Source organism: Ruegeria sp. THAF57, assembly GCF_903914075.1.
Taxonomy (GTDB): domain Bacteria; phylum Pseudomonadota; class Alphaproteobacteria; order Rhodobacterales; family Rhodobacteraceae; genus Ruegeria.
The window spans coordinates 1-57444 of the sequence record NZ_CAIWNQ010000009.1 but is presented as its reverse complement, the minus strand read 5'-3'; the positions used below and the strand labels follow the sequence as shown (position 1 = coordinate 57444).

Sequence of the window (57444 nt, the reverse complement as noted above, 5' to 3'; positions counted from 1 at the left end):
CTGTCAGCGTTTAATCCAAACGGGCCATCCCAATAAGATACTAGGGCCGCCAACTGGCGGCCCTTTTTCTTTTCGTCAGCTTTCGACGCTGCGCAGATTGTCTTCGTCCAGCATCATCGCCAGAACGACACCCACCGAAACAGATATGGCGGCAAAGACAAACGCCATGTTCATACCAGTGTCGAACGCGGCAGCGATTGCTGACTCAACTCTTTCAGCTTCTGCCGAACTGAGCTTGGACATGACCGCCTTTGCCGAGTCCGTTGTCAGGGTTCCCCCGTTGATGGCCCTTTGGTCCGCCTCTGACATGTTGATGCCGTCCGCGGAAAGCCGTTTGCCAAGACTGGACAGGCTGGTGACATACATGATCGCCGTTGCACAGGCGACCGAGATCGCCCCATAGACCAGGTGGGTCATAAAGCTTAATCCGCCGACCAGCCCCGCACGCTCGGGCTTGACGGCGCAGACGGCTGCCGTACCGGAAGGCCCGACCGTAAGCGTGGCACCCAAGCCAATCATCGCCATGCCGGGCAAAATCTGGAAATACCCAAGGCCACTGGGCATCACGACGATACTGACTGCACCCACCGTTGCGATCAGATAACCCCAGAACAGCAGGCGTTTGGGGCCAAAGTCATTATAAAGCGTACCCGAAACGATCGACCCGACAGCCAACAAAACGGTTAGCGGGGCAAGGCCAAGCGCCGAATGAAACACCGACCAACCCAGAACCTTTTGCATATATTGCGGGAAATACAGCAATCCGACAAAGGCCGCCGACACATTGAACATGTTAAGCCCCAGCGTAATCCGGAACTCGCGGTTCTGCATCATTTGCGGCATCAGCAACGGCTCTTTCACACGCTTTTCGACCATCGGGAAAAAGAAAAACAAGACGGCACTGACGAAGAACAGCATCAGTAACGGGACCGACGTCCATCCCCAATCGGCACCCACGTCCAACCCGTAGAGCAGTAACAAAACCGCAAAGGACAAAAGACCCATACCGGCGAAATCCAGATGCTCGCCCTTTTTGTGCTGAGTTTCACGCTCCATCAAAACAAGGGCGGTCACCATCGAAACGGTCGAGAAGACGACATTTGCCAGAAAGAACATCCTCCAGTCACCAAAGCTGACGGCCATTCCGCTGATCATCGGACCAAAGACATTGCCGGTGGTTACACCGGCAAGGATCAGACCCATGATCATGGCTCTGTGTTCTGGTTTGGAAACCTTGGTGGCACCGAAGGCCAAAGTGCAGGGCCACACGCATCCTGCGCCGATCCCCTGCAAGGCACGTGATGCGATCAGAAAATCCAGGCTTGGCGAAACAAAACACATGACCGATGCAAACAGAAAGATCGAAAGGCCAATCAGCATCATCCTGCGATGGCCAAACATATCCCCCATGCGTCCACCCGCGACCATGGTCATGGCAAAAAACAGGGCATAGATATTCAGCACCCACTGAGTGCTGGTGATATCAGCGTCAAAGCTGTTTTCGATAGCGGGTACCAATATCAAGGCACCCGTAAAGTCGATGCCGATGCCGAACCCCGTCACCATCAGCGCGATCACCTTGATTATGCTGGCTCGGTCCATGAACGCATCCTGTTTCCGAAAAATGCACCCATGATGCATGGAAACGAGCCAAAAGATAGGGTTATGCGGTGTTTGGGGGGACGAATACCTAGTCGCCCGACGTCTGTACCCGGCGGAAAGCGCGCTTCAGCATGTCCAGTTCTGCGCGCAGCAGATTGACCTCGGCCCTTATGTCGTCAGCCGCCGCCATTCCAGCAATCACGGTGAAGTCTGCAAGTTTCCGTGACGTTTCCCGGTCCACGATCAGAAAACTGTGGACCCCGTCGGATAAGGCCGCGGTGGGAACTTCTACGCTCAGAGCCCATCCGCCTTTGGTCGGAGACAAGGCAACGCCATCCAGTTTTTGCCCCAGATACCGAACTTCGATCCGAGGTTCCGTTTCTGCTGAAAGGTGCCCGTGCCAGGTGCCGTTTTTCAGTCGGATGGGCGTCAGAATAGGGGGTGTCATATCCAAGTAACTCACAAATCGGCACGGTAGTGGCGGCAGAAGGTCAGGTCACGCAGAATGATGCGGTTCATTGCGGGATTGTCCATGATCAGGTCTAGCCAAACCTTATCAATACGCCGTTCATTCAAAGGTAAATGCGCCAGATCGAAATCTGCCACGCTGGAGGTGTGGGATATGTCAAGCGGACGCAGGACCTGATCGGTATTTGGGCCGTGCTGGATATTCAGCCGCGCCATGATGCTTGATGGACGCTCTGCCTCGGCATGCACGTCAACGCGCACCAGATGTTGTTTGCTGAATCCCTGCGTGGCCTCGACAGGCAAATCAACGGTCAGGGACAGAAATGATCCGGTGAACCCGAATACCTCTAGGCTCAGTCCAAATGCGGCAAGGTCGTTGTCCCGCGTGTTTCGCGTTTGACGGATTCCAATCTCGGACAAACGGCAGTCATGAAACAAAGACACATGCTGATCCATCGTGACTTTACGAGGGGCCGACGCCACACCGGAACGCGGCAGCGGTCCCCGCCAAAGGTCTGGCCGCCAGTACCAATCTGTTCCCAACGGCTTGGGAAACTGGGATGAGCCGATCAGCGGGCGCATCAGTTGACCGTCTGCTTCGAGGATCAATTGGTCGAGGTGACCGCGCAGCCTGCGCGCCTCGTCTCGTTGTGTGCGCAAAGTTGCGGGTGCGGCGTCTGCTGCAGACTGTGCAGCCTGACGCCAACGCGCAAGAACTTTGCGGTGTATATAGCGATCCAGAAGTCTGCCCATAATCCCATCGCCTGAAGGTATATCTCTTTAGTCAAAGACAGCGATCAGAATAAAGCGGAATTCGAACGAAAAGGATAAATTTTCGCGATACGCCATTACGCTTAGGGCTGGGCAGTCCGGTGGCGTTCTGATACGTCAGGCGGCGTTCTTGCAATCAACCGGGTCTATGCGTACCGTCCGGCACCTGATTGCTGTGGATCATCCGAAAAACTGCATACCATTTTTTGATACAAGGCCGGGGCATGGAACCCACTCTTTTTTCATTCATCTGGAAATATTCAAAGAAACAACAGCTTGTGCTGCTGGTTCTGACTGTATTCTCGTTTCCGTTTCTTTATGCCTCGCTCGAACTGCCCAAGCAGATCATCAACGATGCCATCGGTGCGCCCAGTGATAGCGTGACGGTAATGGGCGTGACGTTCACGCAGGTGCAGTATCTTCTGATCCTCTGCGTTGCATTTCTGGCGACCGTGATTGCCAGCGGATTGATGAAGATGCGGATCAACACGATGAAGGGTGTGCTGGCCGAACGGATGCTACGCCGCCTGCGCTTTACTCTGATTCATCGCACCATGCGGTTTCCCAAGTCCTATTTTGCCACCACCAGTCAGGGTGAGTTGGTGTCCATGATCACATCCGAGGCCGAGCCGATGGGCGGGCTGATGGGCGACGCCATCGCACAGCCGGTGTTTCAGTTTGGTCAGATGATGACCATTGTTACTTTTCTGTTCATGCAGAGCGTCTGGTTTGGTCTGGCCAGTATCGCACTGATCCCATTGCAGGCCTGGCTGATCCCCAAACTGCAGCGGCAGATCAACCTACTGAACAAAGATCGCATTCAGGAAGTGCGCCGGCTGAGCTCTGAGATCGGCGAAAGTGCGGCAGGGATCAGTGATCTTCGTGCTAATGGCGGTTGGCGGTATCGCCTGGCACAATTCAGTCACCGACTGGGGACCTTGTTTGAGATCCGTTTCAAGATCTACAACAAGAAGTTCTTCATGAAATTCCTCAACAACCTGATCACGCAGATCACGCCGTTCCTGTTCTATTCAGTAGGAGGGTATCTTGCGATCAAGGGCGAGGTGACTGTGGGCGCGCTTGTCGCCGCATTGGGAGCTTACAAGGACCTCAGCGGGCCGTGGAAAGACCTTCTGACCTATTACAATCAGGTGCAGGACATGTCGCTGCGGTGGGAAGTTGTGACCGAACGCTTTGCGCCTGACAACATGATCCCTGAAGAGTTGTTTTTGGGCGAGCCCGAGACAATTCCCCATCTCACGGGCGCGATTCAGCTTCAGAATATCACCGTTCGCGACGGTGACGGAAAGACGGTCCTGGAAGACATCGACTTGACCATACCCAAAGGTGCCCGTGTGGCCATCAAGTCATCAAACGCGGCCGAACGCAGCGCGTTGGCACAATTGCTGACCCGGGAGATTTTGCCGGTTCAGGGGGACGTCATCATAGCAGGGCACGATCTTCAGAGCTTGCATCAGGCTGTGATCGCGGCGCGGATCGGATATGCATATTCTCGCCCTTACCTGTTTGATGGCACGCTGGGGGACAACCTGCTTATGCCGCTGCGCACCCACCCTCAGCATGAGGAAGACGCCCAAAAGACCCCGAACCGATGGCAGATCGAAGCGGAACGCGCCGGAAACCCGGTGGATTCCCTGTCTGATGACTGGATTGATCCTGGGCTGGCCGGTCTGGAAGATGCCGAGGAAATCCGCGATTGGTGGTTCCAACTGGTTGAAGCGATGGGCATTGACGAGTTCATGTTCCGCCGCACATTGCGCAGCCAGTTCGACCCGGTTCAGCACCCGACACTGGCGCGTGACATCGTGGGTTTGCGCGAAGTTGTTGCCGAGCGGCTTCGGGACAGAGGGTTGGATCGCTATGTTTACCGGTTCGACCCGGATCGGTTTAACCCAGCCGTTCCCTTGGGCGGCAACCTGCTTTATGCGGCTCCGTCGCGGGACATTTCTCCGGATATTCTGGCCGGTGACGGGCGGTTCATGTCCATGCTGCGCGCGCATGAGTTGGACGATGACGCGATGGGTATCTCAAGCGCGGTTCTCAAGACACTTAACCGCACGTTTGGGCGCGACGGGACAGACCACCCGCTGTTCCTGCGCCTTGGTATGACCAAGGAGATGTACTATCGGCTGCTGGATATCGAGGAACGGCGCATTGCTAAGGGCGACGACGCGATCAGCGAACGCGAGCGCGCATTGCTGCTGACGGTTCCTTTCTTATTGACGGCCGAGCAGATCGGCCCGGATTTCCCGGATGAATACAAAGAAAAGATCCTTTCGATCCGAAGCAATCAGGCTGAACGCCTAAGAACATCAATGGATGGCATGTTCATCCCCGTAGACCCTGAAGCCTATATCGGTCGCATGACGGCCATGGAGAATGCTCTGTTTGGTCGGATTTCACTGACGGCAGGGGCCCACGCGGATGAGATCGAGGATGTTGTTGCCGAAACCATGAACGAGGCCGGTTTACGTCGCCGTGCAGCGGCCATCATTTATGACCTACCATCCGGTTTGGGTGGAAACAACTTGCCGACGGTCTTTCAGGAAAGGGCCGCATTCTCTCGTGCGGGGATCAAGCGCCCCGATGTGCTGATCCTCGACAAGGCACTGGCCAGCCACGATTCCGAAAGCCGCCTGCGAACGCGACTAAAGCTGCGCGAGTTGTTGCCGGATTCGATCATGATCTTTATGGAGGACAGCTTTGCCCATCCCGAAGCCTATGACCTGTTCGTCGAGATCAAAGATGGGCGCATCGACGGTGTCTCGAAAGCGACCACCGAGGAAGACGCTAGCGTTGTCGGCGATCTGGGCCGCAAGCTGAAGATTATTTCTTCGACCGAACTGTTCGCCGGAATAGATGCTAAAAACCAGCGCCTGTTGGCGTTTTCGGCGCAATGGTATGATGTAGCAGCCGGGCAGGTGATATTCTCACACGGGCAAGCGCCAGATGCGGCGTATCTTTGCATTTCCGGTGAGGCCAGTCTTGAATGGCCCGAAGACGGCGGCGGTTCCCGTCCGATTTCAACGGTCGGGCCCGGTCGGTTGATCGGAGACCTATCAATCATAACCAACGACCCAAGGCAGTTGAATTTGGTCGCGGTAAGCGACTGTTCGTTCCTTCGAATCGGTGCGGAAGAATTTCGCGCAGTCGTCGAAAGCGATGCAGGTGTGGCCGTTCAATTGCTTGAAACCGTTGCGGGTTATCTGAATTCTCTTGCGGATCAAATAAACGCCACCAAAGATTCAACCGAATTCTGGGAAGAGTTTGACCTAGCAGAAGGTGAAAGTGACCGTGCCTGAGCCCCGTCCAGCGTATTACGCCGCACATGAAGCTCTGGTTGCTGAAGCGCGCCCAAAGCCCGAGCTATGGCGCCTGCTTGTCGGCTTGGGCTTGGTCGCTGTTGTGGTCACCGTACTGAACCTCGTTCTATTCAGCGTTGTCGTGGGCTTTGGGTCAAATGCGGTAGCCGAAGGGTTTCTGACAGGGTCTACACCGCTGGCGATGATTATTTTGTTGTCCAGTTTTGGCTTCGTCACACTTGGCGTCAGGATGGCGGTTCGGCGCCTTCAAAACAGGTCTCTGGGTTCTGTTCTTGGCTCATTTCGAAGAAGTGCGCGCCAATTCTGGGTTGTCTTTCGTGCGCTGCTGATCCTTGGTTTGGTGATCGCAGTCCTGCCACCCTATGACATGGGGGCACCTTTGACCCCTAATCTGGACCTCTCCACGTGGGTATTGCTTTTGCCGCTGTCGCTGCTTGCGGTTCTGATTCAAACCAGCGCTGAGGAATTGCTGTTTCGCGGTTACATACAACAAAGCCTTGCAGCACGGTTCCAGTCAACCATCATTTGGATGGGACTACCATCCCTGTTATTTGCCATCGGCCACTACGCGCCGGCTGCTGCCGGAGACAATGCGGAGCTGATTGCGTTGTGGTCTTGCATGTTCGGCCTGCTTGCGGCTGACCTCACGGCGCGGTCCGGCACACTGGGTCCGGCTATCGCCTTGCATTTCTTCAATAACCTTATCGCGTTGCTGCTGATCTCGTTGCCCGACAACCTGAGCGGCCTGGCCCTGTTCATTCTGCCCTATGACATGTCGGACACGGAAATGGTGCGCGGATGGTTATATGTGGACTTCGCCGTTATGATCGTCGGCTGGCTGACAGCACGCCTTGCGCTCAGGCGTTGATTGCATTTCTTTCCGCAGCGTCTTATTTGACCTCAAAGCCGCACTAGCAAGGTTCCGATATGAACTGGATCACAAATTACGTCCGCCCCCGGATCAACTCGATCTTCTCGCGTCGGGAAGTGCCCGAAAACCTTTGGCACAAATGCAACGAATGCGGGACGATGCTGTTTCACCGCGAGTTGGCGGAAAACCAAAATGTCTGTACCCAGTGCGACCATCACATGGCGATCACGCCGCGGGACCGCTTCAAGCATCTGTTTGATGGCGGAATCTTCACCGAGGTAGACGTTCCCGCCCCCAAGGACGACCCGCTGCAGTTTCGGGATCAGAAAAAATATCCCGATCGCATGAAGGCCGCTCAGAAAAAGACGGGTGAGAAAGAAGCGATGCTTGTCGCCAAGGGTGAAATCGGGCGCACGCCGATCGTTGCCGCGGCACAGGACTTTTCCTTCATGGGTGGGTCGATGGGCATGTATGTCGGCAACGCCATCATTGCCGCCGCGCAAGAGGCCGTAAAGCTCAAGCGCCCGCTGATCCTGTTCTCGGCTGCGGGTGGCGCCCGGATGCAGGAAGGTATTCTAAGCCTGATGCAAATGCCGCGTACCACGGTGGCAGTTGAAATGCTCAAGGAAGCCAATCTGCCTTACATTGTCGTGCTGACACACCCAACGACCGGCGGGGTTACGGCATCATATGCCATGCTGGGCGACGTGCATATCTCAGAACCCAACGCCTTGATCTGTTTTGCCGGGCCGCGCGTTATTGAACAAACCATCCGCGAAAAGTTGCCCGAAGGGTTCCAGCGCGCGGAATACCTGCTGGATCATGGAATGTTGGACCGGGTGACCAAGCGCACAGAAATGCGTGAGGAACTGATCACCATCACACGGATGTTGATGAATCAACCTCCTGCGGTCAAAGGTGACCTTCCACCGCCCAAACCTGAAGAAGAACAGCCCGGCAATCCGGCTGACACTGCACAAGAGAAATGACCCCTCAGTCGTCGGATCTCATCCTCGAACGGATGATGGCGCTTCACCCCAAGATCATTGACCTGACCTTGGATCGCGTATGGCGTTTGCTGGCCGCGCTGGAATATCCGCAGGAAAAACTACCGCCCGTCATCCATATTGCCGGAACAAATGGCAAGGGGTCGACGCTGGCCATGATCCGGGCCGGGTTGGAAGGAGCGGGTCTTAAGGCCCATGCCTATACCTCACCTCACCTGGCACGGTTTCACGAACGCATTCGCCTCTCCGGAGATTTGATTTCTGAACCTGAACTGACCGAAGTGCTGGACGAGTGTTACGCCGCGAATAACGGCGAGAACATCACGTATTTTGAAATTACAACCTGTGCGGCGCTGCTGGCATTTGCACGCGCGCCTGCGGATTACACCCTGCTCGAAGTCGGATTGGGTGGACGTCTGGATGCGACAAACGTCGTGCACAATCCTGCGGTCACAGTAATCGCCCCTGTATCCATCGACCATGAACAATTTCTGGGGAATACCCTTGGAAAGATCGCGGCCGAAAAAGCGGGTATCATCAAATCCGGGGTCCCTTGTATCGTTGGGCCGCAACAGGATGAATCGCTGGAGGTGATTGAATACACCGCCGCACGCCTAGGCGCACCCCTGTTGATTCATGGCCAGCACTGGCATGTCGTCGAAGAAAACGGACGTCTGGTGTACCAGGACGAAACAGGTCTGCGTGACCTGCCACTGCCGAACCTCCTGGGCGCTCACCAGATTCAGAACGCAGGCGTGGCCCTTGCCGTCCTACGTCATCTGGATCTGGGTGACGACGCGTATGAGGCCGCCGTAACAAAGGCTGAATGGCCAGCACGGATGCAACGATTAAAGTCGGGGCCCTTGGTCGAGCAAGCCCAAGATGCTGAACTATGGCTGGATGGCGGTCACAACGCCGCCGCGGGCGTTGCGCTTGCGGATGTGCTTGCGAAACTTCCGTCACGCCCAACGCATATGATCTGCGGCATGCTGAACACAAAGGATGTAACCGGGTACCTACAGCCTTTGTCCGATCAGTGCCAAAGCCTGACGGCCGTTTCAATTCCGGGCGAGGCTGCAACCCTTAGCGCCGATGAAACGGCCGCCGCCGCTGCCCAGGTAGGACTGGCATCGACCACTGCAGACAGCGTCACAGATGCCCTTCGGTCCATTGTCGGCAATGATCCTCAGGCTCGCGTCCTGATCTGCGGTTCCCTCTATCTGGCTGGGAACGTCCTGCACGAAAACGCCTGATACTTCACCTGGCCCAAAAATATCCCGGGGGAGGCGCGGCTTGCCGCGACGGGGGCAGAGCCCCTAATTCCCCCAATCCTGATCCTGCATTTCTCGCAGGCGTGACGCGGTACGCTCAAATTCAAAGGTGCCTTCACCTTCGACATACAGCATCTCCGGTTCAGCCGCCGCCGAGCAGATCAGCCGCACTTTGGCCTCGTATAACGCATCAATCAACGTCACAAAGCGCTTGGCTTCGTTAAAATTGTTCCGCGACAGACGGGGGATATCCTCTAGCACCAGAACCTTGACCGCCTCTGCAATGGCAAGATAGTCCGCAGGCCCCAGCATCCGACCACAAAGATCATAGAAGCTGGCCCGTGCAACACCATTCCGAAACTCAGGTAACTCAACCGCACGGCCATTGACCTGCAATATCAGCGGATCTGCAACGCCGCCGGACAGGTCGTTCCAGACCGAGCGGATGTTCTGACGAGCTTCAGGTCCAATGGGCGAAAAATAGACAGGCGCTCCTTCCAAACGGTTCTGGCGATAATCCGTTGGCGAGATCAGCTCCCACACCTGCAGCTGTTCCTTGATATGGGCAATGAATGGCAGGAAGAGTTGCCGGTTCAAACCATCCTTGTACAAGTCGTCAGGGTGACGGTTCGACGTCGTGATCACGACAACCCCACCTGCGTGCAGCAGATCGAACAGACGCCCAACGATCATGGCATCCGTGATATCCGTGATCTGCATTTCATCAAATGCCAGCAACCGAACCGACTTGACCACGGCGTCCGCAACCGGGGCCAGGGCATCTTCAACACCGTCGTTTCTGGCCTTGTGCATACCCGCATGAATTTCCTGCATGAAAGCATGAAAATGCACGCGCCTTGCCGGAATGCCATCAAGGGCGTCGACGAACATATCCATCAACATGGACTTGCCGCGCCCAACACCGCCCCACAGATACAATCCTTTAGGCGGCGGGGATGGCTTGCGAAACAAACCGCGCTTTACCGGTTTCGCCAACGCTGCGCGGATACGTTCAAAATGCGGTAGAACTGCCTCTTGCGCGTCATCCCGTGTGAGGGTTCCATCTGCGACGCGAGCCTCATAAAGCGAAATCAAATCCGTCATAGCCCGAGGCATACCCTCTGCATCGCGCATTGAAAAGCAGCCAAACCTGCCCTCCATCAATTTTGCTTATCCACGGCCCCAAAACTTCTGAATTGACCGGACTAAATTTTGATTTAGCGTCTGCCTTCCAATGTCATGAGGTTTCAATGCCCCAGCCACCGCGCCTTCTGAACCCAATCCTGATTGTCGGCTGCATTATCGTGACGGTCAGTTTCGCCGTGCGCGCGTCATTTGGTGTGTTCCAGATCCCAATTGAACAAGAGTTCGGATGGCTGCGCACAGATTTTTCGATGGCTATCGCAATTCAGAACCTGGCTTGGGGAATCGGACAGCCCATATTTGGCGCTATTGCGGAAAAAACCGGCGACCGGCGTGCCATTGTGTTGGGGGCACTGACTTATGCCGCTGGCATGGTACTGTCAGCGTGGTCGGTGACGCCGTTCGAACATCAGATGTACGCATGGCTTGTTGGGTTCGGCATTGCCGGGACGGGATTTGGCCTTGTGCTTGCCGTCGTTGGTCGCGCCTCTTCGGATGAAAACCGGTCAATGTCTCTTGCCTTGGTAACCGCCGCCGGCAGTTGTGGGCAGATAATTGGTGCTCCGGCAGCCGAATGGATGCTGACATTTCTTCCTTGGCAGCAGGTATTTATCGTCTTCGCCATCGCGATTCTTGCATTGATTTTGACGCTGCCATTCATGCGGGCACCGCAAACGGTGTCGAAGGCAGAATTACAGGAAAGCATGGGGGAAATATTGGGGCGGGCCCTTCGCGATCCTTCCTACACCCTTATTTTCCTTGGATTCTTTAGCTGCGGGTATCAGCTTGGGTTTGTGACGGCCCACTTCCCTGCCTTCGTGACCGAGATGTGCGGCCCGATCATGCCGGGGGGCATTTTGCATTCAATTGGCATCACATCGACCTCTGCGCTGGGGGCCGTGTCCATCTCTTTGATCGGTCTGGCGAATATCGGAGGCACCTTGCTGGCGGGATGGGCTGGAAGCCGCTATCCCAAGAAATACCTTCTGGCGTCCGTCTACACCGCGCGAACTTTTGCGGCCGCAGCCTTCATCATCTTTCCGATCACACCTCTTTCCGTGGTTGTCTTTTCGTTGGTCATGGGATCGCTTTGGCTGGCAACCGTGCCGCTGACCTCGGGTCTGGTCGCGCATCTTTATGGTCTGCGTTACATGGGCACCCTTTACGGGATTATCTTTTTCAGCCACCAGCTTGGCAGTTTTCTGGGTATTTGGCTTGGAGGACGCTTGTATGACCAATATGGCGACTACACGCTGGTTTGGTGGATTGGGGTCGCAATCGGGGCATTCAGCGCAATCGTTCACTTGCCTATACGTGAAAACAGGGATGCAGTCCCCGCCTGAGCTAGACGGCTTCTTCGGGCGTCAACAGTCCTTCTTTGACAAGGCGATCAGCCCACCCCTGCGCGCCCTCAAAGTGGTGCGTCTGCCATCCACGTGAATACGCCGTTTCAATGTTTTCAAGGCGATCGTCGGTGAACAACAAAGTATCGGGTGAAAGGCCGCAGTCTTCTTCGACCATTTGGTAGATTGGGACGTGCGGTTTAACCGCTTGCAGCCTGCCTGAAACATAGTGCCTGTCGAACTCGTTCAGAAATGGGTAGACCGTTGTCGCATAGTCAAAATTCTGCACTCCGAAATTGGTCAGAGCAAAAACTGGCACGCCTTTTCCCCGCAAAGCACGCTGCAAGCGGACCGAATGCGGAATTTCAGGCGCGGCCAGTTCGATCCACTTATCGTGCCACATCCGGATTTCTTCGCGCCACTTGGGGTATTTCTCGGCCCAGGCATAGATCGTGTCCGTGAAGTGAAGTCCTTGATCCACAAGGTCGTTCATTCCATGCAGATCGACTTCTTCAAACATGGCCCGGCGACGGTCTTCGCCGATCACCTTGTCGTAGTAGCGCTCGGGCTGCCATTCGATAAGGACATTTCCGATGTCAAAAACTACGGCTTTAACCGCCATGGGCACACCTGTTCTGAAGGTTTCTGTCGGCGCCGACTGAATCAAGTCAGGCGCAGATTGACAAGACCCAACCGCAGCGCAAAACGCCCCCCGGCGCGAAGACTATCCTTTTTGCGCCGCCCTCAATTCCCGCTCCAGCGCGTCCAGAAACCGCGATCTATCAGCCTTGCCAAAGGGTTTACCGCCACCGCCAGCACCAAGCGGATTGGCGGCGCGAAGGTCCGCCATCAGGTCACGCATCGCCAGTTGTTGTCCAATATTGGCTGCGGTGAACGCTTCGCCGTTGGGGCGCAAAACGCGCGCACCAGCCTCAACACATTTCGCGGCCAGCGGGATATCGGACGTGACAACCACATCACCTGCGCCACAACGCTCGGCGATCCACTTATCGGCCTCATCCGCACCCTCAGATACGATGACAACCTGCACCAGCGGGTTGGCCGAAGGTCGCAAGCCGCCGTTGGAGACAAGGGCGATTTGCACCTGGTGCCGTGTTGCGACGCGTTCCGCCTCGGCTTTGACCGGACAGGCGTCGGCGTCGATGAACAGCGTCGTCACGCCTTCTTCGCCTTTTTTTCCGCTGGTGTTTTGCGCACCTTGAACTCATCCGGGATGGGCATTCGGTTGAACGCATCCAGACCTGCGATCTTGTACGCCTCGGCCAGTGTCGGATAGTTGAATGTATTCTGTACGAAATAATCCACCGTTCCCTTCAGGTTCAGCACCGCCTGCGCGATGTGGATCAGTTCGGTCGCGCCTTCGCCGACAATTTGCACCCCCAAAACCCGCCGGGTTTTCAGCGAGAACAGCATCTTCAGCATCCCATGCTCCAGCCCCATGATATGCCCGCGTGAGGTTTCTCGGAACCGCGCCACGCCGACCTCGTATGGGATGCCGCGCTCCTGCAATTCTTCCTCGGACATGCCGCAGGTGGAAATCTCGGGCACCGAATAGATGCCATAGGGATACCACGGGCTTTCCGGAAGGGTAGGGGTCTCCAAGGCGTGGCATGCGGCTACGCGGCCCTGCTGCAGCGATGTCGATGCCAGCGAGGGGTGCCCGATCACGTCGCCCGTCGCATAGATATGCGGCACGGCAGTCTGATAGGTTTTGCGGTCCACGTTGATCCGGTTGCGATGGTCTGTCTCAAGCCCCACAGCCGACAAGTTCAGGGCCGAAGTCGCACCCATTCGACCAGCCGCAAATAGCAGCATCTCGGCCCGCACGTGACGCCCATTGGCCAAAGTCACCTCGACATGGCCACCCGCATCTTCGATCTTTTCAACCGCAGAACCCAAACGCAGGTCCACGCCGTTCTCGCGGATCTGGTGCGTGAAATCGTGGATAAGGCGGCTGTCGATGAAATCCAGAAACGTGTCGCGCGGTTCGATCAGCGTAACCCGCACGTCCAGCGCCGAAAACATGGTGGCATATTCCACCCCGATCACACCCGCGCCAATCACGCAAAGCGACCTTGGGATTTCGGCCATCTCAAGAAAATCGTCGCCATCGACCACAGTCTTGCCGTTGAAGGGCACATAGTCGGGGCGGTACGTTTTGGTGCCCGTCGCAATCAGAAATTTTGCAGCAGTCAGGCGGGTCGCGTCACCAGCATCGGTCGCGACCTCAACCTCATGCGGGCCGACAAATCGCGCCAGCCCATTCAGGGTTTCCACGTGGTTCCGGTTGAACTGATGTTCCAGAACGTCAACTTCATGATCAAGCGTCATGTGCAGACGCGCCTTGAGGTCGTCGGCGCGGATCTGATCCTTCACCCGGTACGAGCGGCCATAAAAACTGCGCTCGCGCCAGCCCGACAGGTTCAGCACCGTCTCGCGCAGGGTCTTAGACGGGATCGTACCGGTATGTACTGACACGCCGCCGAACCGATCCTTTCGGTCGATCACCAGCACCCGGCGTTTCAGCTTACCCGCCTGAATCGCCGCCGACCGCCCCGAGGGGCCAGACCCGATGATGATCAGGTCGTAATCATAGTCGCTCATGCCTCAGTCTCCGTACAGCGCCTCGGCGTGAAAGGTGATGTGATCTTCCATGAAGGTCGATACAAAGAAATACGAATGATCATAGCCCGGCTGCAGGCGATAGGTGGCCTGCTGGCGACGTTCTGCAATCGCTTGCGCCAGCGCCTCGGGGCGCAGCAGGTCGATGAACTGATCACTGGCCCCGGTGTCGATCAGGACGGGTCCGTCAAAACCCTTTTCCGTCATCATCAGCGAGGCATCATGCCTGACCCACGCGCCCTCATCATCCCCCAGATAGGCCGCCAATTGTTTGCGGCCCCAATCCGCACCCGTCGGGTTCGAGATCGGCGCAAAGGCCGAAACTGAACGGTACCGCCCCGGCAGGTTCATCGCCAGCGTCAGCGCACCATGGCCGCCCATGGAATGCCCAGTGATAGCCTGACGGTCCATATCGATTGCGAAATGCTCTGCCAGCAGCGCGGGCAGTTCCTCGGCCACGTAATCCCACATGTTGAAATGCGGGGCCCATGGGGTTTGCGTCGCGTTGACATAAAACCCGGCACCCTGACCCAGATCGTAATCTTCGTGATCAGCCACGCCTTCGCCACGCGGTGAGGTATCGGGAAACACAACCGCAATTCCCTGTTCAGCCGCCCATGCCTGCGCCCCGGCCTTTGTCATCGCGTTTTCATGGGTGCATGTCAGCCCAGACAGATACCACAGTACCGGGACAGGTCCGTCTTTTGCTTCGGCGGGCAAAAACAAGCCAAAGGTCATGTCGCATTTACACGCGGAGGAGGTATGGCGATAGACGCCTTGCACGCCCCCGAAACAGGCGTTTTCCGATAGGGTTTCCATCTGGCTCGTGTCCTTACGTTAGGTTCGGGCCATGGCTACCCTTACCAAGCCGCTGCGTAAAGCCTGTGCGCGACGGGTTGAGGGGATAATTCGAAGCGCAGAAACCTAAAGCGCTCCGACCCAGGCAATCACAACGGGTACGGTCAGAATGCTTGCGGCAGTAGACAGAAGGATTGCCGCCGATGCCCTGTGCGGCGCAACGCCGTAATGTGCGGCCAGCATATAGACGTTACCCGCAACCGGCAGAGCGGCCGCAGCGATGGCTATTGACGCTGGAAATGTCGCGACGGGGATCACCCAAATCAGGACGATTGCAACACAGGCAGGATGTACCACCAGTTTGCAAAAGCTGAGCCACCCTGCAATTTGCACGCGTTCCGCCGACTTGCTGGCCAATGACGCACCAATTGCAAACAGGGCTCCGGGCGTCGCAGCACCACCCAAAATTGTCAGAAAATCGTTCAGTGGTACTGGGACCGGGACTTGAAACGCAGACCACAGCATCCCAGCCGAGATCGAAACGATCATGGGGTTCTTTATCAGGCCGACAGCAATTAACCGAAACGTAGACGGGGTCAGCCGCCCATCCCGTCCTCCATTGATCAAGATGACGATCAACGACGAAAAGACGACAAGATCCACCGTAAGAACTAGCATAACCGGCCCGATCGCGGCTTCGGTGAACAAAAGCGCCAGCATCGGCAGGCCCAAAAAGCCAACATTGCCAATGGCTGCGCACTGCGCTTCGACGGCCGAGGTTGGAACGTCCAGACCTCTGATCCAGGCGACAAAAGTTGCCAGCGCGTAGACAGCAAAGGTGCCCAGAAGGTATCCCAGCACCAGCTTCGCATTGAAGATTTCAGCAAACGGAAGCGTGGCGGCAAATCGAAACAGCATCGCCGACAACGCAAAATAGAAGACAAATTTGGTTAGATACGCTGTCGCATCTTCCGAGAAAAAACGGCTGCGCCCGGCCCAATATCCAAGGCCGATGATCGCAAAGAAAGGAAGTGTGCGCAGAAAGATATCGACCATGGCCAGAGTGTTAGCACGGTTTTAACTGTCGGCAAGCCCGCTTGCCCAAAGCGGGTCCACTTGTTCACCCAAGGGCGTTTCTGCGAGAATCGTTGAATCTGAACTGAACGGTTTATAAACTTGGAACCTGCAGCCAAGGAGGAACAATGCCCGAGTCAGCCACCATCCTGCGTACAGGTCGCAAATTCGATCAAGTGGTACGTGGTGCCCGTGAAGTATTCATGGCGGATGGTTTCGAAGGCGCAAGTGTGGACGATATCGCACGCGCGGCTGGTGTCTCAAAGGCGACCTTGTACAGCTACTTTCCTGACAAACGCCTTTTGTTCATGGAGGTTGCTCATACCGAATGCAGCCGGATGGCTGAAAACGTCTTGTCGATGATCGACGATTCCAAACCAGTGCGCGAGGTGCTGACCGTAGCTGCAACCCAACTATCCACTTTTCTGGTGTCCGAGTTTGCGCAGCAGGTTTTTCGCATTTGTGTGGCCGAACGCGACAGGTTCCCGGAATTGGGTCAAGCGTTTTATGAGGCCGGTCCGCAAAACGGCGTCCGTCACTTGGTGGAGTATTTTAGGAAGGCCGTTAATCAAGGCGAACTGGCCATCGACGATTTGCAAATCGCCGCAGAGCAATTCTCAGAGCTTTGTAAGGTGCGCATCTGGGCCCGTGCCGCATTTGGCATTCAGAATAGCTTTTCCCAGTCTGAAATCGACGAAGTGGCGCGGCAGGCAGTTGATTTGTTCATGACCCGCTACGCTGTGTGAGCCTTCTGTCACCGGTGACATGTCCAAAAAATGTGCAGGGTGTCGCAGGTTGAGTCAAAGAACCGCCGTTCGGTTTGACAGGCTGGCCGTTCTGGAAAACCATCAGGCGGATGCAGCGAAGGGCCCCTGACTCTTGACCAGTGATAATACCAGCTTTTCCCGACGCCTGAATGACCTGCTTGTTCAGATCTACCCCGACCATGATCAATCGATACTGGCGCGACAGATTTCCGATGCCTTTTGGCCGTCCAATACGCACAGGCGCAAACAAGGCCGCAAGCCCGGCAATAAGTTGTGGTCAGAAAAAGACAGCGTCCTGATAACCTATGGTAACTCGATCGAAGATCAGGCGCACAAACCGCTGGACCTGCTGCACGATTTTCTCGTTCGCCACCTGAGCGGGGTGGTCAACGGCGTTCACATCTTGCCGTTCTTTCCGTTCACTTCTGACGACGGGTTCGCTGTTTCCGACTACTATAGCGTCAGCACTCAGCTTGGTGATTGGTCAGATATCACGCGTATCGCCAACGATTTTCATCTGATGTCCGATCTCGTGTTGAATCATGTCTCAAGCCAGGGCGCGTGGTTCACCAACTACCTTCAGGGCAAATCCCCCCACGACCGGTTCTTTTTTGAGGCGTCACCCGAGGATGATCTGTCCGAGGTTGTGCGCCCCCGCACCACGCCGTTGCTGCGGCAAGTGGAAACGAGTGAGGGTGAGAAATACGTCTGGTGCACGTTCAGCCACGATCAGGTTGATCTGGATTTCTCAAACCCCGAAGTTTTGGTCGAGATGTTGCGGATTATCCGTCTGCATATCGACAAGGGAGTGCGCATATTGCGACTGGATGCGGTGGCTTTCATCTGGAAAGAAATCGGCACCAACTGCATTCACTTGCCGCAAACCCATGCGATCGTGCAGCTTCTCAGGTTGCTGTGCGACTATGCAACTGAAACACTTGTACTACTGACCGAAACAAACGTCCCGCGGACCGAGAATCTGAGTTACTTCGGCAACCGGAACGAAGCGCACGCCGTTTACAATTTCCCGCTGCCCCCTTTGATCCTGCATGCAATGCAGTCAGGCACAGCGAAATACCTAAGCGAATGGCAAGCCGCGATGCCGCCCGCGCAGCTGGGCTGCGCGTATCTGAATTTCACCGCCAGCCACGATGGGATCGGGATGCGACCGGCCGAGGGATTGCTGCCCCCCGACGAAAAAGAGCGCATGATCGACACGGTGCGCCGCATTGGCGGACTGGTTTCAATGCGCGCGCTTCCCGATGGGCGCGAAGAACCCTATGAGCTGAACTGCGGCTATTTCGAAGCCATGGCCGAGACATTTCACGGCCCCGATCAATACCATCTGGCGCGGTTCATCTGTTCACAGACCATCGTTATGTCTTTGGAGGGGATACCGGCCTTCTACATCCACTCCCTGCTGGCCACACCCAATGATCACCAGGCGGTCGAACGGCGGGGCATGAACCGGGCAATCAACCGGCATCGCTGGCATTATCCTGACCTGCTGGCAAGGCTGGCCGATCCGGGGTCAAATCAGGCGCTGGTGTTGTCGGAACTGTCCAAGCGCCTGCGCCTGCGGGCGCAACAACCGGCCTTTCATCCGAATGCCACTCAATTCACACTGCGGTTGGATGATCGCGTCTTTGGCATCTGGCGGCAAAGTCTGGATCGCAGCCAGTCGATCTTTGCGCTGCATAATGTCTCGGCCGAGCAGGTCCATGTCAGCCCCGCCGAGATCAACATGATCGCCGAAGAAGTCTGGACCGACGCCCTGACCGGAGAAATCCTGGCCACCAATGGCCCCGATATCGTGTTGGCCCCGTATCAGTGCCGCTGGATCACGAACGCGGGGTGAACTCGCCCAGATCGTCGGACACCGCCGCCTTCAGGCGCAGCAAGAATTCAGGATCAGCCGAATGGACCCTGTTCCATGTAGGGATGAACGGTGTCTCGTGCGGGTTGTCTAGAAACACCTGCCCGGCGCGAATGATATTTTCGGCGAATAGCTCGATGGATTTCTCTTCCTTGTGGCGGTCCAATTCCAACCCATTCATCTTGGCGTCGGTATAGTAGCCTTCCAACAGATCCAACGCAGAGCGGTAATAGGTTGCCTTGAGTGTGCGGAAGGTGTTGGGCGTGAAAACGGTGCCATCGGCGGCCAGTTTGCGGAAGATCGCCTTGCAAATATCGGTGGACATGCGCGACAGGCCGCGATTTGCGTCCTCAGGCGATAAATCCTGATGTTTGTGGTCGTAATTGTCGGCAATTTCGACCTGACAGACGGATTTAGGAGCCAGATTGCGCCACGCCTCGGACAACACTCCGATCTCAAGCCCCCAATCGGATGGAATGCGCAGGTCGGGCAGGGTAGGCGTGCGAATTGCAAACTCACCCGATAGCGGATAGCGGAAGCTGCGCAGATAATCGAGATAATCGCGGTCCCCGATTACCTTTTTCAACGCGATCAACAGCGGACTGACCAGAAGGCGCGTCACACGACCGTTCAGCTTGCCAGACCCGATACGGGGGTAAAACCCTTTGGCCATCTGAAACGGAAAGGTCGGGTTGACCACCGGATAGACCAGCCGATCCAGCATCTCGCGGTTATACGTGACAATGTCGCAATCGTGAATCGCCATAACGGAACTGTCCGCGCAGGCCAGAAGATAGCCTATACAAGACCAGACATTCTTGCCCTTGCCGGGTTCCTGCGGCGCAAGGCCCAAGGCTTTCAGATGTTCCTGAAGATGCGTCAGACGGGGGCTGTCATTCCAGATAACAGCGTGGTTTTGCGGCAAGTCGGCAAAGAACGCACGGGCTTTGCGGTACTGCTCTTCATCCGCTTGGTCCAGGCCAATGATGACACGGTGAAGATATGGGACCTGCGACAGTTCTTTAAGGATACCGGCAAGGGCCGGCCCCTCCAACTCGGAATAGAGACATGGCAGGATCAGGGTGATCTTGCGGGTCTGTGCAAAGACCGAAATCTCATGCGACAGGTGGCCACTGGGTCTGCTGCGCAAATTGTGTAGCGTCGTTATGTTTCCGTTCTGATGGAAGTCTGCCATGTCGTTCGCCTTGTTTTTGTCAGAACTCTGCAGTCAGGGTCAGGATGGCCTCCGACCAACCTTGGGGACCGCTGCTGTCTGTCCTGAATATGCGTGACTCAATATGAGGTGGAAAAGGCGGAATGCCCGGCCCATCCGGGTTTGCAACCACGACGCCTTGATCCGCAGCCATTAGCATTTCAATGTCATTTGGCGCGTCACCCAAGGCGATTGATCGGCTTGGTCTTAGCTGCTGAACAACGTCCCTTAAGGCGTCCGCCTTGGTTTTCCCGAAGGACATGGTCAAGAACCGCCCCCCGCGACTGGCAAAAAGACCCATGTTGCGCGCTTGCGCAACGAAGCGGTCCAATTCAGCTTCCGTGCCCGTCCACAGCCCGGGCTCGCTGAATCTCCGCGTTCGAGCACGGGCGGCTTGAATGGGGTTAAGCCCCGTCGCATCTGCCACATCCTGATCGGACATATCGCCAAACCCGACAAATCCCGTGGGCAGTTGGGAAAGCACCGTGCGCAAGTCCTGATAACGGTCCCCTTCAATATCGGGCGCATCGGGCCACAGGATACCCGCCCCATTTTCAACAATTGCCGGCATTCGCGTGGAACCAAGTTCCTGTTGTAGGGGCGCAATCTCTGCCGCTGTTTTGCTGCTGGCCAATACAAGCCCCGCACCGATTTCCGACAAGCGTTTAAGCCCCGGCTGTGCAGCCGCCCAACGATAATTGTGATGATCCAGCAGCGTCCCATCGAGATCCGAGAAAACCAGCAATTTTGGGTCGGCGGTCATGTGGAAGGGCGATCAATTCGTTCTTTCATTGATTAGAAGTAAAAATCCGTGACCATTGGATGTAAATCCATACTGGCCAAATGCGCGTCAAACCCAAATCCTACGCCCAATATTTGTGCAAATGCGTGGTGGTCGCTATCTGGCTCGGTATTGAGTTTTGACCATGGGCACTTTGGGCACGGGCCCAAAACACACCCTCTGGGCAGTTACATCTTCCATGGTGTAAGTGTCCAAATAGTTGCAGATTATTGGCAAGAGCTGACCGATGCGGCGGCTCGACCCTACTATCTTGGGAGGTCGGCACACATGCCGGATTTGTCGGAATACAGTAAACTGGCAAAGGACATGTCAGTAGATGCCATTGCCCTTGTGCCCGGCCCGAATTTTACCCGCGCACTGGGCAAACCCTTCATGAGCCACGAACGACCCTTTGTGGTCGTAATCCCGGCTGTGGGCACGCCTGCCGCGATTGTGCCCAATCTGGAACTGGGAACGTGGGAATTGGTCGGTTTTGAGGGGGCCGTTTTCGACTGGATGGACCAATCGGGCTATGACAGCGCCTTTGCTTCATTGGCCGCTCATATGCCGCTGAGGTCACTTGCCGTTGAAGGGCAAGTGATGCGGGTTTTCGTGTCCAAGGCCCTGACCAATGCGATGCCCGACTTGCAAATCGTAGATGCTGAGCGCGAGATTTCTGGTTTGCGGATCATCAAGACCGACGCCGATATTGCCGCGTTGCAGGCCGCGATTGATATCTCGGAACGCGCGCTGGAACGTGTGATTTCAACAGTTCGCGTCGGGCAAACCGAAAAACAGATCGAACAGGCGTTGATCCAGGCGCTGTTTGCTGAAGGCGCCGCGTCGTTGGCTTTTGCGCCGATTGTCGCCGCCGGGGACAACTCGGCTCAACCACACGGCAAAGCCCGCGCGGATTATCAGATCAAACCCGGCGATGCGCTGCTCTTCGACTTTGGCGCGCGCAAACACGGTTTTGCGGCGGATATCACGCGTACATTCTTTGTTGGTGAGGTTTCGGACGAGGGCAGGGCGGTTTACGATACAGTCCTTCGCGCGAACCTCGAAGGGTTCAAGGCCTGTTGCCCCGGCGCGAGCGCCCATGACATCGACGACGCGGTTACAAATGTCCTCGAGGCTTCGCCCTATGCCGACCGAATACGCACCAAGACGGGTCATGGTCTGGGTCGCGACGTGCACGAAGCGCCGTATATCATGCGCGGCAACCAACAGAAAATCCTGCCGGGGATGGTCTGGACCAACGAGCCGGGCTTGTACGATCTGGGCAATTTTGGCGTTCGAATCGAAGATGATGTTCTTGTGACCAAGGATGGTTGTCGGTCGCTGACCAGTTTTCCCAAAGATCTGACAATCATAGGCCGCTGACATTTGGCTGGTTCACGAAACGTGTTGGAATGACGGGTCACTCCAAATGCCCGTCAGTGCCCTGTGGTCTGACTATTCAGATTAGCTTTCGGCTTTGCGGGTCGCGATGACCATAGCCAGCAACTGTTCCTTGGTGCGCTGGATGTGGTTCGTCAGCAGCGCGCAAGCAGCCTCTGCATTGCGCGACCGCGCCAGTGCCAATAACTGACGGTGCTCCTCTTTAGCTGGCTCTCGCTGTTCCATCACACTCAGGTGCATCCGCACATAACGGTCAGATTGCAGATTGACCCGTTGTAGGATTTCGTTGGTAATCCCGCGCTCTGCGGCGGCGTATAACGCCGTGTGATATTCGTAGTTCAGGCTGCCCCATTGTCCGACGTCATATGTTTCATAGGACCTTTCCATTTTGTTCAACAACTCTTCGCAGATGACGAAATCCGCCTCTGTCATCTGGGGGATCGCCCGTTTGAAAAGGTCGACTTCCAACAGGATTCTAAGATCGAAAATCTCTCCGATTTCCGATAGGGAATGAGTTGTTACACAGGCCCCCCGATTGTTAGTCAGTTGGACCAGGCCCTCGGCATCCAGCCGCTTGAGCGCCTCACGTATCGGCATGCGGGATACATCATATTCCTCTGCCAACGCTTCTTGCCGAATGGTTTCACCTTCCACCATCTCTCCACTCAGGATACGCTCGCGCAGGTCGTTTGTGATGACATCAGGCAAACTTTGGCGATGAATCGCGCGGGTTTTTGGCATTGGGATAGTCTCTGGCATTTCCACTTTGTATCCAAAATACGAAAGGACGCCACAATGTCCAATAGCCTTGAGTTTCATTGCCTTTGTTATCGAGCGGCTTTGCTCAGAAGCTTTGGTAACCGTAGAGTTGCAGGCCTTCGCGAATGGTGAGGGATAGGGGCGTGTCCCTGTATCCAAACAACCGGGCATCCATGTTCCCCCATTTAGGACCTCAGCCAGATCATCACGGCACGCGCGGTGGATATAACCAGGTATTGATTGGTGTTACACCGCAAAATCCCGCATTCTGGCGCGAATGACGGGGAATAGTCCGGCTGCGGGACGACTGTTGAAGGTGAATACGTGACATTGCTCAGAACATCAGTATTCGGACTTTGGCTGGCCATTGTTGCGGCCCTAAGCGCACAGCCCGCGGTGGCGCAACCGGATATTCTGATCCTGGGGGACAGCCAGATTTCGTTCGGGGCAGGCAAAGAGTACCTGAGGTTCTTCGATGAACTGGCGGATCGGTGCAAGATGACGCCGGAACGCAAAAAGGCACTGGGTAACCTCGGCAAGCGCGAGACTGCCGCGATTGGCGTCCGTTCGACATCCTTGCAGTCATGGACAACACCCAAAGGGGCCGCAAAAGGTGCGATTTGCGATGTCGACAAGAAATTTGGGGTCAATGCCGGGGCCTATGGTATCGAAGGCAACCCTGACCGGGTGTTCATTCAGATCGGCAAGGGCAACGCCTATCAGTTCTGCAAACCCAAACAAACCGCGTTTCAAGCGATGTTTGATGATGGATACTACAAACCCGAATTGCTGGTTCTGACCTTTCTGGGCAATTCATCCGATCGCTGGGCGAATTCTCCTGATTTGGCCCAACAGGATGCCCGCCGCACGCTGGAACAAATTCCCGACGAGATTCCATGCATCTTCATCTCAAGCGTGCCGGTTTATCTGAAAAAGACCAACGACAAACGGATGAAAGCCCAAACCGCAATAGCCCACGCCTTGCGGCAGGCGGGAACGCAATGTGCCGTGGTCGAAGGGTTCAACCGCAAGACACGCGACGCGATCGAAGGTCAGCCCGCTTATTTCCGCCGCAACGATGCGGGCAAGGTCAAGGACCCGCACCATCCAAGCCGGGCTGCGGTCCGGGCGTTTCTTGACATTAACACGGCCGAAATCTGCGACGCGGTATTTTCGGCCGTGAAATAGAGGTAAGGACTGCAGGGGGGATATGCAGGTGTTCAAAAAGATGGTCGCAACTGTTTGCGCCTTGGCCTTCACCACTCTGGGGGCAAGCGCAGAGGATTTTACCTCGCCCGAGATTCTGATTATCGGGGACAGCCAGATATCCTTTGGTTCGGGCCCGGCTTTCTTGGAGTTTTTCAGCGATATCAAGGACCACTGTCACCCCAATGCCCGGCAGAAAAAGCACCTTGAACGCCTTGGGGAAATGCGGGTCGGGGTGATAGGTGTCCGGTCCAGTTCAATCGACTCGTGGACTGCCCGGTCGGGGCGGGCAAAGGACACGATCTGCAAGGTGGACCCGAAATGGAACGTGAACGCCGGCGCGTATGGATTTGTGAATAAGACCGGCAACAAGTATGTGCAGATTGGCAAAGGAAGGGAATATCAGTTCTGCGCGGCCAAAACCTCACCGCTCGAAGAGATGCTGCGGGACGGTTATTATGATCCCAAGCTGATCCTGATGTCCTTTCTCGGCAACTCGGCCAAGCGGTGGGCCAACAACCCCGAAGCAGCCGTACGGGATGTTGAACGCCTGCAAGCGCAACTGCCTCCCGACCTGCCGTGCATTTTCATGACCACAGCGCCCGCTTACAAGAAGAAGATCGTAGATTTGCGGCTGCGGGCGCAGAAGAATCTGATGGATGCGTTCAAGGTCACGGGACTGCGGTGCACGTTCGTACCTGGTGCTACCCCCGAAACGGTTGCGGCCAACCAAGGCAACAAGCATTATTTCCGCCTGAACAAGAGCGGCATGGTCAAGGACCCATACCATCCGAACGAGGCGGCTGCTAAGAACTTCTTTGCGCTGGAAATGGACCAGATATGTTCAGCCATTTTCGACCAGATCGAACCGACCAGAGAACAAAGCTAACCCCCAGATCGGCCCGCATGCCTGCGTGGCAGGACGGCCGCCAGAATGACCGCCCATCCAAGGATACCCTGCCCGTGGGCACTTAGGTTCTGCTCATACGAGAAAATCAGCATTTCCAGAGACTTCAGAGGGTCGCGGGGTGGCCAGATCACCCATTGCAAGGGTAGATCGGGAATGACCAACCGATAATACATGTAATAGATTTGCGGCGACAGCCACACGAACAGCCAAAATAGGGATAACGCCCCGAATAATCGCACCCAGATCGGGAAAGGGCGTAAAGCACGACGTGCCAGAAGCACCATCAGCAGAAAAAGAATGGCGCTTAACAACGCCAGTCCGACTTGCCCCCAACCTGACAAATCAAAAAAGGAATCCTGACGGTACAAACCTGCCCTCGCTGAGTGCTGGGTAAAAGGACGAAAACCGCCCACCTTGGCGGGCGGTTTTACAATGCCTTCAAGGACCGCTTAACTCAGCGGGGCCACCGCCAGGATCACGGTGAACTTCTCACAATAGATATAAAGCTCGTTGTACTTGGATGTGTCGATCCCGGCCGGGATTTTAAACGAAGCTTCGCCTTTCTTGACGGTCAGCTTGTCGTGAATCTTTGAACCATTGGCATAGGTCTCACCATTGCCGAAGCCGATCTTGATGTCCGGTGGGTTTTTGCTGGGGTCAAAGACATAGTCGTTTTTGAGTGTGACTGTATCACCGGTGACCGAGACCGTCCCCTTAACGTTATAGCCACGACGCCCGGACAGGCTACCGGTGCGTTCCTTGTCCCCGGCAAATGCAGCAGGGGTTCCGAGTGCGAGTGCGGCTGTTGAAGCAAGTCCCAGCTTCATGAACTGGCGGCGTTTGATCGTCATGGCGCATGTCCTATCCAAATCTAAGATGGAAAGATTCTGAGCAGACTATGTGCGCTCTGCCAACTCACATCGCATCGAGGGAATTTGAGACTCTGAAACAAATCAGTTCTGTTACCAAACCGCTCGAACCAAATCCTTGTCCCTGAAGAATTGCTCTTCAATTCGCGATTGATCGTCGACCGAGCGCGACCCATCCGATCCTCGATGTAGATTAGCCAGACTTGGAAAGTGGGTGGAACACCTAGACTTGCAGAACAATACGCCCGATCACTTCACGCTCATTGAGAGATCGGAAGGCTTCAGATGCGTCCTCCAACTTCAAGACGCGATCGATAAGTGGGCGCAGTTCGCCTTCAGCAATCCAGTTCATTATCTTGTCTGCTGCATCCTTGGCTTCCGATGGGAACTTCTCGGCCCATGCACCTTCGAACACGCCAACCACCGAGAAGCCTTTGAGCAGAGGCAGGTTCATCGGTAGGTTTGGGATCTCCCCGCTCACAAACCCAATTGGCGTGATGCGCCCGCCCCACCGCATGGACCGGGCAATTTTTACAAAGGTGTCTCCGCCTATCATCTCAAAGCAAACATCCAACCCATTTCCGTCTGTAAGGTCTTGGATTTGTTTGCGCAGGTCGCCTTCACGCATATTGACGACTGCATCGGCGCCTGCCTCCTGCAGTGCGCTCATTTTGGCGGTGTCACCAGTTCCTGCAAGGACGCGCACACCAAGCATCCGCCCCATGTCAACGGCGGCAAGTCCAACTCCGCCAGTGGCGCCCGTGACCAACAGGGTCTCACCCGGTCGCAGCGCGCATCTTTGGACCAAAGCGTGGTAGGCTGTCATGTAGTTATGCAAGACGGTTGAAGCGACCGTAAGGTCGACGCTTTCGGGTACTTTCGCGCACTTCCAGTGTTTGGTTACAGCACGTTCCGCGTAACTGCCGTGCCACATTTGCCCGACGACACGATCACCTGGCTTGAAGTCGATGACCTCGCTCCCGACCTGTAAGACAATGCCTGCGGCGTCGGTTCCCGGTACATAAGGCAACTCTGGCCGCAGTTGATAACCACCTTCCGCCATGAGCTTGTCCATAAAACTCACGGCGGCGGCATGCACCTCGATGAGAACTTCATCGGCTGCTGGAACAGGCTCTGGCGCTTCGCCAAGTTCAAGCGCATCAGCGCCCTCAAATTTCGAACATAGGACAGCGCGCATAGCCCAAACTCCTGTATGTATAGCGTACTATTCCGCCGCTAGGTTTGTATCGTTTTCGTCAGTTTCGCCATACCCCTTTGGCACAGGAAGGTCCGGCAGACCAGCCGCACGTTTTTTCAGCGCTCTACCAATCACGACGCGGCTGATTTCGGTTGTTCCGTCAACGATCCGCAGCATCTGCGCCAAGCGTGATAGTCGATCCAGCCCGTAAGGCTGCAAAAGACCCATCCCACCCAGAACCTGGGTGCAGGTGTTCGCGGCTTTTACCGCAGCGTCGGGGACAAAACGTTTTGCATGTGCCGCCATAAGTGGCCCCTCAGGGGTGCCAAGGGCTTCGGCTGCCTTGCGGTAAAGCAGCTTGGACGCTTCGAGATCTGTTGCCACCTCTCCCAGCATCCACTGAATGCCGTCAAGGTCGAGGTTCTTGCCGCCAAACATCTTGCGGTTCTTTGAATAGGACAGCGCAGTATCCAGCGCAGCCTGCATCAGGCCACAACACCCAGAAGCGATCGAGACCCTTGCGATGTCGATCGCCATCAATGAGCCCTGCAAGCCTTGGCCAATTGGAAGAATGATATTTTCTTCGCTGACCACGACGTTGTCAAAATACATCTCGGAAATCGGCAGGAAGTTATAGGATGGTGTATCATAAATTGGACCAAAGCTGATACCCGGCGCATCTGCTGGGATCGCGATCATGGCCATGTCCTTATGACCAGGCTCATCCGAGGTTTTGACAACGGTAAAGTAGATGTCGGCCTCAGTCGCCAAGCTGACCCACGCTTTAGCGCCGTTGATCGTCCAGGTGCCGTCACCGTTGATTGTTGCATGGGTATACATCTTCATCGGATCAGACCCGGACTGCGGCTCTGTCAGCGCGAAATTTGCAAGCTTACGGCCTGAGGTCAGATCGCGAGCCCATTCCTCTTTGAACGCGTCGGTCCCGTATCCACACCCTGCAAAAGTACAAATGTTGTGCATGGAAATCGCAAATGCGTAAGCTCCATCGCCTGTTCCCAATTGTTCATAAACCTGAATACCCTCGGACAGCGGCAAACCCTGTCCGCCCCACTCTTTCGGTGCGTAGAGACCAGTCAGACCCGCCGCACCTGCCTTGTCAGAGGCCGCGCGAGGCCAAGCCCTGTTATTGTTCCAGGCGTCAACATTGGGCAGGATCACTTCACTGGCGTGATCGCGCGCGGCGGACAAGAGGGTTTCAAGATCAGACGACATGGCCTTGGTCCTTTCAGTTGAGCGCAAATATCCAATCTCGCCACCATCAGTGGTCGAAGCAAAACGGGTTTACGCAGTAAGATATGCTTTGATCGCTAGATAGCAGCACAATTGACACCTTCTCCATCTCGCGCGGTGACAACCGATTGTCCAAAAGTGACAAATCTTTGCCTAGAGAAGAGCCCGCTGCCGATACGAGCTTGGTGTCGCCCCTGTCCACCTGTGAAAGGCCTTGTGGAAACTTGCCGCGGAAGAAAAGCCAACGTCCTGTGCAATGGCCTCGATACTTGCATCTCCAACTTGCAAGCGGCGAATTGCTATATCCCTGCGTAAACCGTCTTTGATGGCCTGAAAGGATGTTCCGTCCGCGTCCAACTTACGGATCAACGTGCGCGGCGTCATGCCAAGCGCCTTGGCGGCCCCCGCCAAATGCGCGTCCTGCCAGCTCGATTGATTCAGGTAGGCGCGGACACGCAAAGACTGTGTGTGCTCTTGCGAATGGGTAAAGACCCAATCACGCGGCGCATTTTCCAGAAAGCGATCCAAATCATCGGTACTGCGCGTGTTCACTGGCCCCAAGGAGGCTTTGGCAAAGCGAATTGATGTGGAATTTGCATCGAAGGCGACAGGTGCGGGAAAAATGACGGCATAGTCCTCTTCGAAAGAGGGGCGATCAAATACGAAATCGACCCGCTCCACAGCGACCTCACGCCGGGCCAGCCAAGACAGAATCCCATGAGCAAGCTTGAGGATCAGCATATGGCCAAAGCGCTGCGCACGGGCGTCTGACCGGGGCACAAGGCTCAGCGCTATGGTATCCTCCGCATCAACCAACTCGAACCGGTAGTCATCAAGCAACAGGTTCCAGAATGTCGAAAACCGGTAAAGCGCCGACGACAGCGAGGTAGACTCGCGCACCGATGTCAGCAGATGTTGCAAGGCGCGTGGCCTTATCGGACGCGACCAGAGCCCCATCATCTCATCGCCGGTTTCCACAGCTGCCAGTTGGTACAGGCGAACGATCTGCTCCAGGGTCACTCGACCTAACGGGACACTGTCGCCATATGGGATGCCGGATCGGGCGAGCAACGAAGCAAAGTGATCCGGCTCACAAAGGGCCTGCAGCGCCACAAGCCAATCCAGAATGAAGCTGCTTGAGACTGTTGAAAATGAAGGTTTTTGGTCGCTGATCATCACTGAATCACAATAGCAACGAAAACCAAGGGCTAGAACCAATATCCTTGGCGACCCAAACCCGCCGTGTACAAGTTTGCCCCAAGGCGGTACGCGCGAGATCACCGGCGTTGCGAAACTGGGCATCGCGCCGGTGTGTCCGAGTATTCCAGTGCCGAAAGGCCTTCGGTCCGTTTTTGTAGCAGATACAAGATTTTCCCCTACAATTTTCGGCGTTCCCGACTCGCTAGTTCTCCTTATGGGTACCGTTGGGCAAGTCGGTTCGGAATTTGGATTCTCAGTGTCCAATGCAAGGCGCAATAGCCCCGCTGAGTCCGATCAAGCAAAGTTTCATCTTGATATCTAAGGACTTTAGGGGCTTCTTACCTGCCACATGTTTCTGCCTTCGTATTTGCAGAATTTTTGTGCTACTGTCGCCAGAGTCATTTTTTGTATTTTATTCAAAGGTTTTTACAGTGCAGGACAAAACGACAGGAACATTCAGGCTGCGCCCAGTTGAAAAGTCCGATCTGGAGGTCATCGCGCCGTGGTTTCAGGATGTAGAAGACTTGGCGCTGTTTGACCGAACATCGCGCATTCCCTTCAACCAGTCGCAAACCGAAGAAATCTGGAAAGATGCCTTTTCCCCTGACAACGGTTGTAAATGCTGGTTCGTGGTGGAATCCAGTGATGGTAACGCGCTTGGGATGGCGGGGATTGAAGCAATATCAACCGTCAATCGTGACGCGGTCATTGCCATGTTTGTCGAGAAGAACGCCCGGCGCCTTGGGATCGGGCTGCGCGCAACAGCCTTGCTGATCGATTTTGCATTTCGGCAGTTGGGCTTGAACCGCCTTACCTCCTATTACCGCGTGGACAATCAAAGCAGTCGGGATTTGGTGGCCAGAGTCGGATGCCAGATCGAAGGAACCATGCGGCAGGCATGGTTCGCAGACGGAAAATTTCACGACATGATCGTGGTCGGGGTCCTAAATCAAGATTGGATGAAACATCGAGAAACACTTGCGCAAGAGTTGAGCAACGACATCGTAGTGACCTTTGGAACAAGCGCACCTGGCGTTTGGTCATGGCCTCCTCAGGGTGCGGAATCCTGACCAAGGCATGAGAATGACCCAAGCAGTCGAAATATTTGAAATTAGGTATATGTTGAACAAGTGGTTTCAGCAGAACCTACCAAATGAGAAACGCCAGTGGACACCAACAATCTGAACGTTCCCATCACACAAAAGCTCGGGGCTGTCCTGTTCGCCGACGTTGTCGGATATTCTCGCTTGATGAGCGAGAATGAGCTGGACACGTATAACGCCTTGAAATCATTGCTTTCCAAGCTCGAAGTCACGTGCGCAAAATATAATGGCCGCGTGATTGAAGTGCGCGGCGACGGCATTCTCGCACTGTTTGAAACGGCCACAAGCGCGGTGGAATTCGGGGTGGAATTGCACCAGATCGCGAGCGAGCACAATCACACGCGAACCGAGAATCAGCGAATCAAATTTCGCGCAGGCGTCCATCTCGGAGAAATCCTGATCGACGAACGCGGGATTCATGGCGACAATGTGAACATCGCCGCCCGACTTCAGGAAATAGCTGAACCAGAGCGTGTTTACGTCAGCTCGGCCGTTTACGATCAGGTGTGCAACCGCCTGCGATATGGGTACGAATTTCTGGGCCCCAAGCAACTGAAGAACATCGTTTCTCCGATCTCAACCTATTGCGTCCGAAGCGAGGTTGCTGGCGCGACCATGGCGGGAACGATGCGCCCCGAGCTGACGATGGATATCCTGGAACGGCCGGATACGCCGTCGGTGGCTGTCCTGCCTTTCAGCAGCAATAACGGGGACGAGTCCGACAATTGGATTGCCGAGGGGCTGACCGACGACATTATCATGAACCTTTCCAAGTTCCGGAACCTGTTCATCATCGCCCGGAACTCATCGTTTTTCTTCAAGGCACAGGCGATGCCACCGAAGGAAGCAGCCCAGAGACTGAACGTACGCTATATCGCGCGTGGTAGTGTCCGGCGGTCCGCCAGCCGCATACGGATTACCGCCGAACTTGTGGATGCCAACACCGAACGCACCATTTGGGGCGAGCGGTTCGATCGGAATATCGACGACATCTTCGACATTCTCGACGAAGTTACTGAATGCATTGTTGCCGCCACTGCCGTGATGATCGAATCCCATGAAAAACAGCGTATGATTCAAGCGGTGCCCGCCGATCTTGAGGCATACGGCTCGGTTCTTCAGGGTCAGCACCACATTTTCAAATACACTCGGAATGACAATCGCAAAGCGCAGGATTTCTACCAATCCGCGCTAGAGCGGGATGGGCGCTATGCCCGGGCGGCGGCAGCTTTGTCACGAACACTGAACATAGACTGGCGATATTCTTGGGCCGAAGATCCATCTTCCGCTTTGGACAAGGCGCTGTCACTTGCGCAGCGCTCGATTGAACTGGATCCAACGGATGCCCGCGGTTTTGGCGAGTTGGGATATGTGCACCTGTACCGCAAGGAACATGACGCCGCGATTCAGTCCTATCAACGTGCCTTGGCGTTGAACCCAAATGACGCCGACATGCACTCGGATTTTGCGGATGCGTTGGCACATTACGGGGACAATGAAACGGCAATAACACATATCCAGCAGGCCATGAGGCTGAACCCCTATTTCCCGGATCAGTATCTATGGCACCTGGGTGGGGCCTACTACAACCTCAGACGGTATGACGACGTGATTGAGACCGTCAACAAGATGAACAACCCAACTGAAGGTCAACGTATGCTGGCTGCAAGCTATGCACAATTGGGGCAAACGGACCTGGCGCGTCAGATCACCGACAAGCACCGCGCGGCACATCCCAATTTCTCGCTTACGCGATGGGCCACGGTACAGCCGGATCGTTTGGAAGAGGATACCCAGCATTTTGTAGAAGGCTTGAAAAAAGCTGGGTTTTGATAATCCAGAAAAAAGGGCACGCGCCTGACGTGCCCTTGTTCTGTAAATATTGGCGTGATCTTAGTCGCCGCCACGCACCTTTGCGCCACTGACTTTGGCACCTGATACCTTTGCACCGCTGACTTTCGCGCCACTCACCTTTGCACCGCTGACTTTGGCGCCTGATACCTTGGCACCGCTGACAGCCGGGCTGTCAAATCCGAAATAGATATCCAACAGGACTTGTTCAAACTGACCAGTCATCACATCCATACGGATCGTGTAATCAGCTTTGTCGTAATCCCAGACCCTGATGTCATCTGAAATTTGGTAATCTGCCGAGGCTACACCGGACAGGGACGGATCACTCGGTGCGCGAGAAGCAAGGCCGCCGGGCCGGTTTCCTTCGGTTGGGCTTTCACCTTTGCCATGCACCAGAAAAATCGTGGGTTCGGGCAGTTCGTAATACGTGCCTTCGAACGAAAATCCGTAGATACGCGCCAATCGGGAGTCTTTACCGTACTGATCCTTGAGCTGCTTGTTCGCGCCGATTTTTTCGGACAATTCCTTGCGGAAAATGAATTCTTGCTTTTCGAAACCCGCCGGGGTGGGCAGCGTCTGCTGCCAGAAGCTGTCTTCGTATTGGTCCCCGTCCGTGACCTTCACCAGCGCGTCTTCTTCAATCCTCTCTTGGCTTTCCAGCTTATAGTTCTCTTCATCTACTGTTACTTGGTAGATACCATTCTTTTTAGGACGATTTCCTGTAACCAGAACTAAGTTGCCAGCCGCCACCTCTTCACCGTCGATCGTGCCATCTACGATGGAGATATTCTTGTTCACCTTCACCTTTTTCGTAGCAACAAGCCGGACTGTTTTATCTGGGGCCGCAATTTTGGATTTCGCGACCTTCAAGTCGTTCAATAAACGCCCAAACAACAACACTTCGGAAAAACTAAGCAAGGATTCAGACATAATATTCTCTCCCAATTGTGGGGTAGACAGAGCTCAGGCCCTCATCTCTCCCCTGAATCGAACCCGAACACATAGTTCGAGAAAATTATTTCCAATAATCATCCCACGCTTGCATGCCATAAAACCACTTCAAAATAAAGGATTTTTGACCGTTATCCGGGAACTTGCGTGCGGACGGAATGAGCGTGGCTGTCTTCGTCAGGATCAGGCAACTGCGGCCCTGCGGTTGTCACGCCAATATCACGCATTCGGAAGTTACCCTGAATGATGCGCTGAAAAGCACCGCCGGTGATTTCCTGATCCACGGCCAGCAATGCTTTTTCAACCCCGAAGTAGCTGAGCATATCAGCGTCCAGCCGTTCCCATGCATCTGCAAGATAAGTGCCCAGAAAATCCCGCGCCTCAAGCAGCGCGATACGAAACCCATCGGGGTTCTCAGCGTAACGGGTATCGAAAATATCCTGCATCACGGCGCTGTAGTCAGAGGAATCTTCCAACTGATCAGACAGGTCTTCTTCTTCGGGCGTTATCAGGCCGTGCAGCAGCAATCGTTCATGGTAAATATCCACGAAGATATCGAACATAGCTCCGGTCAATGGCTCAGACAGGTCATGCTCACTGGACCAGCCAGACGCAAATTCGGACAGAGACCGGTTATTGGCGGCCGTTCGTATCTGAGCGTTTTCCGAAAGTTCCGCAAAACGGTTCAGCCGATTGAACGTATAAAGGTTGCCCCGCGTGTTCTTCAGCAACGTGTCCACGACCGATCCAAAATGTAAGGACGCAAGAAGCGCAACCATGTCCGCAGCAGATTCATGGAACCCGTAATACTCGCCCCCAGCATCACCATCGGTTGGCATTCCGATCACGCTGTAGATGATTGCGTGACCGATTTCATGAGCGACAACGTCGAAGTTCAGGCTGTATGGGCGATACTCGTCACCATGCTCTCGCGTGCCACCGGTTTCAAGGAACCCCCAGCCGATATGTGCATTATCCAAACTGGGCAGAAGCGACAGTTCCAGCCGATCGAAATCTCGTGCGAAATGCCACGGTATAGGGCGAGCGAAATACCCTTGCCAGACGTCCATGGTGAAATGAGCCGACCCAAATAGATGCGCCGCCTCAAATGCCGGGTCCGTTGGGTCGATATGGATGAAGTTGCCAAACTCGTCCGGCATGGCCGGGGGGTGGAAATATCCGTCCCACGGCGGCAGGTACATGCCCGGCCCATTCGGCCCGGGGACGATTGCGCCATATGGCGTCGTTTTACCAACCGGGTTGACGGTATACATCCTTGGGCCCGATGGGCCCGGTCCGATGCTTCCTTGCGGGGCCGAAATCTCGACCAATTCCAATTGGGCATCCGGCTCCAGAAACGGCGATTGGGGAAACAGCAAAAACCGGGTGCCGGGTTCTTCGGCGTCGCTGTAGTCTGGCAAATCCATCAAGCGCCCTCCTGTGTCCGGTCGACGACCTCTTAACGGTCTGAGGCCGTTGATCCGGTATCACTATGGCAATACAAAAACTCTGCTTCTATCAAATCATAAAGAGCATCCCGCCCGGACAAGCCAAGCGAAACTGCGTAGGATTCAAGATCATCTGGCACATCGCGGTCAAGGTTTGTTTCAAAAAACCAGATCAGCATATGCAACCGGTCCGCACTGATCTTTCGATCAGAGGGGGCGATCAGTTGGGTCTTTTTATCGGCACGGTCACGCAAGTCCGCGTATAGCCCGCTGCGCTTTAGCTCGGTCAGCAGGGGGGCATTCAAGCGGGTGCTGCGGGCTTCGGTCACCGCATCAATCTGTGCAGCCCCGGTTAGCATCGCTTCGTACAGTTCCGGGTTCAGGTCGTTGGTGTGCAGCCACTGCATCAAATGCGCCTTGCGAGTAAGCCCGGTACTGCTGCGATGATCTGACATGTGCCTGAGCAAAACCTCGCGATCGGGGCTGAGGTCGACCCGATCAGCCTCTTCCTGCGCCAGCAGCCTCAGAATTGCGCGGGTGCGCAGTTCAAAATACAGTTCTGGCGTCAAGCGCAGCTCATCAATCACCGCGTCGCCTTCAGTGGCTTCGGCATCAATACGGTTGCGCAGGGTTTTCCAGACCAATGTCCGTTCGGCACGCACGGTTGAGGTTTGCGGGGCAGGGGGGGCGCTTAGATAGTCGGACATCATTCTCAGCATGGCTCTGGCATCTTCCGCTTTGGCGTCAACCTGACCTTCTGGCAGCCATTTGAAAAACCCTTCGGTCCCGGCGTGTTCCGTAACCGCGTTTTCGATATCAGTCCAATTGCGGTCCCGGTAATGGATGGACTTGGCCGCACCTATGATTCTTTCGGCAGTTTCAGGTTCGATGACTCCAACGGTTTCAGCCCGGGAAACCGTGGCACGGACCGAAACCATGGGTACGCTCAGGGGCTGGTATCCAAGCTCTGCCGGGCTATGGACAACCGCGACCTCGTCATCATCCTGCAAAACACCTGCGACATAGTCCTTAAAAATCTGGCCAACGCCGATCATCCCGAAGTCAGCAAGCTCGGCAGCCCTAAGAGCCCCCATGCTGGCACTGCCAAACACCGGAATTCCTTGTTCAAGCGCCCAGAGGATCTCCTTGTGCCAGACCGAGGGGACGCCATCAAAATACCCATCAATGATACCAATGGCACTTGGGCGGTCTTTGGCGACCCGATAAACGTCGCCTTGCCGGACAGGGGGCAGAATTCTGGCGTCGGGAAACTCATCCAGCGCATCACGGGGCAGGGTAGGGCCTACAAAGACGGCAAGATTCATGCCCGGTCTTTCATAGCAGCCATGGCTCTTGCGCCGGGAACATAGTCTGGGTCGTCGTGCGGTGCCTCCAGCCCCGGCACGACAGCACGAACGACAGCGATGTCCAGTTCAGGGCGCGAAAGGTCAACACAGACGGCTTGTGAAAGGCCAACAGAACCCAGTTGACCAAGAATTAACGCAAGATCTTCGTCAAATGAGCCGGTTGTATAAGACGGGCAATCCGCGAACACCTGACTTGGATCGGCGCGTTCAATAAGGTCCCGCACATATTGGCTGCGATCCGACTGGGCCTGATCCGAAAACTCAGCCGGGTCCAGATCATCCCTTGCACCCGAGATATACGTCAGCCTTGTCTGCGCGGCCTCGGTCAATGCGCGCAAAAGGGCGATGGAACTGTCGGGGTGGCACCCGTCGCCAATTCCAATGTGGCCATTCTGCGAACCAGATTCACAGATCACACAACGAAAACTGGCGATCCCGATATCTGACGTTGTATTCCATATGCCAACCTTTAAGCCCGCAGCGGTGAACATTCCGAGGGCACTTTTACAGCGTTTGTCATCAATCGTTTCGTGATCCAGTCGATTTTCCGCAGTTTTGTGGTGCCAAAGAGTTGTCGCGTCCCGTTCGATCAATTCGCAAATCGCGTGACATGTTGCTTCAGTTACGTTGTTGCCCGACGCCAACCCATTCGTGGTTCGCGGAAACGCGCCTTGCCCGGCGCTGGGTGGTGCGGTGTAGTCAGTATCGACCATTTCCAAGGGGACCCAACAGTTGAGCTGGCCGTTCAACTCCTGCCCCTGAATCCATAACATATTGCGGTTTGGGTCAAATTTCCCGCCGGTGACGCGCGGAAGGCGTTCGACATCCACAACAAGATCATCTGCGCACAAATCGGAATACCGCGCCAGACGCTGTGGCAATTGCAGACGCTCGGCATGCCAGGCCTCGATAGCCTCCATTACGCCAGAGGCTTGAGCAGCCTCCAGCGACAACCCCTTGCCCAGCGAAACGGCGACTGAGCGCGAGTTCGGGCGCGACACCATCACGGTCGGAAGCCCGATCCTGTCCAGCCCCGTCAAATTAGCGATCCGAGTGATCCCCATTTCCTTTAGGTATGGCCTAACAATACCCAGTGTCTGTTGCGGGTCGCGCGAGCGATGCGTGTCCACCAAATACTGTTTCTGCGAGGTTTTTGGCATATGGCGGACCCTAATCAGAACAATTTTAAGAATGATACATCGCGGAAATCAACGTTAGATCAACATGGTAGATGAATCCTTTTGGGTCAACCGATGGGAACGTATCGATGAGCTGAGCAGTTGGGAATTATTTAACATAACCCATATTATGCGACTTTTTGACCTTTAAGGGGAAAACAGTGAAAAGTCTTGTAATTCAAGAGATGCTGAAACCACTTGTCCATCGAATCGGAACCACCGTCGGGGCCTTTGTCGCGGGTGCAAGCAGCATCGCAGACGCGCATCAAGTGGAAGCGGCTATTGTTCTGCTGCTGGGTCTAGCAGTCGATATGATTACGCGCAAGGCTCTGAAATGAGCGGGTTCGGCTTAGGTACTCTTGCCTCCATTTTTGATATTGGTGGCGCTGTTGCTTCTGCCTTTCGCGGCAGTAGCTTTCCCAGCCAATACAAGCGTGACCGTGTGTATGAAGAAAACGCACGAAACACCCGGCGCGCGCAATATGAGGCGCGCCGCTCGGCCTATCTCATGGCCGATTACCTGCCCGCCAATCAACGGCGCGGCATGGAGCGCGCGGGCCTCAACCCGCTCCTCGCTGCGGGAGCGCCTGTCGCGCCGCCCGTCGCGGGTCATAATTTCACGCCGTTCATGTCCGGCTCCAACCTCAATGGCTTGTCGGCTGCGTCCGATACTCTGTTGGGGCTTGAAGCCCTCAAACAGCAAAAAGCAGAGCTTGAGCTTGAAAAACAACGTCTTGAAAAACAGACCGAAGATCTTAAGATCAAGGAACCCGATGGCGGGATTTATCAGCGAGGCGGTATAAGTGTCGGTCAAAACAGTGGCGAAAACGTATCTGGCGGTGATGATAGCGCTTCTTCTGATGATGGCGCTCATGGCACTCTTGACCTTGATAATCCAGATAATCGCCCCCCTGCTGCCCTACGCGCCTTTGGCATAAATTGGAAGGGTTCCGGTCTTTTTGAAAAAGGCGAAACCTATGAGGAACAATTAGGTGAACCCGGCGGATGGCTTATGGCCCCTCCGGTCATAGCTGACGCATTTCTAAACACTGTGTCGCGTCCACTTCGCTCTGCCGAAGAAAGTCGACAAAATCGGCAGTTAGAGGATTTGCGCAATCCTCCCAAGCCCAAAAAACCCACCAAAGATAAGCGCCCAAAAGCGCGCAAAAAGGAAGTCCCGCCTTGGGGCACGCCTGAATACACCGAATACATGCGCAAGCTGTATCAATAATCCCAAAACCCTGAGCGAAAGGATAACCAATGCTCTCCAAATACATGAAACCCCGCGCCATCCGGCGCGAGGGGCAGACAATTGCGGGCCGATTCCGGGGCGGAAAGCTCGCCCCGATCATGGCCGCAGCCGTGCGGGAAAGCGAAAGCGGAACCCTCACCCAATCGGTCACATGTGAATTGGACCCCATTGCGGGCCGCATGATTACGCCGATCACAATGGAAGTCACGGCGGTGTTCGTCCCTGCCCTCGCCATCAATGAGGTGAAAAACCCCTCTGAGGATTATGCGGGCGTTTCCGAGGTCTTCCGCGAAAAACTCCTGAGCGGTGCGCCTGTGTTCGGCCTTGAAAATGAAAACGAAATCACCAAGCGCCTCGGCGTTGAGCCTCGCTCGATAGGCGGTGTCAAAAAGGTAAACGAGGCCGTGCGCTTCGCGCATATCGCTGCCGTCAACCATCTGCGTCAGAAAAAATACGTCAAGGCGTCTTTGCTGAATAATACCGCAATGGAAGTGACCCCCGCGATCATCGGCAAGACTGTCCTCGATCGTCTGAATGCGGTGCTTGATCCCGAAGATCGGGTCAACGGCGCTGTTATCCTTGAGGGCCGCATGAATGTGCGCAACATTCGCCGCGAAACATCGGACACGGTCACGGGCGCTGGCACTCAATGGGAAAGCCATGACGGAAACGTCACGAATCAGCCGAATTCGGCGAATCTTCACGCCTTCCCGAATTCAAGCGATTTCCCGTATGTGCGCCTGCCCGATAGTGGCTTGAGCCTGTCGGACTTCTACCAAGCCGAGCGCATGGATGAACTGACCCGCCAGATGCGGAAAATGGTCGATGATGACCCGCAGCATGGCGAAGAGATGGTGCAGCGCTTCGCGCATGGTCTGTCTATCGAGGGTGGAAACCAGCCGTTTGTTCTCTATCAAAAGGAAGTGGTCTTTGGTCAATCGCTCCAGCGCGCCATGGATGGCGCTAATCTGGACAAAACCCAGACAAATACATCCCAGACCATTGAATATGTCGTCCCGATTCCTCAAACGGAATTTGGCGGCATTGTCATCACCTTCGCCAGCGTGAAGCCTGATGAAACGCTTGGCAGTCAGCCGCACCCTATCCTCTCGGATAACTGGGGCGCGCGCAATTACGTTGCTGATGAACTGGCCGTTGATCCGGTTCCGGTCACGGTGCGTGAACTCAACGCGGACTGCGATCAGGCCGACGAAAACACGGTTGTTTGCTACAACGGCAACAATCACCTGTTGAAGCAATACGTGAATTACGGCTTCAACCGCCATCTCGACACGAGCACGGTCGAAAATAAAACGGCAATCTGGCAACTGGAAATTCCGCTGTCGGTGACACCTGAGACTGTGACCTATCCGTCGGATATTTCGCATTATCCTTTTGCGGATCAGACTGCCGAAATATGCACCTATAACGTCACCTCGATGTTGCGTGCCAACACGCCCATCATTTTCGGACCGACACCTGTCGAGGAACTGGCCGAAATCGAAACCGCAAACATTTTTGAGGATCAGTAAAAATGGAACGCTTTGAAATGAAAGCCGCAAAACTGCTGGTTGGAACCCAAGGGGGCGATCTACGGATCGTTACCCCAGACGGCGAAATCTTCGCAGAAATCGGATTGATGCCAGGTATCCATGAAGCCTCGGAATACATGGCTTATGTCTTGCCCGGCTACACGGTCGAAGTCGGCCCCGGTGTAACAGCAATGCAACCTCCCTCGGGGCGCAATGCGCCGATTAAGTACGGTGCAGACGCCTACAAATCCGGTGCTAATCCCGATTGGGAACCCACTGTCGCAACACGTCAACAGCGCCAAATGGAAATGACGCTGGCGAAAATCAACGCCAAGTCCAAAGCGCTGGATAAGAAGTTTGCGGCAATGGAAGAACTGCACGCAAATCAACGCCGCGAAGAGGTAATCGACGATGAAACTCAAGAAGAAACCGTTTCGAAAGAAGAACAAACCGAAGTCGAAACGGAAACAAAAGAGCAAGTGTAAATGCCAACGCTAACGCCTTGGCTGGTGGAGGGCATTATTGCCCTCCTCCAAAAATCGGAAAGATTACGGGAAAAACATGCTCAAGAAAATCGAGAAATGGGCCGAAATCATGATCGCGCGGGGCTTCAAGCGATGGCAAAGCCCGCAAGCCATGATGCAGGCCGCAAGGCAGGCCCATCAACCTCATGAAAAGATGCAGGCACCGCGGCGTCAAACGCGCTACAGCTACGAAAACGGTCCTATGTACTATCTGGGCCAGCAAATCGTAAAAGCCATGCAGGATGCAGGCTATCCAGCCAAAATAAGCGAATGCTACCGCTCCCCGGAGCGTCAAAGTAAGCTGCGAAAAGAGGGCTTTTCAAAAGCCCGCGCGTACCAAAGCCCGCATCAGTATTACGAAGCCGTTGATATTATCCACCCCTCACTTGGGTGGAATGTCAGCCAAGAATACTGGGATACGCTCGCCACATGCGCGCGAATCGTGGCCGACCGCTACGGCGTGGAGTTCGATGGCGGCTTTAAATGGGGCTGGGACCTCGCTCACATTGAGTTAGAGGATTGGCGCACCTTCCGCGCCAAGGTGCGCAGCAACGTCCTCATGGAAGGTGAAGCCCGTCCGCCAACCAAGGCGGAACTGGGTGAACGCTTTCAAGAGGTTCTTCCCCAACAATGGCGGCGCAAGCCGTGGCCTTGTTGAACGAAATAGTAAGCGCGGTCCTTTTGGAGCGCGCAGAACAAGCTGGAATGGAGTATGTCATACGACATTCCAAGCTTGTCCCCATACGCCCTTGATCCTGTATGCACTTACTGACACAACGGACAAAAAAATGTGTTCCAACCCACAAACCGCAAACGACGACAACGGCAATCAACTGACGTTCGCCTGTCGCGTTTGCAATGATTGTATCACGGCGCGCAAGAATGATTGGATCGCGCGCGGCATGGCCGAAATGGCCACAAGCCAGCAAACGCTAGTGATCAATCTCACGTATCGAAACAATCCCGACGAAACACTTCCCGATGCCGCAAAAGCCTTTCGGTATTCCGATGTCCAGCGTTTCCTAAAACACCTTCGTGAACGGTATTACGATGAATACCACACGCGCAATGAACTTAGGTATGTCATTGCAGGTGAGCGCGGATCGCAGAAAGGCCGTGTCCATTGGCATATGATTATTTGGGGCGATCGACCCTTTAAGCATCTCGGGCAGTGGCGGGACGAAAAGTTTCGGTCCATACCTGCAAACCGTCCGGGCAAAATTCCCGGCACCAATGTCTATTATCGTGATCATTGGTCGTTCTGGCCGCATGGCCATGTGACCACAGACGAACCAACGCAAGGCACTCTTGCCTATGTTCTCAAATACGCGTTGAAGGATCAATTCAACATCGTCAAATCGGCAGGCACAATGCGTGAGGCAAAGGCGGAAAATCACGGAGCGAGTTATTTTAGAATGAGCAAGGTGCCGCCCATCGGGTTTAGGTGGTTGGAAAAACGCTGTGATGAGTGGGAAGCGAAAGAGGTAGTCCCCGTAACGCTTCAACTCAAGGTGCCAGAATATTCAGGCTATTGGTGGCCAAAGGCAAAACAGCGGGAATATCTTCTGCAACGCCTTCATATCATCAACCAAAAGCGCAACGAAAAATACAGGCGTGATTGCCCTCAATGGGACGCGCTTCTTGCGTCCGTTTGTGACAGTGAGAAAGATTGGGAAGGACTTCAGTATGGCCAGATCGAAGAAGAAAAAGACCTATTCGACAAGTGGGAATGGCAAAACCGCCTTGGAGAAAAACACGCGCCGCGCATCCGCGAACGCTGCGGTGGCGCGCTCATCTGCCGCCACTGTTGGCACCACCAAACGCGAAAAGAGCGTTTCGCCTATTGGCGTTGGTGGCAGGATCAAACCGCGCAATACGTCACGGACACAACAAGTCCAGAACACCAAACCTTTAAACAATGGTATCGCGCTAAGCGCGCCATCAATCCCTTCTGCCTCCAAAAAGACGAACCAGAACAGCAAAGCGCCTTCTGTGCATGAAAAAGCCGTGCTTTCGAATTCGTTGACGGAACCCGAAACGCGCACACAAGATAATGGCGTAAAATGTCGTCCAAATTCAAAAGAGGCCAGAAAAGGGGCGGGTGGCTCCCGCCCCTTTGTGCCTTGGAAAAGGGATTGCTAGTTGAAAAGTCCCTTGCGCTCACTTGGTGAGAGTCGGCGGTAATCAGAGGGGCGGAAACATTTCCGCATAATAAACAGGGCGTCTAAAAGGCGCTCTGTTTCCTCTGCCTTCTCGATATTCCCAATCCTTAACCATTCCGTTCGCTCGTCATGAAGTTTCATAGAAAATGCGTGAAGTTCGGCAATAATGTCGACGTAATTCATTACAGATAACGGTCGACAGTTTCGATCCGTTTAACGATTCTTACGGATTTTTCCCTCATTAAAAACCGCCATGCTATATCCTTCGCGGTATCTTCTGAATATGCTGTATCGACCTTTCGCCATTGCTTCGGCTTTCCCTTTGGGGTGGCGTAAATGTCGTAAGCTATAATGGAATCCATTTATTAACCCTTTCGTAGCTGACTGGATAAGCGGCTTGCGCTTATCCGGTCTGCCACGTGGCGAACGCGCTCCCCGCGCAGGGGTCGATGGATGTCAAGAGGGAGTGGTGCGGCCCGCAGGCGAAGCCGAGGACTCGGTCCCTCTTGACAGGAATCGAAATAACGCGCGCGTCTGCGCGCATAATGTCTCACTTTGCATGATGCGAAGAATCAGTTTTTGGCCGAAAAATGATGCAAAAAACACACAACCCTTGGTGAAATGTCGCATCTGTCAAATAAAAAATACGTTATGGCCGAAAAAAGCAAGAAAACGCTCTTGCAAATCAATTTGTATTGTGAAACCGTTTACATACACGCAATATGTAGTTGTCATAATACGCGGATCATAACCCATATTATGCCCGATAATATGAACCGACTTCCCTATCCTCACGATGTAAGGAGCCGCGGTTCAAGTATCGCGCGCACTTTCAAGAACGGACTTCAGGCTTAGCGCGTCAATCGGCTTATGGAGCAAAGAATACCCTTCTGCATTGCACACGTGCGTCAATTCCGCTGACCGGTTGGCAGAGATAATACACGCAGGCAAATCTCCGAACTCATTAACCAAAGCGCGAACGGCGTCAGTTCCCTTCAATTCGTGATCCAACTGATAATCCGCCACGATGATGTCCGGTAAAATGCCGATCTCTCGCAGAAGGTTGGTAGCCTGTTGTTCGCTTGCACATTCCAGAACCTGGACGCCCCAGGACTCCATTGTCATCGTCAGGGCACCGCGCAAATTTTCATCGTTCTCGATCAGCAATGTAACGGTGCTGGCCAGGGTATTGGTGTCCGTTGCCTGCTTATTGATCGAGGCATCCGGCGCGGTGCTATCTGACGTAGCAAGCGGAACCTCTACCGAAAACATGGTGCCTTGTCCGACCTGCGAGGACAACTTGATCGGATGTTTAAGCAATCCGCAGGCTCTTTCGACAATGGCCAGGCCCAACCCCATCCCTTCGGCGGCACTCGCGTCAGAGTCCAGTCTCTGAAACTCCTGAAAGACAATGTCGCGTTGTTCGGTAGGAATACCAATGCCCGTGTCCCAAACCTCGATCGCAATTGATGTTTTGCGACGGCGCGCACCAACTAAAACCCTTCCCTTCTCAGTGTACCGGATAGCATTTGACAGAAGGTTCTGAAGAATGCGTCGAAGATAGCTGGCGTCACTTCGCACAAGGGCATCGGTATGCACAAAGCGCAACTCCAACCCCTTGGCCTGAGCGACAGGTCTGAATGAGTCTTCAAGCTGTGAGAAAATGTCGTTGACCGAAAGCGTAGACAAATGAACCGTGGCGCGTCCGGAATCCAGCTTTGAGATATCAAGCAATGCCTCAAGAATATGTTCCACACTGCTTAACGCGCTTTCGGCTTTGGCGGCGACGTTCTGGGCGTCATCTTCGCTCAACCCGCTGCCAAGGGTGGCGACGTACAGCTTCGCTGCCGACAAAGGTTGCAACAAGTCATGGCTTGCCGCCGCGACAAACCGCGATTTTGAGGAATTCGCCCGCTCTGCTTCGTTCAGGGCATCAGCAAGTTCCTCGGTTCGCGATGCGACCCTTTGCTCAAGCAATTCCTTCGCTTCGTATAAAGCTTGGGCTGACCTGTGTTCCGCCGTGACATCCGTGAACGAAATAACGAACCCACGATCCGGCATTTCCTGCGCAAATACGGACAGGATCTTGAAACGCCCCGAATGCATCTGGAATCTCAGGGGTGGCCGTTCAGTCTCGCGGTTTACCCAAGCCATAAGATCGGCAGCGCTAACTCCGTCTGCAAATCTGATCGTCGCACTCAATCGGTCAAACAGGGTTTTGAACTGCGCACCCATCTGGAACTGGGCGTTGGGTATGGCCAGCAATTCACTGGCACGGTTGTTCCACCCGATCAGGCGCAACTTGCTGTCAAATATACAGACACCCTGATCAATATGTTCCAGCGTTGCTCGGATCAGACTGGCCTTGTCGTCCAGTATCCGGTCCCTCTCCTGCCGCTCGATCCGCATGATATCCGTGACGTCGGTCTGCAAGATCACGGTTCCACCGTCCGGTGTTCGATGTTCGGAAATCTGCGTCCAACGGTTGCCGTTCAGGCGCACATTAAAGACGACGTGGTCATCGGCGTGGCGCGTCATGCGCCGTTGCGCCCAATCTTGTGGGGAAACCGCTTCGGGCAATGACAGAAATTTGGACTGGCTCGCCAGTTCGACATATTGCGTGAAATGCAGGCCTGGCACCAATTGACCCTGAATATCGGGCATATGCATGCCGAAACGGCTGTTACACAGAACAAGTTCCTCGTCCAGGTTGAACAGCGCGAACCCTTCCTGAACAGTTTCGATTGCATTGGCCAGATCGGCCCGTGCGGCTTCGGTTTCCTGGTTAGCCTGCGCAAGCCGCGCATTGGAATCGTTCAACAATTCCAGAGCGCGCTCCAAGTCCAAAGTACGCGCCCGAACTTCCTGTTCAAGCGTTGCAGCGCGCTGAAACTGTGCATAGGCGGCACCGCTTGCATCGGTCGATTCCTCGACCCGCCGCATCAAGGCGGCTGCTATCTTAAGAAGCTTTTCGTTCTGAAGATCCAGGGGATCCTGAGGATTAATCAGGGTTTCAATCATGCTGCGCATCTTCCGGAGGGTAAATAGCCACTCCGGTCAGAGTCTGGTTTACGTGAATCGAATTGAATTGTTCGCCATAGGTGGAAAATCCGACCACACGATTGTCAGACAGAATTTTGGACAAATTGCCCGTCATCTGTTTTTCCTGCGCCTCAAGCCTGCGCAGAAGGCAGTCGCACCCAAGTATCGCATCGGGCTGTTCTTCTTGCGTCAAGGCCGCAAGCTCCTGCTCGAGATGGGTCGCCATATTCATAGGCTCGGCCATCGTCAGAACAAGCCCCTCATCGATCGCTGAAAAGAACACGAGATCACCGTTTTCATCAACGCGCTGAATGGCGCGCACGTGATGTTGACCGCCAATCTGAACAACAACGGGATGTGCGGCGAACGTAAAGGTATTCAACTGCTCGGGGTCTTTTCCCAATATTCTTGCATATTCGCGAGCAGCCGGTTCCGCGTTGATTTCACGAACGATCCTATTGGCGGGGTCCGCATCGGTGACCACCATGCGCTGTGACGTGGGCACAAGGTGATCCGTCTTGAATACCTTGATCGGACAGCTTGTCCGCACCTGGGTCAGAACAGCCGCGTTTTCATGCGCAAGGCCGTCCTGCAGAACAAATGTATTACCAAATTGCGTCCCATCCCCGGCCGACCCGCCAAACAACGGCACCGGCCCCAAACCCACAGCCAACTCGGAGGTCAGGGCATCTTCCTTGGTCGATAATCCGTCGATCAGCAGAAATGTGAACTCGTGATGCCACTCGGGGTCTGCTTCCGTCATCTCATTTCTGTTTCGGATCATCTCATGAATGATGTCCTGAGCGGAAAAATCGTTGAGATCAGGCACCAAGATCGTTCGAACCGCGAAATGAGAGGCAGGCAAGCCAATCGCAACAATCTGTTCTTCCGTATAGCCCTGCCCGGCCAACTCGCCCGCGGTTGTGCAACCGATCACAGGCGCAGGCGCAAAGGCCGAAGCAGCTTCGGCAATTACGGACGCTGCATCTGCTTTTGAAGTCACAAACAGAACAACAAGCGCGTGCTCGGTTCCCCCGAGCGCGGACGCAAGCTGATTAATCGCGTCATCCGCATCATAGTGCGCAAATGCCGTCTTCACGATGCCTGGCTCACGGGTATGGGTCTCGGCCCACCCGACTGCTTGATCCATCGGGCCTCCTCCCTAAAGCACGACGAGATTTGAAGATATTAAGTTACCCCTGCTCTTGCAAGACGCTGGCAAAGGACGCTTTCTTGGCAATCAGAACCGCCTGGGTTCGGCTTTGAACACCCAATTTCCGCATGATTGCAGTAACATGCGCCTTGACGGTCGTTTCAGCTATGGAAAGGTCATAGGCAATCTGCTTGTTCAACTTACCCTCACAGATCAGTTGGAGGATACGCGATTGCTGATTGGTTAACGTAGCTAGACGACCAACGGCGTCGCTTTGTTCATTCTCGTCGTCCGGATTGATCAGCACACATCCCTCGGGCAGAAACACATTACCTGCGTGCACGGTTTCGAACGCGGTGCGGAAGACATCCCGCTGGCTGTGTTTCGGAACGTAACCCGACGCACCGGCGTGAATCACTTGGCTGATCACCCTGTTGTCTGTCATTGACGAAACGACGATTACAGGGGCATTCGCCACCGCCTTTAGGCGAATTAAGCCGTCTAACCCGTCAACATCCGGCAAGTTCAAATCCAGCAATACCGCGTCCGGCTTCAAACCACCTTTGACAAGCTCCAAAGCTTGTTCAAGCCTATCGGCTGTATGCACTTCACCGATATGTGCGACGCTTTGCAATGTCATCGAGAGTGCATCGCAAAACAAAGGGTGATCGTCGATGATCAAAACGATTTCGAAATCACTCTGTCCAGCGGTATTTGCAAGCATAGGAAATGGCCTTTGCAAAAAGTTGACCCAATTTAGCAAATCCTAGCAACTGAAAGGAAGGTCGCCTACTGGCGGAAGGTCGTAATAAAAAAAACGCGCGCCTGGATCAGGCGCGCGTTCAGAATACATCTGGTTTCGGATCAGTTCGCCGACGCCAGTTCTTTAGGCAGTTTGAAGGTCCACAAGGTACCGCCCTGGTTCAGATAGTTGACCTTCTTTGCCACTTCCCCGCCCCACAGTGGAACCGCGCCGCCCCAACCGGAAATGATTGAGACATACTGCTCGCCGTCCTGTTCCCATGTCACAGGTTGGCCAACGATGCCCGACCCGGTCTGGAACGACCACAGCTTCTCGCCGGTTTCGTCATCCAGCGCAATGAACTCACCTTCGGGGGTGCCGAAGAACACCAACCCGCCAGCCGTGGTCATTACACCAGACCACAGTGGAGCGTCGTTCTTGTATTCCCACTTCCATTCGCCGGTATCGGGGTCGATCGCCTTGAGCGAGCCGATGTGATCCTCATAGTTCGGCTTGATGGTAAAGCCCGCACCCAGATAGGCCGCGCCTTTCTTGTAGGTGATCGGCTCGTTCCAGATATCCATGCCCCATTCGTTCGAAGGCACATAGAAATTACCGGTATTCTGCGAGAACGCCATCGGCATCCAGTTCTTGCCGCCCAGGAAGGACGGCGAGGCAAAGATCACCTCACCCTTCTTGCCGTCCGCAGCCGAAGCCGGATCACCGGGTCGGTTTTCTTCGACAAAGATCGGACGACCGGTTTCATCCACGCCCGATGACCAGGTGATGTCCTTGACGAATGGCGTGGCCGAAACAAAAGCGCCGTCTTCACGGTTCAGGACATAGAAATACCCGTTCCGGTCAGCGGTGGCATAGCGCTTGTTCCCCTCGCGGTCGGTATAGGCGACCACTTCGTTCACACCGTCATAGTCCCAGCCTTCGCGCGGGGTGGTTTGGAAGTGCCATTTGATGTCGCCGGTTTTCGGATCGATCCCGATGCGGCTGGCAGCATAGAGGTTATCACCCTTGTTGCCTTCGGTCGGGGTGCCCGCATCGCGCAGCCAGCTATTCCACGGGGCGGGGTTACCTGCGCCAAAGACCAGCGTATCGGTGTCAGCGTCGTAAGAGCCGCCCAGCCACGTCGCGCCGCCGCCGGTTTTCCACATGTCACCGGGCCATGTCGCGTTCAGCTCACCGGTCATGGTGCTTTCTTCGCCGTTCAGCGTGCCCATGTGACCTTCAATCACTGGACGTTCCCAAACCAGATCGCCGGTATTGACGTCCCGCGCCTGAACCGCGCCAACGATGCCGAACTCACCACCCGAGTTGCCGGTGATGACCAGCCCGTCCACGATCAGCGGAGCCGCCGTATAGGAATAGCCCGCTTTGTAGTCTGCGATCTTGTCGCGCCAGACCACATCACCCGTGTCTTTGTTCAGCGCCACGATCCGCGCATCCAGCGTACCGAAGATGACCTTGTCGCCGTAGATAGCAGCGCCACGATTCACCACGTCACAACAGGGCAAAATACCCTCGGGCAGACGGGCATCGTATTGCCAGACCTCTTTGCCGGTCTCCAGATCAATCGCATAAAGGCGCGAATATGACCCGGTGATATACATCATCCCGTCATAGATCAGCGGCTGTGTCTCTTGGCCGCGCTGCTTTTCGCCGCCGAGACTGAACGCCCAGGCCGGAAGCAGGTTCTTAACGTTATCCTTGTTCAAGGTGTCCAGCGGGCTGTAGCGCTGCAAATGACGGCCCATGCCGTTGGTTACAACCTGAGTGGTGATCGTTTGATCATTGGCCAGATCGTCTTCGGTAACTTCTGCATAGGCCGCGCTCGAAACAATAACGCTGGCAACCGCCGCAATGATAAACCGGCTCATCGGTGTCCTCCCTAGACTTGTGTCTTTCCTCAGCGCCGAATCTCCGACAAATCGGGATTGCTGGCGAAGGTATTATTCTCGGGCAGGCGCTTTGGTGAAATTGCACAATGGTCGTAGGGCGCGTTTTGTGGATTTCAACAGGCTCAAAACTTTTCTCATGGGGCAAATGTCTATCTGGAAAAGCTTGAAGCAGGCCTCTCCGGGGTTACATTTCTGTGTTTTTTTATAAATTTCAATATATTAAACAAAACCATACTTAGAATAGCGGTGCGTATTTCCACTCGTCTGCGTCGGGGGTAACTTCGTTCGGATCATAGCCCGAATTCTGAAGGCGCTTCGCTATTTTCAAACCGTCTTCCGCAGCCTCATCCACGTAAGCGCGGCCCAATTCGAGGTTTTTTGCGACACCGTGACCCCGCAACAGATTCAGCCCGTAGTTGAACTTGCCAACGGGATCGCCCAAGTCAGCGGCTCGTTTGTCCCAAGCTGCCGCGGCGTCCGGGTCGTAAGGACCACCCAGCCCATTATTGTCCAGTTGCCCCATCCACGTCATCGCCCCGGTGTACCCAGCCTCTGCACATTTTCTGAAAAGTGCCCTTGCCATGTCGTGGCGTCCTGATTTTGTCATGTAATAGCCCGAGGCGCAGGTCGTCATATCTGTTACGCCTCTTTCTATGTTGCTCATTACCCTGCCCCACCCTGTGTCTTGAGGATTGAGTGTTCCATACTCATCTTCGACCGTCTGAGCCGAAGCCGTGGCGGCAGTCAGGACTATGAAAACTAAAGCGGTTCGGATCATGACAGAAACCTCCGTTTGCCTGACACTGTACCGCATCCCAAAGGTCATTTCACTTGTGTTGTGGTCGTATAAGACGTCAGCCAGCCTTGCGCTTCATTCCGCGAGATGGATCATAGCCCCACAGCGCCAGACCCAGAAACACAATCCCGGCAAGTACAGTCCAGGCCAATGCAGCGGCATTGAACTGTCCGTAAAGTGCAAATCTGATCAGTTCAACGGCATGGGTGAAAGGGTTGAGGGCACAGATATCCCTAAGCAATGCGGAACTTTCAGCCATTTTCCATAGCGGATAGAGAGCGGAAGACAGGAAGAACATCGGAAAGATGACAAAGTTCATCACCCCCGCAAAATTCTCAAGCTGCCGGATAGCCGAAGACAAGGCCAGCCCAAGGGCACCCAGCATCAGCCCTCCGACAATCAAAGCCGGAAAGGCATAGATGTACCCATGCCACGGCATGTCGATGCCATAGATCGCGGCCACCGCCAGAAAAGTATAGACCTGCAAAATCGAAATCGTCGTGCTGGCAAGCAACCGGCAGAACAACAACCACCATCGCGGCAACGGGCTGGTCAAAAGCAAACGCATCGAGCCCATTTCCCGGTCGTAAACAAGACTCAGAGAGCTTTGCATCCCATTGAACAGCAGGATCATCCCGCACAGACCCGGCACGATATAAATCTCGTAGGTGATGTAGGTCTGATATGGCGGCGTGATCGAAAGCCCCAAAGCCGCGCGAAACCCGGCGGCAAAAACAATTAGCCAGACCAAAGGGCGTATCAATGCTGCGATGAACCGGCTGCGCTGTCGAACAAAACGCAAGGCCTCGCGCAACAGGATTGCCCAAAGTGCGATCAGGCCAGCCCTCATGCCTCGGCCCCGGTCATCGACAAGAAAACGTCCTTCAAAGGCGCGCCATTCGTAATTTCGTGGCTTGAGCCCTGTTGCAAAAGGCGTCCTTTGTGAAGGATGGCGACCTGATCATCCAGGGAAATCTCGTCCGTCAGATGCGTGGCCCACAATACGGTCATGCCTTCCTGCGCGGACAGGTCATGAACGTGTTTTGTAATCGCGGTTCGGGCGGCAGCATCCAACCCGACGGTTGGCTCATCCAGCAACAAAACGGATGGCGAATGGATCAAGCACCGGGCTATTTCCAGCCTTCGGCGATGCCCCCCGTTAAGATCACGCGCACGTTCCGCAATGCGTTCTGCCATGTCCAGACGCTCGAGCGCGGCTTCGATCCGGCTTTCGGCTTCTCTGCCTGATAACCCGTGAAGAGCCGCGAAATAGCTGAGGTTTCGGCGGACGGTCAGATCCAAATCCAGAGTGGGCTGCTGAAAGACTACACCAATCTGAGCCAAAGCTTGACGCGGGTGTTTCGAAATGTCGAAACCCGCAATCTCGATCATCCCGCCAGTTGTAGTCATCAAACGCGTCAAAAGGGAAAACAACGTTGATTTTCCCGCGCCGTTTGGCCCCAGCAACGCGCAAAACGCGCCTGGGGAAACGTGAAAGCTCACATCATCCAAAGCGCGTTTTTCGCCATAGGCGTAGCTGACATTTCGGACTGAAAGCCCCATCACTTAATGGTAATCTCCAGCCTCTGTGTTTCGCCGGTACTGCCCGGCACTTTCAGATAGTAGCTGCCAGGTTTGATAGCGACAAAACCTATTTCCATCTCTCCGGCTTCGTCAAACTCGATTGAATCAACACCCAGCGGTCGGATCTCAAGCCCCTCGACCACGATTTCGTCGACCCAGATTGCCCGAAAGAACTCGGGCCCGACAATTGCCAGTTCCTGACTGCCGTCGCCTTGAATTTCAAACTCGTAATAGGTGCCTGATTTCAGCTCCCAAGGGGCGTCTGCCAAAGGTTCCCCTGCCGACAAGATAATTGGTGGCAGGTCTTCCTTGTTCTTTGCCGAAAGCAAACCGGCAAGACCAAAGCCGTTATCGTCATCATCGTCGTCGGCCAAGGCTGTTGTCGGCAACGCCAAAGCAAGCAGGGCTGCCACATGTACCAGTCGCTTCATTTCAAGTTCTCCTACAATTGTTCAGTTGGTTGGGCGGAAAGCAGCGCCCCAGGGGAACCGACCAACCTTGATCGTTTTGACAGGCTCGCGCTTGGCGACATCGATCACGGTTACATCCCCTGACACACCATTCGTCGTGAACAGCAACGACTTGTCGGCATTGAAGTCCATGTGCCAGACACGGCGGCCGACAAGGATGTAATCCTCGACTTCATAAGTTTCGGCATTCACTGCCGCGACATGGTTTGACGGCCCCAGCGCGACAAAAGCCGTTTCATCACCTTCGGACAATTCAAACCCCACGGGCTGAACGCGGTCCGGATGGACACCTTCAACTTCGAATTCGATCTTGGCTTTTTCGGTCTGGGTTTCGACGTCAAACACAGTGATGGTGCCGCCAATTTCTGAACTCACCCACAGCTCGGTTCCGTCCTTGACGAATTCCGCGTGGCGAGGGCGTGAATCAACCAATGTATTGGCGAAAAGCTCCTGCGTTTCGGTGTCGATCCAATGGGCCATATTGGTCGTTTCCGAGGTGGTAATTGCGATCTTCCCGTCCGGTGACACCGCCATTCCTTCGGGCTCAATCCCTACATCAATCTGTGCAATGACCTCACGGGATTCCGTATCGACAACCGTTGTAATCGCGTCATCTTCGTTTGCGATGTAAAGATGACGGTCGTTCGGATGCAGTACAAACTGTTCCGGGTCCTCACCCGAGGGCAGGTCATGCAATATTTCACCGGTTTCCGGATCCATGACCTGTACTGCGTCACTGTCAGAGGCGCAGATGTACAAAACCGAAAAATCCTTGGAGAACGTAATCCCCCGCGGACGCTCTCCGGTTTCGATGGTGCGAATTACCTCAAGCGTGTCGATATCAATAACACTGAGCGTGTCGTCCTTCTCGTTGCTGATCCAAATCTCATCCGCCGCAACAGGGGTGCAGATGGTTAGTGCGGCAGCAATTGCAGTCAGTCTCATAGAAATTACTCCTTAAACGCCTGGCACTGGCTTTCGCCTTGATCGATTCCCAGCGTGTCTAGTTCGGTGCGCTGATGAAGGAACCCCTCAAGCGGCGCCATTGCAACCACGGCGCGATCCGTCACCAGAGGGATGGGTTGGCGCAGCTGACCGTTCCATGCGCGAAAGTTCATCGGGCGCCCCTTGAACCCCGCAAGTTCAAAGTCATCCGACAGCAGATATGACCGCAAAACAGCAGGGTCAGCCGAGTTGGTGCGCGTTATCGCCTCACCCAGGGACCGGAACGCTGCCCATGCGGCATAGTCCTTGGGCATCATTGCCCGTCCCGATTGATCAACGAATCTGTTCTGCATCTGGACCGCGCCCCATTGCTCGACCACGCGTGACCATGTCACTGGCTTCAGCCCTTCGGAACCCGCTACCGGTCTGGGCTCCCACGTGTTGAACGGAATATAACGGCCAAAATCGCCCAGTTCATCGGCAACCAGCAATACGTCATAATCACCAAAATCCTGCGTAAATAGAGGCACTTCTTGCGACGCATTACGCCGAAGGTCGGCATCAAAAGTCCACGTTTTTTCCGCCTTCAGCTCAAGGCGGAACTTCTGCAACGATCGCTTTAAAGCCGCCGCAAAATCCAAATCACCAGGATGTTCACCTGCAATCAAAGCCAGATCGTCCCATCGACGCTTTACCAGAAATTGCGCCAGGGCATCGGTTCGCATCACATCAGAAGGCAGCGTGTGCAATAGATTTGCGCGGCACTCCTCCTCTCGGATCAACAAATCCGGTGCAGAGGCGTTGAACAATATGGCCGATGACGCTTCGGGCAAATCCGCGACGTCCATTTGCGCCTGCGCAGGCGCATCCAGAATCACAAATGGTGTTTCATTTAGTGCAGTCCGTGCGGCACTCAGCCAGTCCTCGCCTTCAGGCACGGCCACGACTGTAAGTTTATACTTATGGCCGAGAAACTTCGCCGTTGTCAGATTGTCCGCCAAGCCCAGTTCAGCACCGGCCATACCCAGATCGTCAGGCAGCGGGTCGAGGTTCGACAAAACCGGCGGGCGCGGAACTTGAAGCTGCAGGTAAGTAACCGAGATTGCAACCTCGGCCAAAACCACACCTGGCAACGTTATCAATGCCGCAACAACACTCAGACAAGTCTTCATTCCCATGCCTCCTCCCAGGCAGTTCAAATAAAAACACCGATTTGGTTTGGCACCATTGGACCTTAGTCGCAGCATTGGCCCGATCTGCAACCAAGGTCGAATTTCCCGCTGATTCCCCCTGCGCTATGACCGGGAAAAGCATCGTAAAGGAGGATAGGATGCGTCTAGTTTTTTTAAGTGCTGTTCTGGGCGCCGTCGCCGCTGGAGGCATGGCACTGGCTCATGGCGATGTCGCCCCGCAACCCGTCAACACCGACGCCCTGCCCGAGGTGGGCGACGAATGGCTGATCGAAAACCCTTACCGCGACAAGGGAGAAGAGGTGTGGCAAGCGGCGATCGAAATCGGTGATTCCGGATACAATCAGAACTGTGCGCGCTGTCACGGTCTTGGAGTGGTTTCCGGCGGTTTGGCGCCTGATCTGCGCTATCTGGAGGCCGAAGAATACGGTGACGAATGGTACGTCGAACGCTTCCGCGACGGTTACACCCAAAACGGGATCACAAAGATGCCCGCGTTCGGCGAACTGCTGGGGCAGAAAGCAGCCTGGGCCATACGGACTTATATTGAAACGCGCCCCGACGACGGCGCGCTGGAAGATCACGCCGGGCGCCTGAAGGAAATCCGCGACACTCTCACCAATATGGCAGGTGGCGGAGAAGGCGACGCAGAGGCGTTGAAGTCCGAACTCCATGAGATCGCTGAAACGATCGAAACGGGTTCGGGTGCTCCGGTCGCTGACAGCGTCGCTTTGCGGGCTGCGGTTCTGATCTCGGGCGAGAACCCGGATTTTGCCGAAGCTGCCGAACAATTGACTATCGGATTGTCTGCCGCGCAATAGCGCAGCAAAGTGGGCACATGATCAAACACCTTTTCGTTTTCTCCCTGTTGGCCGCAACCCTTTCCGCCGGAACGGTATCGGCCAGGTGTGAGGATCATGTGCCCCAACCTAAACCTCAGAATGCAAGCCGGGATATTGTCGGGGCCGATCTCGATACGATTGTCGAGCGCGGATATATCGAGTTCGCAGCTTACGAAGACTTTGCACCTTGGTCCTTTGAGAAAGACGGCCAGATACAGGGCGTCGATATTGATATCGGCAAACTGATTGCAGATGACTTGGGCGTCGAGGCCAGGTTCAATCTGGTCGCCGCCGGGGAAAACCTTGAGGCCGATCTACGCAACTGGATCTGGAAAGGCCCCCTGATCAACGGGCGCGTGGCCAATGTGATGCTGCACATTCCTTACGACAGCGAATTTGCCTGTCGCGTGGAACAGGTTGTGTTCACCGGTCAGTATCACGACGAAGAAATAGCCATCGCCTATCGTAAGGATGCGTATCCTGATGACCCGCCGGTCCCTGCCTATTTCCGTTTTGACACGGTCGCGGTCGAAAATGACTCGATTGCCGATTTCTATCTGTCGGCCTTTCCGGGCGGTCAGCTTGCGCAAAATGTGCGCCGTTTTCCAACAGCAGGGCTTGCGATGGAGGCATTGGCAGCAGGCGAAACCATGGCGTCCATGGGACCACGCGCCCAGCTTGAGGCTGGTTTGACACCCGAATTGGATGTTCACACCCCGCCCCTGCCCGGCTTTGCGGTCAGCACCTGGACCAGCGGCGTAGCAGTTCACTTCGCTTATCGCGGTCTCAGCTACGCAGTGGATGACGCGATTTATGCGGCGCTTCAGGATGGCCGGATCGAGCAGATTTTTGAGACGCACGGCCTGACTCATTCGCCACCGAAACTTCGGTGACTACACCCAAGGTCTTATAGGCACCAGGTGGATCACCGCTTAACTTAACGAAAAATACTGGAGGGAATGACATGGAACTTCATGACAGTCGCGTCATCGCGGCGCCACGTTCCAAGGTCTGGGAATCTTTGTTATCAGCCGATGTTCTGAAAGAATGTGTCCCCGGCTGCAAAGAAATGTCAGGAACGGCAGAGGACGGCTTTGCTGCTACGGTGGTACAGAAAGTCGGCCCGGTAAAGGCGACTTTCAAGGGTGAAGTGACCCTGTCTGACATGGTCAATCAGGAAAGCGTCAAGTTGTCGGGTGAAGGCAAAGGGGGGGCCGCCGGTTTTGCCAAGGGTGCCGCAGATGTCACTCTGTCTGACGTTCCGGAAGGCACGTTGCTGTCCTACAATGTCGATGCGCGCGTGGGTGGAAAGCTTGCCCAGTTAGGTGGGCGGGTCATTGACGGCGTGGCCAAGAAAATGGCCGACCAGTTCTTTGAGAACTTCCAGAATGTCGTTGAAGAAGAGCCTCAGCTCGAAACAGCAGACGCTGCGCCGCAACCCGCGGCCACGCCTGAGCCTGCTCAAGCTGACGCGCAAACCGAAGAGAAGAAAGGATGGCTCAAGCGCCTGATCGGTGGTTGAGCTGAGTATTACAGGGAGGAAAATCTGATGAAGATTTCGATGACTGTGAACGGCGTAGCTGTGAGCGGTGAGGTTGAGGGTCGGACGTTGTTGTCTGGTTTTTTGCGCGAG

At 54.9% G+C, this 57444-nt stretch carries 53 protein-coding genes and 1 pseudogene (1 of these 54 only partly in view); 23 read left to right on the top strand and 31 right to left on the bottom strand.

All coding sequences use genetic code 11. The features are described 5' to 3' along the window. Positions 1-36, top strand: the 3' end of a protein-coding gene (locus tag RUESEDTHA_RS17960) for a S41 family peptidase (protein ID WP_180888049.1). The gene continues 1305 nt to the left of window position 1, outside the view; 36 of the gene's 1341 nt are visible here — the last part of the coding sequence; its start codon lies beyond the left edge, outside the window; it ends in the stop codon at positions 34-36. A 39-nt stretch (positions 37-75) separates the two neighbouring features. Here RUESEDTHA_RS17960 and RUESEDTHA_RS17955 read toward each other — a convergent pair whose 3' ends face one another. From RUESEDTHA_RS17955 to RUESEDTHA_RS17945, 3 genes are all read right to left on the bottom strand, one after another. Beyond that, the gene (locus RUESEDTHA_RS17955) at positions 76-1602 is read right to left on the bottom strand and encodes an MFS transporter (RefSeq protein ID WP_180888048.1); all 1527 of its coding nucleotides are present in this window, start codon (positions 1600-1602) and stop codon (positions 76-78) included. 88 nt (positions 1603-1690) lie between these two features. Further along, positions 1691-2050: a hypothetical protein gene (locus RUESEDTHA_RS17950; RefSeq protein ID WP_180888047.1), complete on the bottom strand. Its 360-nt coding sequence runs from the start codon at positions 2048-2050 to the stop codon at positions 1691-1693. Positions 2051-2061: 11 nt separating this feature from the next. Further along, positions 2062-2823, bottom strand: a complete 762-nt coding sequence (locus RUESEDTHA_RS17945; RefSeq protein WP_180888046.1) for a DUF6478 family protein — start codon at positions 2821-2823, stop codon at positions 2062-2064. A 242-nt stretch (positions 2824-3065) separates the two neighbouring features. Here RUESEDTHA_RS17945 and RUESEDTHA_RS17940 point away from each other — a divergent pair, with 242 nt between their 5' ends. The 4 genes from RUESEDTHA_RS17940 to RUESEDTHA_RS17925 are packed head-to-tail and all read left to right on the top strand — an operon-like array spanning position 3066 to position 9316. Beyond that, positions 3066-6164 carry an ABC transporter transmembrane domain-containing protein gene (locus RUESEDTHA_RS17940; protein WP_180888045.1) on the top strand — a complete coding sequence of 1033 codons (3099 nt, stop codon included), beginning with the start codon at positions 3066-3068 and terminating at the stop codon, positions 6162-6164. Next, complete coding sequence (locus RUESEDTHA_RS17935; RefSeq protein WP_180888044.1) at positions 6157-7053, top strand: CPBP family intramembrane glutamic endopeptidase; 897 nt, start codon at positions 6157-6159, stop codon at positions 7051-7053. The genes RUESEDTHA_RS17940 and RUESEDTHA_RS17935 overlap by 8 nt, the downstream gene beginning before the upstream one ends. A gap of 59 nt (positions 7054-7112) precedes the next feature. Then, positions 7113-8045, top strand: coding sequence for an acetyl-CoA carboxylase, carboxyltransferase subunit beta (gene accD, locus RUESEDTHA_RS17930; protein ID WP_180888043.1), 933 nt, complete (start codon positions 7113-7115; stop codon positions 8043-8045). Further along, entirely contained in the window at positions 8042-9316 is a 1275-nt protein-coding gene (locus RUESEDTHA_RS17925) for a folylpolyglutamate synthase/dihydrofolate synthase family protein (RefSeq protein ID WP_180888042.1), read from the top strand. The genes accD and RUESEDTHA_RS17925 overlap by 4 nt, the downstream gene beginning before the upstream one ends. Positions 9317-9379: 63 nt before the next feature. Here RUESEDTHA_RS17925 and zapE read toward each other — a convergent pair whose 3' ends face one another. After that, a complete protein-coding gene (zapE, locus tag RUESEDTHA_RS17920; RefSeq protein WP_180888041.1) occupies positions 9380-10438 on the bottom strand; it encodes a cell division protein ZapE in 1059 nt (352 codons plus the stop codon). Between the two features lie 146 nt (positions 10439-10584). Here zapE and RUESEDTHA_RS17915 point away from each other — a divergent pair, with 146 nt between their 5' ends. Then, positions 10585-11820: an MFS transporter gene (locus tag RUESEDTHA_RS17915; protein WP_180888040.1), complete on the top strand. Its 1236-nt coding sequence runs from the start codon at positions 10585-10587 to the stop codon at positions 11818-11820. Between the two features lies 1 nt (position 11821). On the opposite strand, the gene RUESEDTHA_RS17910 is transcribed toward RUESEDTHA_RS17915, so the two are convergent. From RUESEDTHA_RS17910 to RUESEDTHA_RS17890, 5 genes are all read right to left on the bottom strand, one after another. Continuing rightward, positions 11822-12442, bottom strand: coding sequence for an HAD family phosphatase (locus RUESEDTHA_RS17910; RefSeq protein WP_180888039.1), 621 nt, complete (start codon positions 12440-12442; stop codon positions 11822-11824). Positions 12443-12544: 102 nt separating this feature from the next. Beyond that, positions 12545-13000, bottom strand: coding sequence for a YaiI/YqxD family protein (locus RUESEDTHA_RS17905; protein ID WP_180888038.1), 456 nt, complete (start codon positions 12998-13000; stop codon positions 12545-12547). Next, positions 12997-14445, bottom strand: a complete 1449-nt coding sequence (gene sthA / locus RUESEDTHA_RS17900; RefSeq protein ID WP_180888037.1) for a Si-specific NAD(P)(+) transhydrogenase — start codon at positions 14443-14445, stop codon at positions 12997-12999. Before sthA ends, RUESEDTHA_RS17905 begins: the two co-directional genes overlap by 4 nt. A 3-nt stretch (positions 14446-14448) precedes the next feature. After that, complete coding sequence (fghA, locus tag RUESEDTHA_RS17895) at positions 14449-15282, bottom strand: S-formylglutathione hydrolase (protein WP_180888036.1); 834 nt, start codon at positions 15280-15282, stop codon at positions 14449-14451. Positions 15283-15387: 105 nt separating this feature from the next. Then, entirely contained in the window at positions 15388-16317 is a 930-nt protein-coding gene (locus RUESEDTHA_RS17890; protein ID WP_180888035.1) for an AEC family transporter, read from the bottom strand. Between the two features lie 146 nt (positions 16318-16463). Between RUESEDTHA_RS17890 and RUESEDTHA_RS17885 the strand changes: the two genes are divergently transcribed. Beyond that, complete coding sequence (locus RUESEDTHA_RS17885; RefSeq protein ID WP_180888034.1) at positions 16464-17081, top strand: TetR/AcrR family transcriptional regulator; 618 nt, start codon at positions 16464-16466, stop codon at positions 17079-17081. Between the two features lie 133 nt (positions 17082-17214). Further along, positions 17215-18960 (top strand): sugar phosphorylase, encoded by a 1746-nt coding sequence (locus tag RUESEDTHA_RS17880; RefSeq protein ID WP_180888033.1) that lies wholly within the window; start codon positions 17215-17217, stop codon positions 18958-18960. Here RUESEDTHA_RS17880 and RUESEDTHA_RS17875 read toward each other — a convergent pair. Further along, a complete protein-coding gene (locus RUESEDTHA_RS17875; protein ID WP_180888032.1) occupies positions 18944-20173 on the bottom strand; it encodes a glycosyl transferase in 1230 nt (409 codons plus the stop codon). The two genes, RUESEDTHA_RS17880 and RUESEDTHA_RS17875, sit on opposite strands and share 17 nt — an antisense overlap. A 19-nt stretch (positions 20174-20192) precedes the next feature. Next, entirely contained in the window at positions 20193-20954 is a 762-nt protein-coding gene (locus RUESEDTHA_RS17870; protein WP_180888031.1) for a mannosyl-3-phosphoglycerate phosphatase, read from the bottom strand. Between the two features lie 306 nt (positions 20955-21260). Between RUESEDTHA_RS17870 and RUESEDTHA_RS17865 the strand changes: the two genes are divergently transcribed. Further along, complete coding sequence (locus tag RUESEDTHA_RS17865; RefSeq protein ID WP_180888030.1) at positions 21261-22355, top strand: Xaa-Pro peptidase family protein; 1095 nt, start codon at positions 21261-21263, stop codon at positions 22353-22355. A gap of 81 nt (positions 22356-22436) precedes the next feature. Here the strand turns inward: RUESEDTHA_RS17865 and RUESEDTHA_RS17860 are convergent, their stop codons facing one another. Further along, positions 22437-23114 (bottom strand): GntR family transcriptional regulator, encoded by a 678-nt coding sequence (locus tag RUESEDTHA_RS17860; protein ID WP_180888029.1) that lies wholly within the window; start codon positions 23112-23114, stop codon positions 22437-22439. Positions 23115-23456: 342 nt separating this feature from the next. Here RUESEDTHA_RS17860 and RUESEDTHA_RS17855 point away from each other — a divergent pair, with 342 nt between their 5' ends. Then, positions 23457-24320 carry an SGNH/GDSL hydrolase family protein gene (locus tag RUESEDTHA_RS17855; RefSeq protein WP_180888028.1) on the top strand — a complete coding sequence of 288 codons (864 nt, stop codon included), beginning with the start codon at positions 23457-23459 and terminating at the stop codon, positions 24318-24320. Between the two features lie 22 nt (positions 24321-24342). Then, positions 24343-25227, top strand: coding sequence for an SGNH/GDSL hydrolase family protein (locus RUESEDTHA_RS17850; RefSeq protein ID WP_180888027.1), 885 nt, complete (start codon positions 24343-24345; stop codon positions 25225-25227). Here RUESEDTHA_RS17850 and RUESEDTHA_RS17845 read toward each other — a convergent pair. From RUESEDTHA_RS17845 to RUESEDTHA_RS17825, 5 genes are all read right to left on the bottom strand, one after another. Then, positions 25224-25616 carry a hypothetical protein gene (locus tag RUESEDTHA_RS17845; RefSeq protein WP_180888026.1) on the bottom strand — a complete coding sequence of 131 codons (393 nt, stop codon included), beginning with the start codon at positions 25614-25616 and terminating at the stop codon, positions 25224-25226. The two genes, RUESEDTHA_RS17850 and RUESEDTHA_RS17845, sit on opposite strands and share 4 nt — an antisense overlap. Positions 25617-25697: 81 nt before the next feature. Beyond that, positions 25698-26099 (bottom strand): DM13 domain-containing protein, encoded by a 402-nt coding sequence (locus tag RUESEDTHA_RS17840; RefSeq protein ID WP_180888025.1) that lies wholly within the window; start codon positions 26097-26099, stop codon positions 25698-25700. Between the two features lie 241 nt (positions 26100-26340). Next, on the bottom strand, positions 26341-27315 hold the full coding sequence (locus RUESEDTHA_RS17835) for an NADPH:quinone oxidoreductase family protein (RefSeq protein ID WP_180888024.1): 975 nt from the start codon (positions 27313-27315) through the stop codon (positions 26341-26343). A 27-nt stretch (positions 27316-27342) separates the two neighbouring features. Then, on the bottom strand, positions 27343-28548 hold the full coding sequence (locus tag RUESEDTHA_RS17830; RefSeq protein ID WP_180888023.1) for an acyl-CoA dehydrogenase family protein: 1206 nt from the start codon (positions 28546-28548) through the stop codon (positions 27343-27345). A gap of 171 nt (positions 28549-28719) precedes the next feature. Beyond that, positions 28720-29742, bottom strand: coding sequence for an AraC family transcriptional regulator (locus RUESEDTHA_RS17825; RefSeq protein ID WP_180888022.1), 1023 nt, complete (start codon positions 29740-29742; stop codon positions 28720-28722). Between the two features lie 455 nt (positions 29743-30197). On the opposite strand from RUESEDTHA_RS17825, the gene RUESEDTHA_RS17820 reads away from it, so the two are divergent. Together RUESEDTHA_RS17820 and RUESEDTHA_RS17815 are read left to right on the top strand one after the other, a co-directional pair. Continuing rightward, positions 30198-30836, top strand: a complete 639-nt coding sequence (locus RUESEDTHA_RS17820) for a GNAT family N-acetyltransferase (protein ID WP_255431816.1) — start codon at positions 30198-30200, stop codon at positions 30834-30836. Between the two features lie 96 nt (positions 30837-30932). Then, the gene (locus RUESEDTHA_RS17815; protein WP_255431815.1) at positions 30933-32702 is read left to right on the top strand and encodes an adenylate/guanylate cyclase domain-containing protein; all 1770 of its coding nucleotides are present in this window, start codon (positions 30933-30935) and stop codon (positions 32700-32702) included. A 60-nt stretch (positions 32703-32762) separates the two neighbouring features. Here RUESEDTHA_RS17815 and RUESEDTHA_RS17810 read toward each other — a convergent pair whose 3' ends face one another. The 4 genes from RUESEDTHA_RS17810 to RUESEDTHA_RS17795 form a co-directional block, all read right to left on the bottom strand. Beyond that, positions 32763-33668, bottom strand: coding sequence for a hypothetical protein (locus RUESEDTHA_RS17810; RefSeq protein ID WP_255431814.1), 906 nt, complete (start codon positions 33666-33668; stop codon positions 32763-32765). Positions 33669-33805: 137 nt separating this feature from the next. Next, complete coding sequence (locus RUESEDTHA_RS17805; RefSeq protein WP_180888021.1) at positions 33806-35101, bottom strand: hypothetical protein; 1296 nt, start codon at positions 35099-35101, stop codon at positions 33806-33808. 32 nt (positions 35102-35133) lie between these two features. Next, the gene (locus tag RUESEDTHA_RS17800; protein WP_180888020.1) at positions 35134-36447 is read right to left on the bottom strand and encodes a TfuA-like protein; all 1314 of its coding nucleotides are present in this window, start codon (positions 36445-36447) and stop codon (positions 35134-35136) included. After that, the gene (locus RUESEDTHA_RS17795) at positions 36444-37649 is read right to left on the bottom strand and encodes a YcaO-like family protein (protein WP_180888019.1); all 1206 of its coding nucleotides are present in this window, start codon (positions 37647-37649) and stop codon (positions 36444-36446) included. The genes RUESEDTHA_RS17800 and RUESEDTHA_RS17795 overlap by 4 nt, the downstream gene beginning before the upstream one ends. 179 nt (positions 37650-37828) lie before the next feature. Between RUESEDTHA_RS17795 and RUESEDTHA_RS17790 the strand changes: the two genes are divergently transcribed. The 6 genes from RUESEDTHA_RS17790 (at position 37829) to RUESEDTHA_RS17765 (ending at position 42975) form a co-directional block, all read left to right on the top strand. Continuing rightward, complete coding sequence (locus RUESEDTHA_RS17790; protein ID WP_180888018.1) at positions 37829-38005, top strand: hypothetical protein; 177 nt, start codon at positions 37829-37831, stop codon at positions 38003-38005. Continuing rightward, positions 38002-38898, top strand: coding sequence for a hypothetical protein (locus RUESEDTHA_RS17785; RefSeq protein WP_180888017.1), 897 nt, complete (start codon positions 38002-38004; stop codon positions 38896-38898). The genes RUESEDTHA_RS17790 and RUESEDTHA_RS17785 overlap by 4 nt, the downstream gene beginning before the upstream one ends. Before the next feature lie 29 nt (positions 38899-38927). Continuing rightward, entirely contained in the window at positions 38928-40451 is a 1524-nt protein-coding gene (locus RUESEDTHA_RS17780) for a hypothetical protein (protein ID WP_255431813.1), read from the top strand. A gap of 2 nt (positions 40452-40453) precedes the next feature. Beyond that, entirely contained in the window at positions 40454-40936 is a 483-nt protein-coding gene (locus tag RUESEDTHA_RS17775; protein ID WP_180888016.1) for a hypothetical protein, read from the top strand. A gap of 76 nt (positions 40937-41012) precedes the next feature. Continuing rightward, a complete protein-coding gene (locus tag RUESEDTHA_RS17770; protein ID WP_180888015.1) occupies positions 41013-41633 on the top strand; it encodes a hypothetical protein in 621 nt (206 codons plus the stop codon). Between the two features lie 130 nt (positions 41634-41763). Then, positions 41764-42975, top strand: coding sequence for a hypothetical protein (locus RUESEDTHA_RS17765; RefSeq protein ID WP_180888014.1), 1212 nt, complete (start codon positions 41764-41766; stop codon positions 42973-42975). A 975-nt stretch (positions 42976-43950) separates the two neighbouring features. On the opposite strand, the gene RUESEDTHA_RS17760 is transcribed toward RUESEDTHA_RS17765, so the two are convergent. The 10 genes from RUESEDTHA_RS17760 to RUESEDTHA_RS17715 all read right to left on the bottom strand — a co-directional run bounded on the left by RUESEDTHA_RS17760 (position 43951) and on the right by RUESEDTHA_RS17715 (position 54951). After that, a complete protein-coding gene (locus RUESEDTHA_RS17760; RefSeq protein ID WP_180888013.1) occupies positions 43951-46158 on the bottom strand; it encodes a PAS-domain containing protein in 2208 nt (735 codons plus the stop codon). Next, positions 46151-47329 (bottom strand): FIST N-terminal domain-containing protein, encoded by a 1179-nt coding sequence (locus RUESEDTHA_RS17755; protein ID WP_180888012.1) that lies wholly within the window; start codon positions 47327-47329, stop codon positions 46151-46153. Before RUESEDTHA_RS17755 ends, RUESEDTHA_RS17760 begins: the two co-directional genes overlap by 8 nt. Before the next feature lie 43 nt (positions 47330-47372). Next, complete coding sequence (locus tag RUESEDTHA_RS17750; RefSeq protein WP_171125722.1) at positions 47373-48056, bottom strand: response regulator transcription factor; 684 nt, start codon at positions 48054-48056, stop codon at positions 47373-47375. Between the two features lie 140 nt (positions 48057-48196). Then, complete coding sequence (locus RUESEDTHA_RS17745) at positions 48197-49963, bottom strand: PQQ-dependent methanol/ethanol family dehydrogenase (protein WP_180888011.1); 1767 nt, start codon at positions 49961-49963, stop codon at positions 48197-48199. A 256-nt stretch (positions 49964-50219) separates the two neighbouring features. Next, a complete protein-coding gene (locus tag RUESEDTHA_RS17740) occupies positions 50220-50648 on the bottom strand; it encodes a sel1 repeat family protein (RefSeq protein ID WP_370456814.1) in 429 nt (142 codons plus the stop codon). 190 nt (positions 50649-50838) lie between these two features. Continuing rightward, positions 50839-51630, bottom strand: coding sequence for an ABC transporter permease (locus RUESEDTHA_RS17735; RefSeq protein ID WP_180888009.1), 792 nt, complete (start codon positions 51628-51630; stop codon positions 50839-50841). Continuing rightward, entirely contained in the window at positions 51627-52346 is a 720-nt protein-coding gene (locus RUESEDTHA_RS17730; RefSeq protein WP_180888008.1) for an ABC transporter ATP-binding protein, read from the bottom strand. Before RUESEDTHA_RS17730 ends, RUESEDTHA_RS17735 begins: the two co-directional genes overlap by 4 nt. Beyond that, a complete protein-coding gene (locus RUESEDTHA_RS17725) occupies positions 52343-52795 on the bottom strand; it encodes a hypothetical protein (RefSeq protein WP_180888007.1) in 453 nt (150 codons plus the stop codon). Before RUESEDTHA_RS17725 ends, RUESEDTHA_RS17730 begins: the two co-directional genes overlap by 4 nt. A 21-nt stretch (positions 52796-52816) precedes the next feature. Further along, entirely contained in the window at positions 52817-53779 is a 963-nt protein-coding gene (locus tag RUESEDTHA_RS17720; RefSeq protein ID WP_180888006.1) for a YVTN family beta-propeller repeat protein, read from the bottom strand. A gap of 5 nt (positions 53780-53784) precedes the next feature. Beyond that, on the bottom strand, positions 53785-54951 hold the full coding sequence (locus RUESEDTHA_RS17715) for an ABC transporter substrate-binding protein (protein ID WP_180888179.1): 1167 nt from the start codon (positions 54949-54951) through the stop codon (positions 53785-53787). Positions 54952-55109: 158 nt separating this feature from the next. On the opposite strand from RUESEDTHA_RS17715, the gene pedF reads away from it, so the two are divergent. The 4 genes and pseudogenes from pedF to RUESEDTHA_RS20930 all read left to right on the top strand — a co-directional run. Continuing rightward, positions 55110-55790 (top strand): cytochrome c-550 PedF, encoded by a 681-nt coding sequence (pedF, locus tag RUESEDTHA_RS17710; protein WP_180888005.1) that lies wholly within the window; start codon positions 55110-55112, stop codon positions 55788-55790. 17 nt (positions 55791-55807) lie between these two features. Continuing rightward, positions 55808-56704, top strand: a complete 897-nt coding sequence (locus RUESEDTHA_RS17705; protein WP_180888004.1) for an ABC transporter substrate-binding protein — start codon at positions 55808-55810, stop codon at positions 56702-56704. Between the two features lie 71 nt (positions 56705-56775). Next, a complete protein-coding gene (locus tag RUESEDTHA_RS17700) occupies positions 56776-57333 on the top strand; it encodes a CoxG family protein (protein WP_171125740.1) in 558 nt (185 codons plus the stop codon). Between the two features lie 24 nt (positions 57334-57357). Next, a pseudogene (locus RUESEDTHA_RS20930) lies at positions 57358-57444 on the top strand ((2Fe-2S)-binding protein); the annotation flags it as partial.

Bases quoted from the DNA above. Each gene is read 5' to 3' on its own strand.
- RUESEDTHA_RS17940 (WP_180888045.1), top strand. From the start codon at position 3,066: ATGGAACCCACTCTTTTTTCATTCATCTGGAAATATTCAAAGAAACAA.
- RUESEDTHA_RS17885 (WP_180888034.1), top strand. From the start codon at position 16,464: ATGCCCGAGTCAGCCACCATCCTGCGTACAGGTCGCAAATTCGATCAA.
- RUESEDTHA_RS17740 (WP_370456814.1), bottom strand. From the start codon at position 50,648: ATGAGCAACATAGAAAGAGGCGTAACAGATATGACGACCTGCGCCTCG.
- RUESEDTHA_RS17715 (WP_180888179.1), bottom strand. From the start codon at position 54,951: ATGAAGACTTGTCTGAGTGTTGTTGCGGCATTGATAACGTTGCCAGGT.
- RUESEDTHA_RS17735 (WP_180888009.1), bottom strand. From the start codon at position 51,630: ATGAGGGCTGGCCTGATCGCACTTTGGGCAATCCTGTTGCGCGAGGCC.
- RUESEDTHA_RS17775 (WP_180888016.1), top strand. From the start codon at position 40,454: ATGGAACGCTTTGAAATGAAAGCCGCAAAACTGCTGGTTGGAACCCAA.
- RUESEDTHA_RS17700 (WP_171125740.1), top strand. From the start codon at position 56,776: ATGGAACTTCATGACAGTCGCGTCATCGCGGCGCCACGTTCCAAGGTC.
- RUESEDTHA_RS17835 (WP_180888024.1), bottom strand. From the start codon at position 27,315: ATGCGCGCTGTCCTATGTTCGAAATTTGAGGGCGCTGATGCGCTTGAA.
- RUESEDTHA_RS17745 (WP_180888011.1), bottom strand. From the start codon at position 49,963: ATGAGCCGGTTTATCATTGCGGCGGTTGCCAGCGTTATTGTTTCGAGC.
- RUESEDTHA_RS17825 (WP_180888022.1), bottom strand. From the start codon at position 29,742: ATGATCAGCGACCAAAAACCTTCATTTTCAACAGTCTCAAGCAGCTTC.
- fghA (WP_180888036.1), bottom strand. From the start codon at position 15,282: ATGGAAACCCTATCGGAAAACGCCTGTTTCGGGGGCGTGCAAGGCGTC.
- RUESEDTHA_RS17755 (WP_180888012.1), bottom strand. From the start codon at position 47,329: ATGGATCAAGCAGTCGGGTGGGCCGAGACCCATACCCGTGAGCCAGGC.
- RUESEDTHA_RS17910 (WP_180888039.1), bottom strand. From the start codon at position 12,442: ATGGCGGTTAAAGCCGTAGTTTTTGACATCGGAAATGTCCTTATCGAA.
- RUESEDTHA_RS17750 (WP_171125722.1), bottom strand. From the start codon at position 48,056: ATGCTTGCAAATACCGCTGGACAGAGTGATTTCGAAATCGTTTTGATC.
- RUESEDTHA_RS17830 (WP_180888023.1), bottom strand. From the start codon at position 28,548: ATGTCGTCTGATCTTGAAACCCTCTTGTCCGCCGCGCGCGATCACGCC.
- RUESEDTHA_RS17770 (WP_180888015.1), top strand. From the start codon at position 41,013: ATGCTCAAGAAAATCGAGAAATGGGCCGAAATCATGATCGCGCGGGGC.
- RUESEDTHA_RS17945 (WP_180888046.1), bottom strand. From the start codon at position 2,823: ATGGGCAGACTTCTGGATCGCTATATACACCGCAAAGTTCTTGCGCGT.
- accD (WP_180888043.1), top strand. From the start codon at position 7,113: ATGAACTGGATCACAAATTACGTCCGCCCCCGGATCAACTCGATCTTC.
- RUESEDTHA_RS17870 (WP_180888031.1), bottom strand. From the start codon at position 20,954: ATGACCGCCGACCCAAAATTGCTGGTTTTCTCGGATCTCGATGGGACG.
- RUESEDTHA_RS17865 (WP_180888030.1), top strand. From the start codon at position 21,261: ATGCCGGATTTGTCGGAATACAGTAAACTGGCAAAGGACATGTCAGTA.
- RUESEDTHA_RS17720 (WP_180888006.1), bottom strand. From the start codon at position 53,779: ATGAGACTGACTGCAATTGCTGCCGCACTAACCATCTGCACCCCTGTT.
- RUESEDTHA_RS17780 (WP_255431813.1), top strand. From the start codon at position 38,928: ATGCTCTCCAAATACATGAAACCCCGCGCCATCCGGCGCGAGGGGCAG.
- RUESEDTHA_RS17850 (WP_180888027.1), top strand. From the start codon at position 24,343: ATGCAGGTGTTCAAAAAGATGGTCGCAACTGTTTGCGCCTTGGCCTTC.
- RUESEDTHA_RS17875 (WP_180888032.1), bottom strand. From the start codon at position 20,173: ATGGCAGACTTCCATCAGAACGGAAACATAACGACGCTACACAATTTG.
- RUESEDTHA_RS17955 (WP_180888048.1), bottom strand. From the start codon at position 1,602: ATGGACCGAGCCAGCATAATCAAGGTGATCGCGCTGATGGTGACGGGG.
- RUESEDTHA_RS17785 (WP_180888017.1), top strand. From the start codon at position 38,002: ATGAGCGGGTTCGGCTTAGGTACTCTTGCCTCCATTTTTGATATTGGT.
- RUESEDTHA_RS17705 (WP_180888004.1), top strand. From the start codon at position 55,808: ATGATCAAACACCTTTTCGTTTTCTCCCTGTTGGCCGCAACCCTTTCC.
- RUESEDTHA_RS17915 (WP_180888040.1), top strand. From the start codon at position 10,585: ATGCCCCAGCCACCGCGCCTTCTGAACCCAATCCTGATTGTCGGCTGC.
- RUESEDTHA_RS17760 (WP_180888013.1), bottom strand. From the start codon at position 46,158: ATGATTGAAACCCTGATTAATCCTCAGGATCCCCTGGATCTTCAGAAC.
- RUESEDTHA_RS17840 (WP_180888025.1), bottom strand. From the start codon at position 26,099: ATGACGATCAAACGCCGCCAGTTCATGAAGCTGGGACTTGCTTCAACA.
- RUESEDTHA_RS17765 (WP_180888014.1), top strand. From the start codon at position 41,764: ATGTGTTCCAACCCACAAACCGCAAACGACGACAACGGCAATCAACTG.
- RUESEDTHA_RS17950 (WP_180888047.1), bottom strand. From the start codon at position 2,050: ATGACACCCCCTATTCTGACGCCCATCCGACTGAAAAACGGCACCTGG.
- RUESEDTHA_RS17925 (WP_180888042.1), top strand. From the start codon at position 8,042: ATGACCCCTCAGTCGTCGGATCTCATCCTCGAACGGATGATGGCGCTT.
- RUESEDTHA_RS17725 (WP_180888007.1), bottom strand. From the start codon at position 52,795: ATGAAGCGACTGGTACATGTGGCAGCCCTGCTTGCTTTGGCGTTGCCG.
- RUESEDTHA_RS17800 (WP_180888020.1), bottom strand. From the start codon at position 36,447: ATGAATCTTGCCGTCTTTGTAGGCCCTACCCTGCCCCGTGATGCGCTG.
- RUESEDTHA_RS17795 (WP_180888019.1), bottom strand. From the start codon at position 37,649: ATGCCAAAAACCTCGCAGAAACAGTATTTGGTGGACACGCATCGCTCG.
- pedF (WP_180888005.1), top strand. From the start codon at position 55,110: ATGCGTCTAGTTTTTTTAAGTGCTGTTCTGGGCGCCGTCGCCGCTGGA.
- RUESEDTHA_RS17805 (WP_180888021.1), bottom strand. From the start codon at position 35,101: ATGGATTTGCCAGACTACAGCGACGCCGAAGAACCCGGCACCCGGTTT.
- RUESEDTHA_RS17860 (WP_180888029.1), bottom strand. From the start codon at position 23,114: ATGCCAAAAACCCGCGCGATTCATCGCCAAAGTTTGCCTGATGTCATC.
- RUESEDTHA_RS17890 (WP_180888035.1), bottom strand. From the start codon at position 16,317: ATGGTCGATATCTTTCTGCGCACACTTCCTTTCTTTGCGATCATCGGC.
- zapE (WP_180888041.1), bottom strand. From the start codon at position 10,438: ATGACGGATTTGATTTCGCTTTATGAGGCTCGCGTCGCAGATGGAACC.
- sthA (WP_180888037.1), bottom strand. From the start codon at position 14,445: ATGAGCGACTATGATTACGACCTGATCATCATCGGGTCTGGCCCCTCG.